The sequence below is a fragment of the Micromonospora sp. NPDC002296 genome, from assembly GCF_040296145.1.
Classification (GTDB): domain Bacteria; phylum Actinomycetota; class Actinomycetes; order Mycobacteriales; family Micromonosporaceae; genus Micromonospora.
On record NZ_JBEOWQ010000011.1, the window covers coordinates 1 to 57,671 of the forward strand.

A 57,671-nucleotide genomic window follows, 5' to 3' on the forward strand; every position below is an offset into this window, starting at 1 on the left:
TGGTGTGTTGAGTTTTTTTATGCTGTGTGGTCTTCTTACCACCCCCCCCCCCACCCCCCGGGGCCCCCCGGGGGGGGGCGGGCGGTCCCGCCCGCCCCCCTCGGGCGGAAACCCCCACCACCGGTCCATGGAGGCCACGTGAAACTCCGGTTCCCCCGCGCGGCGACGTTCGCCGCCGCGTTCGCCGCCGCCGTCGTCGCGGCCACCCTCGTGGCCCCGCCGGCCGCGTCGGCGGCCACCGCCGCCTTCGTCCGCACCTCGAGCTGGAGCAGCGGGTACGAGGCGAAGTTCACCGTCACCAACAACACCTCGGCCAGCATCGGCTCCTGGAACGTCCAGTTCGACCTGCCCGCCGGCAACTCCCTCGGCACCTTCTGGGACGCCACGATGACCACCGCCGGCCAGCACGTGACCGCCGTCAACAAGTCCTGGAACGGCGCCCTCGCCCCGGGCGCCAGCACGTCGTTCGGGTTCGTCGTCGTCGGCACCGGCGACCCGACCAACTGCACCGTCAACGGCGGCTCCTGCACCGGCGGCGGCAACCCCGGCGGCCCGGCCACCCCGGGCGGGCTGCGGGTCACCGGCACCACCGACGCCTCGGTCTCGCTGGCCTGGAACGCCGTGTCCGGCACGGTCACCGGCTACCGGGTGTACGAGGGCACCACCGTCAAGGCCACCCTTCCCGGCACCTCGACGACGGTGTCCGGGCTGGCCGTCTGCTCCGCGCACAACTACACCGTGGCGGCGTACAACTCCTCGGGCGAGTCGGCGAAGTCGCCGGCAGTCTCCGCCACCACCACCGGTTGCAGCGGCGGGAACGCCCCGATGGCCGCCGCGCCGTACCTCTACCCGGGCTGGGGCGACCCGCCCGCGCCCTCGACGGTGATGGGTGCGACCGGGATCAAATGGTTCACCATCGCGTTCGTCCTCTCCGGCGGCGGCTGCACCCCGGCCTGGGACGGCAGCGGCCCGCTCACCGGCGGCGCGCACGCCAACACCATCGCCGCGATCCGGGCCGCCGGGGGCGACGTCATCCCGTCCTTCGGCGGGTGGAGCGGTAACAAGCTCGGCCCGAACTGCTCGTCGGCCAGCGCCCTGGCGGCGGCGTACCAGCAGGTGATCAACGCGTACGGGCTCAAGGCGATCGACATCGACATCGAGAACAGCGACGAGTTCGAGAACGAGGCGGTGCAGGACCGGATCCTCGGCGCGCTGAAGATCGTCAAGCAGAACAACCCCGGGATCAAGACGATCGTCACCTTCGGCACCACGACCACCGGGCCGTCTTACTACGGCATTCGGCTGATCAACCAGGCCGCCGCGCTCGGGGCGAACATCGACACGTTCACGATCATGCCGTTCGACTTCGCCGGCGGCGCGAACATGTACCAGAGCACCGTCAACGCGGCCGAAGGACTGAAGAACGCGCTGAAGACCGCCTTCGGCTGGTCCGACGCCGCCGCGTACACGCACATGGGCATCTCCGGCATGAACGGCCTGTCCGACCAGCAGGAGCTGACCTCCCCGGCGACCTGGACGCAGATCCGCGACTGGGCGAAGGCCCGCAGCCTGTCCCGGTTCACCTTCTGGGCCGTCAACCGCGACCGGCCGTGCGCCGGCGGGGGAGTGGTGGCCCACTGCTCCGGCATCGCCCAGAACACCTGGGAGTTCACCAGCATCACCGCCCAGTACAACTGAGCAGCACCGCCGACGCAGCGGTACCGCCCCGGCACGGCCGGGCGGGCGTGCGGTCAGCGACCGGTGGTCATGGACTGCCGGTCGCGCCGCGCGCGGCGGCGGCGCACCTTCTTCACCACCCAGCTCAGGATCATCACGCCGAAGACGGCGAAGATCGCGTAGTTGAACCAGCTGCTGTACTGGTCCACTTCCTCCCAGCGCGACCCGAGTGCGAAGCCGGCGCCGACGATCAGCGCGTTCCACACCCCGCTGCCCAGCGTGGTCAGCAGGACGAACTCGACCAGCGGCATCCGGTTCGCCCCCGCGGGGATGGAGACCAGGCTGCGCACCACCGGCACCACCCGGCCGATCAGCACGGCCCACCGGCCGTGCCGCTCGAACCATCGGTCGGCCTTCTCCAGGTCGTCCCGGTCGACCAGCGGGATGTGGTCCAGCCACCGCTTGAGCCGGTCCTCGCCGACGGCCGCGCCGAGCCAGTAGAGCACCAGCGCGCCGACCACCGAGCCGACCGTCGCGGCGACCACGATGAGGACGAGGTTGAACCGGCCCTCGGCCGCGAGGTAGCCCGCCATGGCCAGCACGATCTCGCTCGGGATCGGCGGGATGATGCTCTCCAGGGCGACCAGCGCGGCCACCCCGACCGCCCCGAGCGAGTCGATCACGCTGGCCACCCACCCGGTCAGCCCGGTGAACTGCGACGGATCGACGTTCTGGGCGAGGGCCATGGTTGTCCTTCCGCGGGCCGTCGGGGGGATCGGAAGGTGATACCCAGTTCGGAGGCGATCACACCCGCCGCGTTCCTCGCCGGCATCCCCGAGCCGTCGCCGGGCCGGCTGGACACCGCCGGCGACCGGCCCGCCCGCCGACCCCCGCGTTCAGTCCTCCGGGTGCAGCGCCGCGTCCGCCGGGCCCCGCCGCCAGCCGAGGAACCGGACCACCAGCCCGCCCCGGCTCGGCGAGCAGCAGAACGGCCCGGCCGACGCCTCGGCCAGCGGGGCGAGCGGGGCCAGCCGGACCAGCCGCCACGGCTCGTCGCCCGCGCGCGCCCGGACGGTCAGCGCGTCCCCGGCCCGGCTGACCCGGACCGTCACCTCCCGGCCCGCCCACTCCGGCACCGGCGCGACCGACCAGTCGGAGACGTCGCGGGTGACCACCGCGCCGACCTGTGGCTGCCCGTCGCTGAACTCCACCCCGGCCTTGACCCAGTTCCGCTCGTCCACCCGGACCAGCACGCCGGCCTGGTCGAACTGCCCGGTGAGGTCGAGCCGGAAGGTGACCTCCACGGCGGTGCCGGGCGGCAGCGGGGCGAGCAGGGCCGGGCCGTCGTCGTGCACGAAGCCGTAGCTGGTGTGCCGCCAGAAGTCGCTGCCCGCGCCCGGCTCGACGACCAGCCCGCCGTCCGGGGTCGGCTCGGCGCGCACCGGCTGGTGCAGCCACCGGCCCTCGGCCCAGTCGACGTCCCGGTCCCCGGCCTCCGACTCCACCCCCATGGCCGGCACGCTACCGCCCGGAATTTGTTCGCGTTTGCCGGGAGCCGGAATCGGAGAAGGTACGTCGGCATGGGTGACAGGTGGTATTCCGAGGCGGTCGTCTACTGCCTCGACATCGACACGTACGCGGACTCCGACGGTGACGGGGTCGGTGACATCCGTGGCCTCATCGGCCGGCTCGACTACCTGGCCCGGCTGGGGGTGACCTGCCTGTGGCTGCACCCGATCCACCCGTCGCCGAACAAGGACGACGGCTATGACGTCACCGACTTCTACAACGTGGACCCCCGGTTCGGCACCCTCGGTGACTTCGCCGAGCTGCTGCACCAGGCGCAGAACCGGGGCATCCGGGTGATCATCGACCTGGTGGTCAACCACACCTCGGACGAGCACCCGTGGTTCCAGTCCGCCCGGTCCTCGCCCGACTCGCCGTACCGGGACTGGTTCGTCTGGTCCGACCACGAGCCGGACGACCGGCACCAGGGCATGGTCTTCCCGGGCGAGCAGAAGGAGACGTGGAGCTACGACCGGACCGCCAAGGCCTGGTACTACCACCGGTTCTACAAGTACCAACCCGACCTGAACTTCAACAACCCCGAGGTCCGCGCCGAGGTCAAGAAGATCGTCTCGTTCTGGCTCCAGCTCGGCGTCTCCGGGTTCCGGATGGACGCGGTGCCGTTCATCATCGAGCTGACCGAGCCGGGGAACCCGAACTCGCCGAAGGACTTCGAGTACCTCACCGAGCTGCGCCAGCACGTCCAGTGGCGGCGCGGCGACGCCGTCCTGCTCGCCGAGGCCAACGTGGAGCCAGACCAGCTTCCCACCTTCTTCGGCGACGGCGGCGGCTCCGGCAACCGCATCCACATGCTCTTCGACTTCATGCTCAACGGCCGGCTCGTGCTCGCCCTGGCCCGCCAGGACCCGGAGCCGGTGATCGAGGCGCTGCGGGACACCCCGATCCTGCCCACCGGCGGGCAGTGGGCCACCTTCCTGCGCAACCACGACGAGATCGACCTGTCCCGGCTCACCACCGAGCAGCGCAACCAGGTGTACGCCGAGTTCGGCCCCGACGAGAACATGCGGATCTACGACCGGGGCATCCGCCGCCGGCTCGCCCCGATGCTCGGCAACGACCGGCGGCGCGTCGAGCTGGCGTACGCGCTCCAGTTCTCGCTGCGCGGCACGCCCGTGCTGCGCTACGGCGAGGAGATCGGGATGGGCGAGGACCTCTCGCTGCCCGGCCGGGAGGCGATCCGTACCCCGATGCAGTGGTCGTACAAGCCGAACGCCGGCTTCTCCACGGCCGACCCGGAGAAGCTGGTCCGTCCGGTGATCGACAAGGGCGACTTCTCGTACGAGAAGGTCAACGTCACCGCCCAGCGCGGCGACCACAGGTCGCTGCTGTCCTGGTTCGAGCGGATGATCCGGACGCTGCGCGAGGCGCCGGAGATCGGCTCCGGCTCGACCACCCACATCGACGTGCCGATGCCGCACGGGGTGCTCGCCCACCGCGCCGACGGCCCGACCGGGACGATGGTCTTCCTGCACAACCTGGGCACCGACGACGTCGAGGTCGACCTCGGCACGCTCGCCGGCGAGGCGGACCTGCCGACGGACGTCCTCGCCGACCGCAGCTACGGCGAGGTGGGCAAGCTCGACTCGCTCAAGCTCGCCGGGTACGGCTACCGCTGGATCCGCCTCTGTCGCGGGGCCGCCTACTGACTCCGGGGGTGGGCTAGGCTCCGGTGGTCGCCGTAAGTTACCGGGAGGTAGTAGGCATGTCCGAGGAGCAACGGGTCGCGATCGTCACCGGGGCCGCGCGGGGGATCGGGGCGGCCACCGCCCGCCGGTTGGCCGCCGACGGCCTGGCCGTCGCCGTGGTCGACATCGAGGAGTCGGCCACCAGGGACACCGTGGAGGCGATCGTCGCGGCCGGCGGACGGGCCCTCGGCGTCGGCGCGGACGTCTCCGTGCGGGACCAGGTCGAGGCGGCCGTCGAGCGGGTCGCCACCGAGTTGGGCGCGCCGACCGTGCTGGTCAACAACGCCGGGGTGCTCCGGGACAACCTGCTGTTCAAGATGACCGACGCCGACTGGGACACCGTCCTGGGCGTGCACCTGCGCGGCGCGTTCCTGTTCAGTCAGGCCGCCCAGAAGCACATGGTCGAGCGGAAGTGGGGCCGGATCGTCAACCTGTCCAGCACCTCGGCGCTGGGCAACCGGGGCCAGGCCAACTACGCGGCCGCGAAGGCGGGCATGCAGGGTTTCACCAAGACCCTCGCCATCGAGCTGGGCCCGTTCGGCGTCACCGTCAACGCGGTCGCCCCCGGGTTCATCGTCACCGACATGACCGCCGCGACCGCCGCCCGGATGAAGGTGGACTTCGAGGCGCTCCAGAAGCACACCGAGTCGGAGATCCCGGTACGCCGGGTGGGCCGCCCGGAGGACGTGGCCCACACCATCTCGTTCCTGGCCAGCGAGGGCGCGTCCTTCGTCTCCGGCCAGGTCATCTACGTCGCGGGCGGCCCGAAGTCCTGACCCCACCACCCCGCGAAATGGCCGCTCCTTCACGGAAGGAGCGGCCATTTCGCGTCCCCTGCCCACTCTTTCCGTGAGATTGCGCGGGGGTGGGGTCAGCGGGGGTGGGGGCGGGTGCGCCAGAGCCAGAGCAGGCCGAGCACCGGGAGCACCAGCGGGATGTAGCCGTACCCGCTGCCGAACCCCGACCAGACCGTCTCGTCGGGGAACAGCGCGGGGTCGGCCAGGTTGAGCACGCCGACGCCGAGCACCCCGACCAGCTCCACCGAGCAGCAGGCCAGCGCCACCCGCCGGCCGGCGTGACCGGCCCGGGCCAGCCCCACCGCGGCCACGATGTAGATCAGCGCGGCCAGCGCCGAGAGCAGGTACGCCACCGGCGCCTCGTCGAACTTCGTGGCGATCTGCAACCCCGCCCGGGAGGTCGCGGCGATGGCGAACAAGAGGTACACGGCGATCAGCAACCGGCCCGGCCCGGAGTTGGTGGCCAGCCGGGGTGATTCTGTCTCAACCACCGAGCACCTCCCAGGTCTGTTGGAGCCGGACCACCACGACCGGGGTCACCAGACAGATCGCGCAGATGATCGCCGACCCCCACCGGGTCGGCTCCATCCGGGCCAGCACCCAGGCCAGCGGCGGCAGGAAGACCAGCGTCACCAGGTAGCCGAAGAACGCGCCGGGCTCGCCCGGCCGCTCGCCGCCGCCGAGCGCGACCAGCGCCGCCACCGTCAGCGCGAGCAGGCCCAGTTCCAGCACGGCCAGGCCGGCGAACTGCACCCGGTCCGGCGACCGGTTGCGCATCGCCGCCACCAGCGCCCACACCGCGAGTACGAGCGACAGCACGATCGTCGCCGTCGCGAGGATCCCGTCCACCGGCGAGCCGGCCGCGGCCATGCTGGTCATCGACGGCACCGGGGTCGGAGTCTCGGTCACCGGGACAGCCTACTAACCGGTGTAGTACTCACCCCGGACCGGTCCGCCGCCACCCGCCGTCGGTCTGGCCGGGTCCGGTCCGGCGGTCTGGCCGGGTCCGCTCCGCGGGCCTGACCTGGTGCGGTCCGGACCCGTCGGCTGCGTCGGGTCGGCCGGGCGACTAGCGTGGATCAGGGCCACGGGACCGCCGTGGCCGGCGACGACACCGGGAGTACACGTGCTGCGGTTCGGCTTGTTCGGCACCGGCCACTGGGCCGCGGAGACGCATGCGGCGGCGATCGGCGCGCACCCCCGCGCCGAACTGGCCGGGGTCTGGGGCCGCAACCCCGACAAGGCGGCGGAGCTGGCGCGGCGGCACGGGGTGCCCGTCTTCACCGAGGTCGACGCGCTGATCGACGCCTGCGACGCGGTCGCCGTGGCGCTGCCCCCGGACGTGCAGGCCGACATCGCCGTCCGAGCCGCCACGGCCGGCCGGCACCTGCTGCTGGACAAGCCGCTGGCGCTCACCCTCGCCGACGCCGACCGGGTGGTCGCCGCGGCCGGGCAGGCCGGCGTCGCCTCCGTGGTGTTCTTCACCCAGCGGTTCCACCCGAACGTGACCGGCTTCCTCGCCTCGACGGCGGCGGCCGGCGGCTGGCAGCACGCCCGGGCGACGATGTTCACGTCCATCTTCCAGCCCGGCAACCCGTACGGCGCGTCGCAGTGGCGGCGGGACCGGGGCGCGCTGTGGGACATCGGCCCGCACGCCCTGTCGATCATCCTGCCGGTGCTCGGCCGGGTGACCCGGGTCGCGGCCACCGACGGGCCGAGCGGCCTGGTCCACCTGCTGCTCACCCACGACGGCGGGGCGACCAGCACGGTGTCGCTCACCCTCGACGCGCCGCCCGAGGCCACCACCCGCGACTTCGTCTTCTTCGGGGAGAACGGCGTGCTGGAGGTCCCGCCCGGGGACGGCAACGCGCTGACCGCGCTCTCCACCGCGATCGACCAGCTCGTCGAGGAGATCGACGCCGGTGCCCGGGACCACCGTTGCGACGTCCGGTTCGGCCGGGAGGTGGTGGCCGTCCTCGACGCCGCCGAGACCGCCCGTGCCGAGGGCCGCACCGTCACCCTCCCGGGCTGACCGGCGGTCGTACCGCCCGTGCCGGGGGCGACCCGGGCCCGAGCGGTGGCTCACCCTCTTCCGCCTGCTGCGTGAGCGGCACCCGTCGGCTTCGGGCGTCGGCTCGTCTTGTCAGGCGAGACCGCTCAGCGCCTGACCCAGCTCGGTCGGAGAGCTGAACTCCCCAGCCGGCAGTGCGCGGAGCATCTGCAACACCTCCGTGCTGGCGCCGTTCTCCTGCCCCCAACGGACCAGGTCCTCCCGGGAAGCCGGGTAGTCGAGCCCGGCCAGGTACTCCTGCAACTCCGTTCCGCTGACCGTCATACCAGCCCACTACCCGCTGCACCGCAGGACATGCCCGTCCCGACTCGGGACCGACGGGGCGGGCGGGTAGGCGTCCGCGTCGTACGGAGGGGCGGGGCGCGGCGGCCGTCGGTTTGCCCCGAACGGGGCCGGGTAGCCGCGCACATGCTGGTACAGCGGCTCGGCGCGCCGAGCGACTTCGATCCGTTGCTGGAGCGGATCCGGGACGCCCGGATCGTGATGATCGGCGAGGCGACGCACGGCACCCACGACTACTACCGGCTACGCGAGCAGCTCACCCGGCGGCTCATCGCCGAGCGGGGCTTCTCGTTCGTCGCCGTGGAGGGGGACTGGCCCGACTGCGAGCGGGTGCACCGCTCGGTCACCGCCGCCCCGAACGGCCTCGCCGACCCGCAGGCCGCCCTGGAGCGCTTCGAGCGCTGGCCGACGTGGATGTGGGCCAACGCCGAGGTGGCCCGGTTCTGCCGCTGGCTGCGGGCGTGGAACCTGGAGCAGCCGGCCCAACGGCGGGCCGGCTTCCACGGCCTGGACGTCTACAGCCTCTGGGAGTCCATGCAGGCGATCTTCGACTACCTGGGCGAGGAGGACCCGACCTCCCTGGAGGCCGCGCAGGAGGCGTACCGGTGCTTCGAGCCGTACGGGCGGCGGGTCGAGGAGTACGGCGCGGCGAGCCGGTTCGTCTCGGCCCGCTGCGAGGAGGAGGTGATCAAGCTGCTGGCGCGTACCCGGGAACGGGCCGCCTCGGACGGCCCGGACCGCTTCTCGGCCTGGCAGAACGCGGAGGTGGTGGCCGGCGCGGAGCGCTACTACCGGGCGATGGTGGCGGGCGGCCCGGAGTCGTGGAACGTGCGGGACATCCACATGGCGGACACCCTGGACCGACTGCTGGACTTCCACGGCCAGGACGCCCGGGGTGTCGTCTGGGCGCACAACACCCACGTCGGCGACGCCCGGGCCACCGGCATGGCCGCCGACGGGCTGATCAACATCGGCCAGTTGGCCCGGGAACGGCACGGGGCGGACGACGTGGTGCTGGTCGGCTTCGGCAGCTACCGGGGGACGGCGGTGGCGGCTCCCCGGTGGGGGTCGCCCGCCGAGGCGATGGTGGTGCCGCCGGCCCGGCCCGGTTCGGTCGAGCGGCGGCTGCACGAGCTGATGCCGGAGCGCGCGGTGCTGGTCTTCGGCGGCCCGGACCAGCCCGGCTGGGTCACCGAGGAGCACGACCACCGGGCGATCGGCGTGGTCTACGACCCGACCTTCGAGTCCTGGGGCAACTACGTGCCGACCCGGCTGGGCGAGCGCTACGACGCCTTCGTCTGGTGCGACGACACCACCGCGCTGCACCCGTTGCCCGCGCTCACCTCGTTCGGGGAGATGGAGACGTACCCGGCGGGGGTCTGAGCCGGACGGGCCCCGCCCCGCCGGGTCAGCGGCGGTGCGGGGCCCGGGGCCGGACCGGTCAGGCGTCGGCCGGCTTCTTCTCGGCGAGGTGGGCGCGTAGCCCCTCGCCCTCGATGTCCACGTTGGGCAGCAGCCGGTCTAGCCGGCGGGGGATCCACCAGGCCGCCTTGCCGAGCAGCGACATCACCGCCGGGACGATGGTCATCCGGACCACGAAGGCGTCGATGGCCACGCCGATGGCCAGCGCGAAGCCCATCGACTTGATGATCGGGTCGTCGAGGAAGACGAAGCCGCCGAACACCGCCATCATGATCAGCGCGGCGGCCGTGACCACCCGGGCGCCGTGTCCCATGCCGTTCACGGTGGCCTGCTGCGCGGTGTCGCCGTGCACGAAGTCCTCCCGCATCCGGGAGACCAGGAAGACCTCGTAGTCCATGGCCAGGCCGAACAGGATGCCGATGAGCAGGATCGGCAGGAAGCTGACCAGCGGGCCCGGGGTGTCCAGGCCGACCAGGTCGGCCAGGTGCCCCTGCTGGAAGATCGCGACGGTGATGCCGAACGTCGCGGCGACCGTGAGCAGGAAGCCCAGGGCGGCCTTGACCGGCACCAGGATCGACCGGAAGACCAGCATCAGCAGCAGGATCGACAGCCCGACGACGAGCACCAGGTAGACCGGCAGCGCGTCGGAGAGCTTCTCCGACACGTCGATGCCGATCGCGGTCGCGCCGGTCAGCAGCACGTCCGCGCCGGTGACGCCGGAGACCCGCTGGCGGATGTCGTGCACCAGCTTCTCGGTGGCCTCGTCGGTCGGACCACTCTTGGGGATGACCCCGATCAGCACGGTGCGCTTGGTCCGGTCGGCCTGCGGCGGGGCCACCGCGAGCACCCCGTCCGTCTGTTGGACGAGCTGCGCGACCTGCGGTGCGGCGGCGGCCGTGGCCTCCGGCGAGCCGGACGTGACGAGGACCGCGAGCCGGCCGGTGAAGCCGGGCCCGAAGCCCTCCCGGATCAGCTCGCTGTTCACCCGGGCCGGCGAGCCGGCCGCGGCCGTGCTGGCGTCGGGCAGGGCCAACCGCATGTCGGGCGCGGGCAGCGCGAGCAGACCCAGGCCGAGCAGAGCGACCAGGATCACCGGTACGCGCAGCCGGGTGACCAGGCGTGCCCAGCGGAACCCGAAGCCGGACCGGTCCTCCGCCGCGGCCGCCGCCTCGGGGGTCCCGGTCGGGTCCGCGCCGTTGGCCGCCGCCTCGGTCTTGCGCAGCTTGCGGGGGAGCACCCGGGTGCCGGCGAAGCCGAGCAGGGCCGGGGCCAGGGTGATCGCGACCAGCACGGCGACGGTCACCGTGCCGGCGGCGGCCAGGCCCATCACGGTCAGGAACGGGATCCGCACCACCGCGAGGCCGGCCAGCGCGATGACCACGGTGGCGCCGGCGAAGACCACCGCCGAGCCGGCGGTGCCGACCGCCCGGCCGACGGCCTCCTCGGGGGACAGGCCCTCCATCAGGTTCTGCCGGTGCCGGGAGGTGATGAACAGCGAGTAGTCGATGCCGACCGCCAGGCCGAGCATCAGGGCGAGGATCGGCGCGGTGCTGGTCAGCTCCATGACGCTGCTGAGCGCGAACAGACCGGCCATGCCGACGCCGACGCCGATCAGCGCGTTGAGCATGGTCATCCCGGCCGCGACCAGCGAGCCGAACGTGATGACCAGGACGACCGCCGCCACCAGCACGCCCAGCGCCTCGGTCGAGCCGATCTCCGGCTCGCCGCCCAGCACCTCGCCGCCCGGGGCGATCTGCCAGCCCTGCGCCGCGGCCTGCGCGCCCACCTTCTCGTACGCGTCGCGCTGGGCGTCGGTGACGTCGTCCGCGCGGCCGGCGAACTGCACCTGGATGAGCGCGTACCGGCCGTCCGGGGTGATCGCCTGGGCCTGGTACGGGTCGACCGCCCCGACCACACCGGGCAGGGTGGCCGCCTCCTGGGTCACCTGCTTGACCAGGGCCTGCCCCTCGGGCGTGGCGAGCTGGCCGTCCGCCGGAGCCTTCACGGCGATGGTGCCGGTGGCCCCGCTGGCCTCCGGGAACCGCTCGCTGAGCAGGTCGATCGCCTGCTGCGACTCGGTGCCGGGCATGGTGAAGTTGCTCGTTGTCGGGCCGCGCAGCGTCGCCGCGGCGAGACCGAGGCCGACGAGCACGACGAGCCAGACGACGGCGACGAGCCGTCGGCGGCGCAGCGAGGCTCGGCCGAGCCGGTACAACAGGGTCGCCATCAGATTCTTTCCTCGATCGTTGGTGAACGTGACGGTGGTGGAGGTCAGTCGGGAGGTGCCAGTGCCCGCCGGACCAGGCCGAGCAGGGCGTCGCGCAGCTCGTCGTCGGCGACGTCGTCGAACTCGCCGCACGTCTCGGCGATCCCGGCGAGGACGACCAGCGCCGCGATCCGGGCCGCCGGGCGCGTCGAGTGGCCGGCGAGGGCCGCGATGAGCCGCTCGGAGAGCTGGTGCACGTGCGCGAACGCCGGCTGCTGGAGCAGCTCGGGGAACTCCCCGCGGAGCAGCGCGATCTCCCGCCGGAAGTGCACCGCGAGGTTAACGAAGCCCTCGCCGGCCACCCGCTGGGCATCCGGGCCGGTCAGCCCGGCGAACCGGTGGTCCAGCTCGTGCAGCACCGTGATCGCCGGGGCCATCAGCTCGCTGAGCAGGGCCTCCTTGTTGGCGAAGTGGTAGAGCACGGTGGCCTTGGAGACGCCCACCTCGCGGGCGATGTCCTGCAACGAGGTGCCCTTGTATCCGGTCACGGCGAACCGCCGCGCCGCCGCGGCGAGAATCTCGGCGTGCGTCTCCGGTACCACCCGAGCCATGTCGGCCACCTCCCGCCCACCAGCATGCCTGACCGATCGGTCAGGCCTGACCGATCGGTCAGAGAAGTCGGGTGGCGTTCGCCACAGCCCGCCGTTTCCGGGGTTCCCTGTACCCGTTCGTCACCATCCGACACCGATGCCGGGATCGGATCCGGGTACGGCGCGGCGACGAGACACGGCTCTTTCGAAGAACAGCCGTCGCCCCGATGGCTGCCATGATGCGGTGATGACGGAAAACTCATCGACTCTCGCCGAGCGCGCGGACGCGCTGCGTGCCCTGCACAAGACCGGCGACCCGCTGGTCCTGCCCAACGCCTGGGACGCCGGGTCCGCCCGGGCCGTCGCCGCGGCCGGCTTCCCGGTCGTCGCCACCAGCAGCGCCGCGGTCGCCGAGTCCCTCGGGTACGCCGACGGCGAGGCCACCCCGGTCGACGAGATGTTCGCCGCCGTCGCCCGGATCGCCCGCGCCGTGCCGGTCCCGGTCACCGCCGACCTGGAGCGGGGGTACGGTCTGAGCCCGGCCGAGCTGGTCGAGCGGATGCTCGCCGCGGGCGCGGTCGGCTGCAACCTGGAGGACTCCGACCCGCGCACCGGGGCGCTGTACGACGCCGAGGAGCAGGCCGGCCTGCTCGCCGCCGTCCGGTCCGCGGCCGACGCGGCCGGGGTGCCGCTGGTGCTCAACGCCCGGATCGACCTGTACCTGCGTGAGGCCGGCGATCCGGCCGGGCGTACCGCCGAGGCGGTCCGCCGGGCCCGGCGCTACCGGGCCGCCGGGGCGGACTGCGTCTACCCGATCTTCCTGACCGACCCGGAGCAGATCGCGGAGTTCGTGGCCGGCGCGGACGCCCCGGTGAACCTGGTCTTCAGGCCCGACGCCCCGAGCCTGGCGGAGTTGGCCCGGCTCGGCGCGGCCCGGGTCAGCTACGGCGCCGGCCCGTACGCGGCGATCAGGGCGCGGACCGCCGCGCTGCTCGACGCGGTCCGGGCCGGCAGGAACCCGTACGCCCCGCCTTCGGCGTAGGGCCGCCTTTCGACGCCCGCGTCCCGGTTCCGGTTGCCCTCGGGCGGCCGGGCCGGAAGGGTGGGGTGATGAGCAGCGCGGAGCAGACCCGGGACGGGGTGTCGCTGACCAACCTCGACCAGCCGCTGGCCCCGGAGACCGGGGCCACCAAGCGGGACCTGGTGGACTACCTCGACGCGGTGCACGGGAGGCTGGTCCCGCACCTGCGGAACCGTCCACTGTCGGTGGTGCGGGTGCTGCGCGGTCAGCCCCCGTTCATGCAGAAGAACCTGCCGAAGTACACCCCGGCCTGGGTGCGCCGGGCATCGGTCTGGGCCGAGGCGTCGCACCGCGAGGTGTCGTACGCCCTCTGCGACGACCGGCGGACGCTGCTGTGGTTCGCCAACCAGCGGGCCGTGGAGTACCACCCGACCCTGGCCACCGTCGAGCGCCCGGGCCACCCGACCCACCTCGTGCTGGATCTCGACCCGCCGGAGGGGGCCGCCTTCGGTACGGTCGTGGCCGCCGCCCGGCTGGTCCGGCAGGCGCTGGCCGACGCCGGGCTCTCCGGGGCGGTCAAGACCAGCGGGGCGAAAGGGCTGCACGTGTTCGTTCCGGTCGAGCCGGGCACGGGCGTCGAGGAACTGGCCGCCGCCACCCGGGCCCTCGCCGTCCGTGCCGAACGGCTGGACCCGGCGCTCGCCACCACCGCCTTCATCCGCGAGGACCGGGGCGGCCGGGTCTTCGTCGACTCCACCAGGGCAGGCGGGGCGACCGTGGTGGCCGCGTACAGCCCTCGGCTGCGCCCGGGACTGCCGGTGTCCTTCCCGGTCGGCTGGGACGACCTCGACGCGGTCGCCCCGGCCGACTTCACCGTGCGGACCGTCCCCGCCCTGGTCGCCGACGGTGACCCGTGGACCGGGTCGATGCCGCCGCCCCAGCGCCTTCCCGCCGACCTGGTGGAGCAGGGCCGGGGCATCCCGGTCGCCAGGGTGCAGGCCATGCACGAGGGTAAGCGCCGCGCCCGCGCCCGGCGTGCCGAGGAGCAGGGATCCGGCCCCGCCGCCCGCCCCCGTTGACCGGCGGGGCGGGCGGCGCGCCACCGGGCGGTCAGCCCACGGCGATGCCGTGCAGCAGGCCGTCCTGGTCGCCGACGAGGAGCATGTCGCCGATGACGACCGGCGGGCTGTAGCAGTACGCGGCGGTGGTGAGCTGGAGCCGGGTCCGGACCGACCCGGTGGTGAGGTCGAGGCCGACCAGCAGGCCGGTGGTGGTCGGGGTCCACGCGACGTTGCCGTGGATCGCCGCGCCGGTGTTGACCGGGCGGGCGCCGAGGCCGGTGGTCCACCGGGCCTGGCCGGTGGCCGGGTCCACCCGGGAGGCGGTGCGACCGCCGTCGTCGAACATGAGCACGTCGCCGTTGTCGAGCAGCAGCTTGGGTGCGTAGATGTAGGAGCCGGCCATCGACCAGCGGGGCTCGCCGGTTGCGGGGTCGAGCGCGAACGCGTTGGTCACGGTGGACACCAGGAGCAGGCCGTTGGAGAGCACCTCCAAGGTGTCCGCCCAGGGGCCGTAGATGAGGCGGCTGTAGGTGGTGGCGCGGGTGGTGGTGGAGAACGACCACAGCGCGGCACCGGTTCGGGCGTCGTGAGCGTAGACGTTGCCGTCCCCGGCACCGGCGTAGACGCGGGCACCGTCGCCGGCCGCGCGCCCGGCGAACATGCCTCGTCCGGCCACGTTCCACACCGTCTCGCCCGAGCGCGCGTCGACGGCCTGCCGGGTCTGGCCGGCGGAGAGGACGACCAGGGTACGGCCGTCGACCGTGGTCACCAGCGGGCTGCCGAGCACCGGGGCGCCGGCGTCGTGGGCGAACCGGCGCCGCCCGGTGGCCGGGTCGAGGGCGTAGAGGCGGTGGTCGTCGGAGGGGACGTAGACGGTCCCGCCGTCGGGGGCGAACGCCGGCCGGCCGTGCACCGGGCCGATCCGGGTCTGCCAGCGCCGCTGCAGCCCACGGCGGGTGGGCCGGGCGCCGATGACGGTCCCGCCGGTGGTCGCGGCGACCAGCAGATCGTCCCGGGCGGCCAGGCCGGCCTGCACCGGTGCGCCGAGCTGTTCGCTCCAGCGCAGTCGCCGGCCGGCGTCGGGGAGAGCGAAGGCGCGGGTCTGCTCGTGCCAGGCGCCGTCGGGGTCGGTGACCCGTACGGTCATCCGGTGCTCGCCGGGCGGCAGCGCGGTGATGTCCAGGCCACCGGTGTAGCGGCGGCCGGCGGAGTCGGGGGAGAGGTTCCGCCAGGGGCCGGCGTCCTTGAGCCCGTAGGTGTGCTGCGGGTAGAGCTTGGCCTGCACGTTGGCGGCCCGAACGTGCGGGGAGAGTCGTACCGACACGGCCAGCGCGGCGCCGGCCGGGTCGAGCGAGACCGCCTGGGGTCGCTGCTCCGCGGCGATCCGCGGGCCGGCGAGCGGAATGTCCAGCACCGGCCGGGACTCGGCGCTGCCGTCGGCGGCCCGCCGAACGGCCGTCACCTTCAGCACCGGGCCGGCGGCCCCGGCCGCGCGCTGCACCCAGTAGTAGATCGGCGCGCCACGGGTGTCGTCGACCGCCAGCTGGGTCACCCCGTTGAACCGTTGTACCTGCTCCTCGTGCACGTGCCCGGCGAACATGGCCCGCACGTTGTAGCGGTCGAGCAGCTTCAGCAGCCGCTCCTGGTCGGAGACGTAGTAGTTGTCGCCGCCGAACGGGAAGTGGCACAGCAGCACGATCGGCACCCCGGGCGCGACCTTGTCCAGGTCGCGGGTCAGCCACTGGATGCCGGACTCGCCGAACCCGCCCGGCTCCTGGAGCAGGTGGCTCGGGTCCAGCGCGACGAAGTGCAGGCCGTCGAAGTCGAAGGAGTACCGGGTCGGCCCGAACAGCGATCCGTACCGCTTACCGGCGGTGCTGTCCCACCGCCAGTCGTGGTTGCCCGGCACGTGCCGGATCCGGGGCCGCAGCGTCGCCGGGATGGTGCCCAGATAGGTGTCGTACTCGGCCACCGAGCCATGTTCGACGAGGTCTCCGACGTGGCAGACGATCGGCGCGTTCGCCGCGGCGATCTGCTGGTACACCCAGCGCACCCCCTCGGTCCGCTCAGGAAGATCCACGTCGATCTGTGTGTCGCCCAGCAGGGCGAACCCCGACGACCACGGCCCGTCCGGCCTGCCCTGCACGGGCGAGCCGGCCGCTGCGGGCGAACCGCCGACCACCGCGCCGGTGGCCGCCGCGGTGACCGCGCCGACGCCCAGGCCGAGCAACCGGCGTCGGTCCATCGGGAGACGGGCATGGTCCTGGGCTGGCAGCGATGGCATGGTCTGTTCCTTCCGGCGGGCTCGCTTGGAATGCCGGGGAGTTTGGCACGGCCCCAACCGCCTGACCAACGGTTCTCCAGCAGATTCCCGGCGATTTCGCAGGAAATCGTCAACCCGGCTGGAGGGGTGGTTGATTCCTTGCAATCGCCACCAGGGCATCGTCGCCACTGGCGAGGACAGCGTCGCCGGCCGCGCGCGGCTGTCTCGCGTTGTGATGGCGGAGGAGCGGACCGGGAGGGCCACGCAAAGCAGGTCAACGCTCGTGTCCACGATGGCTCCACGCATACATCCAGCCCTGGCCGTTATGGGCGTTATCTGCATGTCATCCCGATCGGTGCCGCAATCCTTGTTGAGATCACCCCACTGTCGCGCCAGTGGATCGAGCCCGGCGCCTGCGTCCTCGTTCGAGTGATGATCGTTTTCGTGCCCGGCGTGCTGAACGCGCAGGCAAGCGTTTGATCGTGCCCGATTGCGCAGGATTGGGGACGGCAATGTTCGACCAGCCATTGCAACCCCTCGTTCCTGCTTGGATACTTGTGGAACACATTCACCTCTACGAATGGATGAATGCATGATTCACTCCCACCGCGGCAGCCGCGCCTTCGCAGCAGGGTTTGGGGCGGTTATTCTCGCCGTGAGCCTGCTGGTGTGGCCAACCGCCGGAGCGACAGCGCAACCGGACATTGCCGATCCGAACGGCAGGGCAACTATCCAGGCTAGCTACCATCAGCTGCAGAACCCGGACACCAATATGTGCCTGACGCTCTATAACGGTAACGCGTACGATGGCGCACCGTTGGTCGTCATGCCATGCGACCCTGCGGTCGAAAACAACTTGTGGACAATTGGCGGTGAAAGTAGCACTCTTGTGAGCCAAGCCGACACCACCAGATGCGTCGACGTCTACGGCGGTACAGCCGCCGACGGAGTTTCGGTCGTCAACTGGGGGTGCCACGGCTTGCAGAATCAACAGTGGACCCTTAACAACGACGGAAGGCTCTTGAGCAACTTGGCAGGCGGCCCCTGGTGTCTCACTATCTACGGGGATAAGCCGTCGGCCGGCGCGATCGTCATCCTGAAAACCTGCCCGGGAGCAACTTCGTCGCCTTCGCCAGCTCCGTCGCCTTCGCCGTCGCCGTCTGCGTCTCCGGCGCTAGATCTTGCTTTGTGGAAGTACGTCTAGTAGATGATGTGAGTGCTGCCGCTGAAGCGGTCATCCGGCGATAACCCCGCCATCGAGTTTCGTGATCGGCTGTCGATGTGGGCGGCCCTCAGCGGTTGCCGGCGACCGTGACGCACTCGCCGCTGTTGCCCCCGCTGCGGGTGCTTGTGCGCCAGTGGGCGCCGGTACCGCCGATCCAGGTAGCCGAACGGGCCGGGTGGTCGCGACTGACCCGCGCCGGAACCTCGGGCACCACTTCGGCACAGACACCCGCCAGGGGGCCGCTGACGGCCGGACACGACGAAGGCCGCTGACCGGGTTTGCCCTGGTCGGCGGCCTTCTTGTGCTGGTCAGATATTTCCTAGCAAGTGTGCCCCCGGCAGGATTCGAACCTGCGCCACCGCCTCCGGAGGGCGGTGCTCTATCCCCTGAGCTACGGGGGCTCAGCGACTGGAGAAGACTAGCAAATGGCCCCGCCGATCGCCGAATCGGTACCCGGTGAGCGACTTCGTGTCGACGGGGCGGTGCCGGCCCTGACGGGGGCTGCGCTGGCACCGCCCCGCCGGGGCCGCCTGCGGCTTCAGGCCGCGACCGCGCGTCCGCAGCTCGGCAGCGGGCGCAGCGCGATCCGCCGGGGCAGCCGGCGCGGCCACTCGTTCCTCGGCCAGGAGCCGTCGACGATGAGGTGCACGGGCCGCTCCTCGGCCCCGCTGAGCCGCAGCACGAAGTCCCGCGGCAGCGGCGGGTCGACCGACGGGGTGGTCACCATGAACCGGACCCGGCCCCGGGACGAGACGGCGGAGACCACGTCGGCCGCCGGCATCGTCCCGCGCAGCCGTACCCGGCCGAGCCAGTAGACCTCGGCCAGGTGTTCCTGGGCGGCCCGGGTGATCGCCGGGTACTCCAGGCGCACCCAGCGCTCGACCGCGCTGACGCAGAGGCCGCAGGCGCGCTCGCGTGGCTCGCGCGGCCCCAACCCCCAGGCCCGCAGGTACGCCCCGACGGCGCCGACGTCCATCGCCGGGTCGAAGCGGCGCTGGATGAGCGTGGTGAGGCTCTGTCGCGTCCACAGCTCCTCGTCCAGGCCGAACTCGTCGGGGTGGACGCCCCGCAGGACGTCGATCAGTTCCAGCTCCTGTTCGCGGCTGAGCGTTCCCGGCTCGCCCTGCCGCTGTCCGCGACGGACGGCTGCCACCGTTCCGTCACCGCCGATGGTGTGGCGCCGGCACCAGCTGGTGACCGAGCGCCCTGCGTCTCTGAGTGCAACCCCCACGCCCTGCGCAACGAGCCCGAATCGCAACTGGTCACGATATGTGGGTAGAAAAGTCCATCAAGCGCAGCAATCGGGCGTTGCGTCGCCAAAGCGGCTAATCGGACATGCAGTCGTCGGAGTGGGGTGCCGGCGGCAGACGGAAGGCCCGCGCCGACCGCCGGAGGGGCGGGGGCGCGGGCCTTCCGGGTCGTCGGGACCCTCAGCCCTTGAGCCGGGCGAGGGCGGCCCTGAGGTTGGTGAGGTCCGTCTGCTGGGTGTTCTTCATGGTCCGGGCGGTACGCACCACGTCGGACTCGTCGCTCACGTCGAGGATGCCGTCGATCATGTGGACGCCGCCGGTGTGATGGTCGATCATCAGCTCCAGGAACAGGACATCCAGCTCCCGGCCCTGGGCGGCGCGCAGCTTCGCCAGTTCCTCCGGGGTGGCCATCCCCGGCATCAGCCCGTCGCGAACCGCCGCCTCGCCGTCCGGCATCCACGCCATCCGGGGCTGCGACCCGGTCGGGTCGAGGCCCCAGGAGCGCAGCCACGTCTGCATGGTGCCGATCTCGCCCTGCTGGCCGGTGGCGATGTCGCCGCCGATGCTGACCACCTCGGGGTCGGTGCCCTGCCGGAACGCGATCAGCCCCATTTCCACCGCCTGGGCGTGGTGGCCGGTCATGTCCCGGGCGAAGCCCGCCTCCGCCGAGGCGTCACCCGGTCGGGTGAGCTTCGGCGTGAGCAGGCCGCCCGCGTACCCGAGGAGGAGACCGACCACGACGGCGGCGGCGACCACCAGGACGCCGAACCGGCGCCCGGCCGGCCGGCCGCCGTCGTCAGTCAGCGGGCCACCCGCCAGGTCGCGGTCTGTCGTCGTGGGTGCGGTCATCGGGTCCCCGTCCTCGCTGTCCGGATCACTGGGTGGGCATCGGGGTGCCGTCACGCGGCGTGGTGCCGGTGGCCGTGATGCCCGGCTGCCCGCAGTTGGCGGTCGGGCCCTCGATCGAGGCGTTCACCCGCAGCGTCTTGACGAACTCGTCGATCCGGCTGTCGTCGGCGTTGTCGACCTTGAGCTGATATCCCCAGGTCTGGAGGGAGATCGGCTTGTCCAGCCCCTCGTAGGGGCTGAGCATCAGCTTTTCCTGGCCCTGGACCTTGTCCTTGAGCTTCGCCACCTGGTCGGCGGGCAGGTCGGGGCGGTAGGTGATCCACACCGCGCCGTGCTCCAGGCTGTGCACCGCGTGCTCGTTGGCGATCGGGGCCTCGTAGACGTCGCCCATGCAGTTCTGCCAGGTCGCGTTGTGCGGGCCGGCCACCGGCGGGGACTGCGCGTACTTGATCGAGCCCGCCTGGTGGTTGCTGCCCTTCACCAGCTCCGGGTCCGAGTCGCGGAAGTTGACGATGCCGCTGATGTCGGCGGCCCGCTTCTCCCACGACTTCGAGCCCTCGAACGAGGCCCACGCGCCGTAACCGATGATCGCCACGGCGAGCACGCCGACCGCGACGAACAGCGCGATCGGCCCCCAGGACCGGCCCTGGCTGACCTTCACCGGGGCGATCGGCTTGCGGGGGCCCTTGCCCTTGCCTCCCGCCGTGGGGCGTGGGCTGTCGCCCGTCGACTTGCCGGCCCCGGGCTTGGCGCCGGACGCGGGCCGGCCCGCCGCCGGCTTCTTGCCGGTGGTGACCACGGTCGGACGGCGCTCTGGGCCGCCCGGGGTGCTGATGCTCATCGTGCCTCGTCAGGTCGGTCGGTCAGGGTGGGTGGCGGGCCGGATATCACGCGCAGGGTCGCCGCCGAGTGCCCGAGTCTACCCCCGATAACATGGTTCGGTGACTCCCGCAGAACTCGCCGCCGCCGTCCTCTCCGCAGCCCACGCCGTCCTCGCCGACCGAGGCCTGGACCGCGCGGCGCTTCCGGAGCGCACCGTCGTCGAGCGACCGCGCAATCCCGAGCACGGTGACTACGCCTCGACGCTCGCCCTCCAGCTGAGCAAGAAGGTGGGCGTGCCCCCGCGGGAACTGGCCGCCGAGCTGGCCGAGCAGCTCGGCCGGGCCCCCGGGGTCAAGTCGGTGGAGATCGCCGGACCGGGCTTCCTCAACATCCGGCTCGACGCGGCCGCCGCCGGTCAGCTCGCCCGGTCGATCGTCGAGGCCGGCCCGGCGTACGGGCGCGGCGACGCGCTCGCCGGCCAGCGGCTCAACCTGGAGTTCGTCTCGGCCAACCCGACCGGCCCGGTGCACATCGGCGGGGTCCGCTGGGCCGCCGTCGGTGACGCGCTCAGCCGGCTGCTGCGCGCCGCCGGCGCCGAGGTCGGCACGGAGTACTACTTCAACGACGCCGGCTCCCAGATCGACCGGTTCGCCCGGTCCCTGCTCGCCGTCGCGAAGGGCGAGCCCGCCCCGGAGGACGGCTACGGCGGCGAGTACATCGCGGAGATCGTCACCGAGGTGCGCGCCCTCCGGCCCGACGTGCTGACCCTGGACGACGCCGCCGCCCAGGAGGTGTTCCGGGTCGAGGGCGTACAGCTCATGTTCACCGAGATCAAGTCCTCGCTGCGCGACTTCGGGGTGGAGTTCGACACCTACTTCAACGAGAAGGACCTGCACGACCGGGGCGAGCTGGACCAGGCCCTGGTCCGGCTGCGCGAGCAGGGTCACGTCTTCGAGACCGACGGGGCCGTCTGGCTGCGCACCACGGACTTCGGCGACGACAAGGACCGGGTGCTGCGCAAGTCCAACGGCGAGTGGACGTACTTCGCCGCCGACTGCGCGTACTACCTGGACAAGCGCGAGCGCGGCTTCGACCGCATCGTGATCATGCTGGGTGCCGACCACCACGGCTACATCGGCCGGATGAAGGCGATGGCCGCCTGCTTCGGCGACGACCCGGACACCAACCTGGAAATCCTGATCGGCCAGCTCGTCAACCTGGTCCGCGACGGCGCGCCGGTGCGGATGAGCAAGCGTGCCGGCACCGTGGTCAACCTGGAGGACCTGGTCGACGCGATCGGCGTCGACGCCTCCCGGTACGCGCTGGCCCGTTACTCCAGCGACTCGCCGATCGACATCGACGTCGAACTGTGGACCCGGGCCACCCGGGACAACCCGGTCTACTACGTGCAGTACGTGGCGGCCCGTACGGCCAGCGTGGGCCGCAACGCCGCCGAGGTGGGGCTGACCCGGGGCGACGCCGACACGTTCCGCCCCGAGCTGCTCGGCCACGACAAGGAGAACGAGCTGCTCAAGGCGCTCGCCGAGTTCCCCGCCGTGGTCGCCTCGGCCGCCGAGCTGCGCGAGCCGCACCGGGTGGCCCGGTACCTGGAGGGGCTCGCCGGGGCGTACCACCGGTTCTACGACAACTGCCGGATCCTGCCGCGCGGCGACGAGGAGATCACCGACCTGCACCGGGCCCGGCTCTGGCTCAACGACGCCACCCGCACGGTGATCGCCAACGGCCTGCACCTGCTCGGCGTCTCCGCCCCCGAGAGGATGTGACATGCGAGCACGAGGAGTGAGCTTGCGGGCCCCACAGTCGCGAAGCGGAGAGCGCTGATGCGGGCTCACGAGGCCGGTGCGCTGCACGGCGACATCGGCAACCGGGGGCCGGCCTGGCTGCGTACCCCGGCCGACGTCAACGCCCTGGTGCCGCAGCTCTGGCCGCGCACCGCGACCCGGGCCGCCGACGGCGCGCTCGCCGTCGGCAGGCTCGGTGTCCGCGAGATCGCGGCCGAGTTCGGTACCCCGGTGTACGTCCTCGACGAGGACGACCTGCGCTCGCGCTGCCGGGACTTCCGGGCCGCCTTCGCCGACGCCGACGTCTACTACGCCGGCAAGGCGTTCCTCTGCCGGGCCGTGGTGCGGATGATCGCCGAGGAGGGCCTGTACCTCGACGTCTGCACCGGCGGCGAGCTGGCCACCGCGCTGTCCGCCGGGATGCCCCCGGAGCGGATCGGCTTCCACGGCAACAACAAGTCCGTGGCCGAGCTGACCCGGGCCCTGGACGCGGGCGTGGGGCGGATCGTCCTCGACTCGTTCACCGAGATCGACCGGCTCACCGCGCTGGCCCGCGAGCGCGGGGTCCGCCCCGGCGTGCTGATCCGGGTCACCGTCGGCGTGGAGGCGCACACCCACGAGTTCATCGCCACCGCCCACGAGGACCAGAAGTTCGGCTTCTCCCTCGCGGGCGGGGCCGCCGCCGCAGCGGCGTTCAAGGTCCTCGACGAGGACGTGCTCGACCTGCGCGGCCTGCATTCGCACATCGGCTCGCAGATCTTCGACGCCAACGGCTTCGAGGTCTCCGCCCGGCGGGTGCTGGCCCTCCAGGCGCAGATCCGCGACGCCCGGGGCGTCGAGCTGCCCGAGCTGGACCTGGGCGGCGGCTTCGGCATCGCGTACACCACCCAGGACGACCCGTCGGCCCCGCAGGAGCTGGCCAAGCGGCTTCGCAAGATCGTCGACGGCGAGTGCGCGGCCGAGCGGCTGGCCGTGCCGCACCTGTCCATCGAGCCGGGCCGGGCGATCGTCGGCCCCGCCGTGCTCACGCTCTACGAGGTCGGCACGGTCAAGGACGTCGACGGGATCCGGACGTACGTGAGCGTGGACGGGGGGATGAGCGACAACATCCGTACGGCGCTCTACGACGCGTCGTACTCGGCCACGCTGGCCTCCCGGGCCTCGACCGCCCAGCCGCTGCTCGCCCGCGTGGTGGGAAAGCATTGTGAGTCCGGGGACATCGTGGTGAAGGATGAATTCCTGCCCGCCGACGTGCAGCCCGGAGATCTTGTGGCGGTGCCCGGCACGGGTGCCTACTGCCGGAGCATGGCCAGCAACTACAACCATGTGCCCCGGCCCCCGGTGGTCGCGGTGCGCGACGGCCGGGCCCGCCTGATCGTCCGGCGGGAGACGGAAGAGGACCTGCTCGCATTGGATGTCGGATGAGCTCACCTGTTCGCTTGGCGCTGCTCGGCTGCGGAACGGTCGGCAGCGAGGTGGTACGGCTGCTGCACGAGCAGTCGGCCGACCTCGCCGCCCGGATCGGGGCACCCCTGGAGATCGTCGGGATCGCCGTCCGCCGGCTCGGCCGGGACCGCGGCGGCCTGCCGGTCGACGAGGCGCTGTTCACCACCGACGCGCTCGGCCTGATCAAGCGCGACGACGTCGACGTGGTGATCGAGGTGGTCGGCGGGATCGAGCCGGCCCGGGGCTGGCTGGTCGAGGCGCTGCGGGCCGGCAAGAGCGTGGTCACCGCCAACAAGGCGCTGCTTGCCGAGGACGGCGCGGCGCTGCACGACGCGGCGGCCGAGGGCAGGGCGGACCTCTACTACGAGGCGTCGGTGGCCGGGGCGATCCCGCTGCTGCGCCCGCTGCGCGAATCGCTGCACGGCGACCGGGTCAACCGGGTCACCGGCATCGTCAACGGCACCACCAACTTCATCCTCTCCGCGATGGACGCCACCGGGGCCGGCTTCGCCGAGGCGCTGGAGGAGGCCACCGAGCTGGGCTACGCGGAGGCGGACCCGACGGCCGACGTGGAGGGCTTCGACGCGGCGGCCAAGGCCGCCATCCTCGCCTCGCTGGCGTTCCACACCCGGGTCACCGCCGCGGACGTGCACCGCGAGGGGATCACCGAGGTCACCGCCGCCGACGTGGCCAGCGCCAAGGCGATGGGCTGCACGATCAAGCTGCTCTGCATCGCCGCCCGGGGCCGGGACGCCACCGGCGCCGAGACGGTCAGCGTCCGGGTGCACCCCGCGATGATCCCGCTGACCCACCCGCTGGCCGGCGTCGGCGACGCGTTCAACGCCGTCTTCGTCGAGGCCGAGGCGGCCGGGCAGCTCATGTTCTACGGCCGGGGCGCGGGCGGCGCGCCGACGGCCAGCGCGGTGCTCGGCGACGTGGTGGCGGTGGCCCGCAACCGGCTGGCCGGGGTGCGCGCGGCCAGCGAGTCCGCGTACGCCGATCTTGCGGTGCGGCCGATGGGGGAAGCGCTGACCCGCTACCACATCAGTCTCGACGTGGCCGACCGTCCCGGCGTGCTGGCCTCCGTGGCCGGGGTGTTCGCCCGGCACGACGTGTCCATCGCCACCGTCCGGCAGGGCTCCACGGGCGGCGGACGTCCCGGCTCCGGCGACGACGCCGAGCTGGTCATCGTCACCCACGTGGCGCCGGACGCCGCGCTCGCCGCCACCGTGGGGGAGCTGCGCGGGCTGGACATCGTCCGATCGGTGACGAGCGTGCTGCGGGTCGAGGGCGAGGCCTGAGGAGCCCGAGCCGCGTTCGCGTCTCGCCTGGTGGTTATGCGCGGGTGCGGCAGGCACGGTTCGGGAAGGCTGGGCCACGCTGGAGGTGCCCCCGGCGTGGCGGGGCGGGCAGAGGCGAGGAGAGCGACATGTGGCGGGGTCTGATCGAGACGTACCGGGACCGGCTGCCGGTCACCGACGCCACCCCCGTCGTCACCCTGCACGAGGGGAACACCCCGCTGCTGCCCGCGCCGGTGCTCTCCGCCCGGCTCGGCTGTGACGTCCACCTCAAGGTCGAGGGGGCCAACCCGACCGGCTCGTTCAAGGACCGGGGGATGACGCTCGCGGTCTCCAAGGCCGTGGAGCACGGCGACAAGGCGATCATCTGCGCCTCGACCGGCAACACCAGCGCGTCGGCCGCCGCGTACGCGGCCCGCGCCGGGATCACCTGCGCCGTGCTGGTGCCGCAGGGCAAGATCGCCCTCGGCAAGCTGGCCCAGGCGCTGGTGCACGGCGCGAAGCTGCTCCAGGTCCACGGCAACTTCGACGACTGCCTCGCGCTGGCCGCAAAGCTCGCCCAGGACTTCCCGGTCGCGCTGGTCAACTCGGTCAACCCCGACCGGCTGCACGGGCAGAAGACCGCCGCGTTCGAGATCGTCGAGGCGCTCGGCGACGCCCCCGACATCCACTGCCTGCCGGTCGGCAACGCCGGCAACATCTCCGCGTACTGGATGGGGTACTCGGAGGACCTGCGGGACGGCAACGCCACGAAGGCCCCGAAGATGTACGGCTTCCAGGCCGCCGGGGCGGCGCCGATCGTCAACGGCCAGGTGGTGCACGAGCCGTCCACCATCGCCACCGCCATCCGGATCGGCAACCCGGCGAGCTGGACCAAGGCCCTCGACGCCCGGGATGCCTCCGGAGGGCTGATCGCCGCCGTCTCCGACCGGGAGATCCTGGCCGCGTACCGGCTGCTCGCCCGCGAGGTCGGGGTCTTCGTCGAGCTGGGCAGCGCGGCCAGCGTCGCCGGGCTGCTCCAGCAGGCCGCCGCCGGCAAGGTCCCGGCCGGCGCCACGGTCGTCTGCACGGTCACCGGCCACGGTCTCAAGGACCCGGAGTGGGCGATCTCCACCGCTCCCGCCCCGGTCACCATCGCCAACGACCCGCTCGCCGCAGCACGGTCGCTCGACCTGGCCTGACGGCCGGCGAAGCTCCCCAGGCCACCCCGGGACGGGCTCGCCGGACGAGGCCCCAGCGCGGGAGAAGAGATCTGGTGCGGCAGACTCTCCCTCACCGAGCTGTTCCACCCTCTTCCTCAGGAGTGAGCCACGCCGATGTCGTCGCTTGCCAGATTCAGCCTCGCCAACCGGGGGCTGGTCGCCCTCATCGCGGTGGTCACGACGATGTTCGGCCTGTTCGCCGTGCCGTCGTTGAAGCAGCAACTCCTGCCGTCGCTGGAGTTCCCCGGCGCCTTCGTCGTGGCGGTCTACCCCGGTGCCGGGCCCGAGATCGTCGAGTCCCAGGTCACCGAGCCGATCGAGAACAGCCTCCAGGGCATCCCCGGGCTGGAGGAGGTCACCTCGACGTCCCGCGAGGGCTCCACCACCGTCCAGGTGCAGTTCGCGTTCGGCACCGACCTGGACGGCGTGGTCAACAAGATGCAGACCGCGCTGAGCCGGATCGACGCCCAACTCCCCGAGGGCGTCGACCCGCAGGTCCTCACGGGCAGCACCGACGACCTCCCGGCCGTGGTGATCGCCGCGGCCGGCGGCGGTGACGAGCGGGCGCTGGCCGACAAGCTGCGCGACACCGTGGTCCCGGAGCTGGAGTCGATCGAGGGGGTCCGCACGGTCGCCGTGACCGGCACCCGGGACCAGGTCGTCACGGTCACCCCGGACCCGGCCAAGCTGGCCGCCGCGAAGCTCGCGCCGACCGCGATCGGCACGGCCCTGAAGACCAACGGCATCGCCGTGCCGGCCGGCGCGGTCTCCGACGGCTCGCGGTCGCTCACCGTCCAGGTGGGTACGCCGGTCCGCTCCGTCGACGACCTCAAGGGCATCGTGCTGGCCCCGACCGCGCCGAAGGCGGCCCCGGTCCGGCTCGGCGACGTGGCGGCCGTGGAGCAGCAGCTGGCACCGGCCACCTCGCTCACCCGTACCAACGGCCGGGACAGCCTCGGCATCGCGGTCACCGCGTCGCCGGACGGCAACGCAGTCGAGATCTCCCACGAGATCCGGGACCGGCTCGCCGACCTGCGTTCGGCCTCCGGTACGGACCTGACCGTCGTGTTCGACCAGGCGCCGTTCGTGGAGAAGTCCATCGAGAGCCTCACCACCGAGGGCCTGCTCGGCCTGGTCATGGCGGTCGTGGTCATCCTGGTCTTCCTGCTGTCGGTCCGCTCCACCGTCGTCACGGCGGTCTCCATCCCGCTTTCGGTGCTGGTGGCGCTGATCGCGCTCTGGATCGGCGACTACTCGCTCAACCTGCTCACCCTCGGCGCGTTGACCATCGCCGTCGGGCGGGTGGTGGACGACTCGATCGTGGTGTTGGAGAACATCAAACGACATCTGGAGTACGGCGAGCCGAAGCGGGAGGCGATCCTCACGGCGGTCCGTGAGGTGGCCGGCGCGGTTACCGCGTCGACGCTGACCACGGTGGCCGTCTTCGCCCCGATCGCGCTGGTCGGCGGCTTCGTGGGGCAGCTCTTCGCACCCTTCGCGATCACCGTGACGGTGGCCCTGCTCGCCTCGCTGCTGGTCTCGCTGACGGTGATTCCGGTGCTCGCGTACTGGTTCCTGCGGCCGAAGCGGGGCGGAACGGATGACGCCGCACGCCGCGCTGCCGAGGAGAAGGAGCTGCGCAGCCCGTTGCAGCGGGCGTACCTGCCCGTGATCGGTTTCGCCACCCGGGGCCGGGGCACCCGCTGGATCACCCTGGGTCTGGGCCTGCTGGTGCTGCTCGGCACCTTCGGCCTGTCCAGCGCACTCAAGACCAACTTCCTGGACGACTCCGGCCAGGACACCCTGTCCGTCAGCCAGCAGTTGCCGGCCGGCACCGGCCTGGCGGCCACCGACGAGGCGGCCCGCCGGGTCGAGGCGGTGCTGGAGCGCACCGACGGCGTCGAGACGTACCAGGTCAGCGTCGGCGGCAGCGACCAGCCCTGGGCGGGCGGCGGGGGCAACAACGCCGCCACCTTCTCGGTGGCGCTCGACGGCGACGCCGACGCGGCCGAGGTGAAGCGGACGCTGCGCCGGGAGTTCGACGCCCTCGGCGCCGAGGCGGGCGAGCTGAGCTTCGGCGGGGCCCAGGGGGCGACCAACCAGCTGGCGGTCGTCGTCCAGGCGGCCGACCCGGAGGTGCTGGCCCGGGCGGCCGAGCAGGCGCGGGCGGCGATGGCCGACACGGCCGACGTCGAGGACGTCTCCACCAGCCTGGCCGAGCGGGTACCGCGGGTGGACGTGACCGTCGACCGGCTGGCCGCGGCCCGGGTCGGGCTCAGCGAGGCGGCCGTCGGGCAGCTCGTGGCCCAGGTGTACCGGGGCGTCCCGCTGGGACAGGTGACCCTCGACGGCGGGCAGCAGGACGTGGTGCTGCGCGGCGGCGGGAAGCCGCCGACGACCGTGGAGGAGCTGCGCGCCCTCCCGGTCGGCCCGGTGAAGCTGGACGACATCGCCGACGTCACCCAGGCCGAGGGGCCGCAGCAGGTGACCCGGATCGACGGCGAGCGCAGCGTCACGGTCACCGGCACGGCGACCGGCGCGAACCTCGGCGCGACCAGCCAGGAGTTGCAGAAGAAGCTGGACGCGATCGACGTGCCCGGGGCGAGCGTCAGCATCGGCGGCGTCAGCGCCGACCAGGAGGAGGCGTTCGCCGACCTGGGGCTGGCCGTGCTGGCCGCCATCGCGATCGTCTTCCTGATCATGGTGGCGACGTTCCGCAGCCTCACCCAGGCGCTGATCCTGTTGATCTCGATTCCGTTCGCGGCGACCGGGGCGATCGGCCTGCTGCTGGCCACGGGCACCCCGCTGGGCGTGCCGGCGCTGATCGGCGTGCTGATGCTCGTCGGCATCGTGGTGACGAACGCGATCGTGCTGCTGGACCTGATCAACCAGTACCGGTCGCAGGGCATGGGGGTCCGGGAGGCGGTGGTCGAGGGTGGCCGGCGCCGGCTGCGCCCGATCCTGATGACCGCGGTCGCGACGATCTTCGCCCTGCTGCCGATGGCGTTCGGGCTGACCGGGGAGGGCGGCTTCATCTCCAAGCCGCTGGCGGTCGTGGTGATCGGCGGCCTGCTCAGCTCCACCCTGCTCACCCTGATCCTGGTCCCGACGCTGTACACGATGGTGGAGAACACCAAGGAGTCGCTGCGGGCCCGCCGTCGGCGGCGTACCGGCGGGTCGGCGCCGGAGTCCGGTGTGCCCGGCGCGGATGACGCCCCGGTCACCGAGCCGGTGCCGGCGGGTGCGCCGTCCGGTGCGGCCGGGGCCCGGCCAGCGGGTCCGGCCCGGCCGGTGCCGTCCGCGGCCCTGGTGGACGGCACCGACCAGTTCGAGGTGCTGCGGCTGCCGAAGAGCCGGCAGTCCCCACTGCCGCCCGCCGAGTAGCCGGGTACGACCACGACACGCCCCCACCGGGTCCGCCCGGTGGGGGCGTGTCGCGTACGGTCGCCGCAGGGTTCGTCGTGCATCCGACCGGATGCGGTGGATTCACTTGTCACATACTGACGGTGTCGAGGTCGTCCCCGAGTGGGGCGGCCGTTGGCGAGCGGAGCGGTCCATGGCGGACGGCGGTGGCCGGTGGGAGCGGCGGACCGTGCTGCGCCGCGCCGGCCTGCTTGCCGGGGGCGCGGTGCTGGGCGCCGGGGCCACGGCCCAGAGCACCTGGATCGCCGACCGGCGCCTGCCCCTGGCCGGCGGCCCGGCCAGCACCACGCTCGGCAGCGACCGCCAGCAGGTCGGCGACGGCGAGGTGTCGGTCGTCTGGGCGGCCAGGACCGAGCAGCCGCTGGTGGCGCTCACGTTCGACGACGGCCCCCGGCCGCACTGGACGCCGATGGTGCTGGACACCCTCGACCGGTACGCCGTGCCGGCCACGTTCTTCCTGGTCGGGCAGCGGGCCCGGCGGCACGCCGATATCCTGCGCGATCGGCTCGACCGGCACGAGGTGGGCAACCACAGTTGGGCGCACCACGACCTGGCCCGGCACGACGCCGCCGAGGTCCACGACGACCTGCGCCGGTCGCACGACGCGATCACCGAGGCGGCCGGGGTCGCCCCCCGGCTGCTCCGCCCGCCGTACGGGCACCTCGGCGGCGCGGTGCTGCACGCCGCCGCCCGGCTGGACTACCGGGTCGTGCTGTGGTCGTTGCAGATGGTCGAGCGGCAGTACCCGGACGATCCGGCCGGCCACGCCCGGCGGATCGTGGCGGGGGTGGGGCCCGGCACCATCCTGCTCGCCCACGACGTCGGGGACCCCCGCCGGCTGGTCGCGTTGCGTGGCCTGCCCGACCTGATCACCGGCCTGCGGGACCGTGGCTTCACCTTCGTCACCGTTTCCGAGCTGCTGCGCCGTGCGAGCCCGCCGCGCGTTGCCGAGTAGGGTTCCGGTCCGTGTCGCCCACCGCCTCGGTCCTGGTCCGCAACCGGAACTTCCGCAACCTCTTCCTGGCCGAGCTGGTCGTCTTCGGCGCCGACTGGTTCGTCATGGTGCCGCTGCTCGTGCTGCTGCCGACGCTGACCGGTAGCGGTGTCTGGGGCGCGCTCGTGCTGGCCGTGGACACCGGCGTGGTGGCGCTGCTGCTGCCGTACACCGGGACGATCGCCGACCGGTTCGACCGCAAGAAGATCATGATGGCGGCCAACGTGGCGTCGCTGCTCGGCGTGCTGCTGCTGCTCGGCGTCCGTAGCGCCGGCACGGCGTGGCTGGCGATGGCGGGGATCGCCGTGGTGGCGGTGGCGAAGGCGTTCTACTCCCCGGCCGCCCAGGCCGCCCTGCCCAACGTCCTCGACCCGGAGGAGCTGGCCGCCGGCAACGCGGTCGCCGGCTCCGCCTGGGGCACCATGACCGTCGTCGGCGCCTCGCTGGGCGGCGTGCTCAGCGCCGCCGCCGGCCCGTACGTCTGCTTCTGGGTGGCCGCGGTCGGCCTGACGCTGGCGGCGGGGCTGGCGGCGCTGATCCGCCGTCCGTTGCAGGCCCCCCGGGACGCCGACGTGCCCGCCCAGCGCACCTGGGCGGCGATCCGGGAGGCGCTGGGCTACATCGGGCACCGCCCCCGGGTCCTCGGGCTGGTCACCGTGAAGTCCGCCGTGGGCCTGGGCAACGGCGTGCTCACCGTCTTCCCGCTGCTCGCCGGCGTGTACGGGGTGGGCGCGATCGGCACCGGCCTGCTCTTCGCGGTGCGCGGCGCCGGCGCGCTGGTCGGCCCGATCCTGATGCGCCGGGTGCTGACCAACCGGGCCTGGCTGCTGCCCGGCCTGGCCCTGTCGATGTCCCTCTACGGCCTGGCCTATGTGGGCACCTCGGTTGTCGACTGGTTCCCGCTGGTGCTGGCGCTGGTCTTCGTGGCGCACTTCGCCGGGGGGAGCAACTGGGTGATGTCGAACTTCGCCCTTCAGGGCGAGGTGCCGGACCGGCTGCGCGGCCGGGTATTCGCCACCGACATGATGCTGGCGACGCTCGCCGTATCGATCAGCCAGCTCGTGGTGGCCGGGGTGATCGACATCGTGGACGAGCGGGTGGTGCTGGCCGGCTGCGGCCTGGTCACGCTGGTCTACGCGGTCGGCTGGCGGATCGCCACCCGGCGGCTCTCGCTGACCGACCCGGTGGCCGAGCCCGCACCGGCCCGCTGACCGCCCGGTGGGGCGGCGGGGTCACGCGCCGCCGGGCGGCCGCCGGCCCGTCAGCACCGCGGCGATCACCAGGCCCAGCCCGGCGGGGTGGAGCAGGGCGAGCACCAGGCTGACGCCGGTGTTGAGCCGGGCCACCGTGACGACGGACATCGAGGCGCCCCCGGACCCGTAGAGCCGGGGCAGGGCGAGCAGCCAGGCGAGGCTGACCAGCGTGCCGACCAGCAGCACCACCACGCCCGACACCAGCAGCAACCGGGAGCGCCGGCCGAGCCGGTCGCGGAAGACGATCGCCAACGTCAGGCCCGCCACCAGCACCAGCAGGGTCGGGAGCTGCGCGGCCACCTGGGTGGCCGAGTAGGTCAGAAAATCCATGCCAACTCCCGCCCTGTGATCGTCCCGGCCAGGCTAACGGAGGCGGACGAATCCCACGGGCCGGGGCGGACCGCCGCCGGACCGCCCGGCGGCCTAGCATGAGCGGGTGCCGACGACATTCGTGTCCGGGCCGGTAAAGGTCCGGGTCCCCGCCACCAGCGCCAACCTCGGTCCGGGGTTCGACGCGCTGGGGCTGGCGCTCGGCCTGCACGACGACGTGGCCGCCGAGGTGGTGCCCGACGGCGTCCGGGTGACGGTGACCGGGCAGGGCGCGGGTGAGCTGCCCGGCGGCGACGCGCACCTCGTCGCCCGGGCGATGCGGGCCACCTTCGACGCGCTGGGCGGACAGCCGTCGGGCTTCGCCGTGGAATGCGTCAACCGGATCCCGCAGGCCCGCGGTCTGGGATCCTCGTCGGCCGCCATCGTGGCCGGCGTGCAGCTCGCCCGGGCGCTGGTCGTCGACGGCGACACCCGGCTCGACGACGCGGGCGCGCTGCGGCTGGCGGCGGAGATCGAGGGACATCCGGACAACGTCGCCCCCTGTCTGCTCGGCGGCTTCACGATCGCCTGGACCGAGCCGTCCGGAGCCCGCGCGGTCTCGCTGGCCGTCGACGACCGGGTGCGGCCGACGGTCTTCGTGCCCGAGGAACGAGGCCTGACCGCCGTGGCCCGGGCCGCGCTGCCCGGCGCCGTCCCGCATGCCGACGCCGCGCTCACCGCCGGCCGGGCCGCGCTGCTGGTGCACGCCCTGACCGCCGAGCCGGCCATGCTGCTGCCCGCCACGGTCGACCGGCTGCACCAGGATTACCGCGCCGAGGGGATGCCCGGCACGTCTGCCCTGGTCGGCGCGCTGCGTGCGGCCGGTGTGGCTGCCGTGGTCAGTGGGGCCGGGCCGACGGTGCTGGCGCTGAGCGAGCCTGGCCCGGGCTTTTCCGTGGGAACAGGTTGGCGGACCCTGCGGTTGGCAATAGACGTGCACGGAGCACGGGTCGCACGGGGTAGACTTGGACACGCCGAGCGGGACCCTGTTGCCGCAGGTCGGAAGAGTTGATTACGCTCTAGACTTAGCACAGCCGCGAAGCATGCGATCTTCCTGCGGGTCGGCGCACCCCCGAAGCTCTCGGCGGTCAGCCCGTCACTTCTGCTTAAGGCCCACGCCGCACCGCAGTTTCCGCAGGTCGCCGCAGGCGGCAAGGCCTGCTCACCGATGTTGGTGAGTCGGGAAACCCGACCGGCTGCTGTGTCACAGTCTCCCGCGACGCGTCATGCGAGGCGGGTGCACCGAGGCCGCCCGGCCACCTGCTTGTCGACTCCGGGCAGTCCCGGCCTATCGAGGGAAGGAATCCATTGAGCGACACCACCGACGTGACGTCGGATGTTTCCAACGTCGCTGGCGATGCCACCGCCGCCGCCCCTGTCCGCCGTCGGCGTAGCGGAACCGGCCTGTCGGCGATGCTGCTGCCGGAGCTGCAGAGCCTGGCCGCGTCGCTCGGCATCTCCGGCACGGCTCGCATGCGCAAGGGCGAGCTGATCAGCGCGATCACCGAGCGGCAGGGCGGCGCCGCTGCCGGGACCCCTCGACCGCGGGCCGAGGTCGCGGCTGCTGCCCCCGCCCGTGAGGAGGTGCACGTGGAGGTCTCCCAGGCCCCGTCCGGCGCCGACCAGAAGCGGGCCCAGGAGCCGGCCGTGGCCGCGCCGACCGAGGGCCGGACCAGGGCCCGGCGCAGCCGGGCCGCCGCCACTACCGAGTCCCGGGCCACCAAGGCCGAGGCCCGGCCGGTCGAGGCCCAGCCGGCTGAGACCCGGCCGGTCGAGCCGCGCGTCGAGGAATCGCCGGCCGTGACCGTGACCGAACCAGTCGAGCGCGGCGAGGGCCGCCGGGAGCGCGGCGAAGGCCGGGGCGGCCGGGACCAGGCCGAGCGTGCCGACCGGACCGAGCGGACCGAGCGTGCCGACCGGACCGAGCGGACCGACCGCGGCGAGCGGGCCGAGCGCGGCGAGCGTGCCGAGCGGACCGACCGTAACGATCGTGGTGACCGGACGGAGCGTGCCGAGCGGACCGACCGTAACGATCGTGGTGACCGGACCGAGCGCGGTGAGCGCAACGACCGCAACGACCGCAACGACCGGAACGACCGGAACGACCGGAACGACCGGAACGACCGGAACGACCGCAACGACCGGGGCCCGCGCGCCGACAACGACGACGACGACGAGGCGGGCGGCCGGCGGGGCCGGCGCAGTCGCTTCCGGGACCGTCGCCGGGGCCGCGGCGAGCGTGGTGAGGACGGTGGCGGTCCCGCCGGTGGCGGTCCTGGCAGCGGTGGTGGCGGCGGTGGCCGCGAGCCGCAGGTGAACGAGGACGACGTCCTCGTCCCGGTCGCCGGCATCATCGACGTGCTCGACAACTACGCCTTCGTCCGGACCACCGGCTACCTGGCCGGCCCGAACGACGTGTACGTCTCGATGTCCCAGATCAAGAAGTACGGCCTGCGGCGCGGCGACGCGATCACCGGTGCGGTACGTGCGGCGCGGGACGGCGAGCAGCGGCGGGACAAGTACAACCCGCTCATGCGGCTGGACACCATCAACGGGATGGAGCCGGACGAGGCGAAGCGTCGGCCGGAGTTCTACAAGCTCACTCCGCTGTACCCGCAGGAGCGCCTGCGGTTGGAGACCGAGCCGCACATCCTGACGACCCGGGTCATCGACCTGGTCATGCCGATCGGCAAGGGCCAGCGGGCACTCATCCAGTCGCCGCCCAAGGCGGGCAAGACGATGGTGCTCCAGGCGATCGCGAACGCGATCACGCACAACAACCCGGAGTGCCACCTGATGGTGGTGCTGGTGGACGAGCGGCCCGAAGAGGTCACCGACATGCAGCGGTCGATCAAGGGCGAGGTCGTCGCGGCCACGTTCGACCGTCCGCCGCAGGACCACACGACGGTGGCGGAGCTGGCGATCGAGCGGGCGAAGCGCCTGGTCGAGCTCGGGCACGACGTCGTCGTGCTGCTCGACTCGGTGACCCGGCTCGGTCGGTCGTACAACCTGGCGGCGCCGGCCTCTGGCCGGATCATGTCGGGTGGTATCGACTCCACCGCGCTCTACCCGCCGAAGCGCTTCCTCGGTGCGGCCCGCAACATCGAGAACGGCGGCTCGCTGACCATCATCGCCACGGCGCTGGTGGAGACCGGGTCCATGGCGGACACGGTCATCTTCGAGGAGTTCAAGGGCACCGGCAACGCGGAGCTGAAGCTGGACCGGAAGATCGCCGACAAGCGCACCTTCCCGGCCATCGACATCAACCCGTCCGGTACCCGTAAGGAGGAGGTCCTGCTCGCACCCGAGGAGCTGGCCATCCTCCACAAGCTCCGCAAGGTCCTGCACTCGCTGGACTCGCAGGCGGCGATGGACCTGCTGCTCGACAAGCTCAAGCAGACCCGCACCAACATCGAGTTCCTGATGCAGATCGCGAAGTCCACGCCGGGGGAGTGACCCGGAGGGACCGACGGAAGGGCACGGCCGCTCGCGGCCGTGCCCTTCCGCGTCGGCGGGGCAGGTCAGCCGCGTCGGCCGACGTGAAGTTTTCCTTCGCTTAAGCCGCCAGCTATTGAAACTTCTGTTCACCGTCGGGTTGACTGACGGTCATGCGCACCCGCAGTCGATCCGCTCATCTCGCCGGCGTCCTGCTGCTGACGCCGCTGCTCACCCTGACCGGCCCCGTGCCGGCCGCGGCCGGCCCACCCCCGGCCCCGGCCGGCGGGACCGCCGCCGAGGACGCCCCCCGCGCCTCGTCCGCCGCCGCCGACGCGGTCTCCCTCGCCGGTGACCCGGGCGCGGCCAGCGCCGCCACCCGTGCCGCCTCCGGCGTCGAGCCGGCCGGTGGCCTGGAAACCGCGAAGACCGTCCGGCCGGTCGCTCCCGGCCTCGACCTGACCTCCTTCGACCGCTACGACGCCGATGGCTGGCTACGCGCCGACGCGTTGACCGCCGACCTCAGCGGCGGGGTCACCGTGGACTACGTCAACTCCGGCGAGGTGGCGAAGGCCGAGCCGCTGCGCGGCGCGGTGGACCGGTCCCGGGCCGTCGCCGCCGTCAACGGCGACTTCTTCGACATCAACAACTCCGGGGCGGCCCAGGGGATCGGGGTACGCGCCGGGGAACTGGTCCAGTCGCCCGTCGCCGGGCACAACAACGCCGTCGCGATCAGCGCCGACGGCCTCGGCCGGGTGATCCAGGTGAACTTCGACGGCACCGCCACCCTGCCCGCCGGCCCGGTGTCGCTGACCCAGTTCAACAACATGGTGCAGGCGAACGGGGTCGGCCTGTTCACCCCGCTCTGGGGCTCGTACCCCCGGGGGCGTGCGGTGGAGGGCGCGCAGCGCGTCGCCGAGGTGACCGTGGTCGACGGTCGCGTCGCGACGGTGACCACGGCGGCCGGCGCCGGCCCGATCCCCGCCGGCACCACCGTGCTGCTCGGCCGGGACGCCGGTGCGGACGCCCTCGCCGGCCTGCGGCCCGGCGACGCGGTGAGCGTGGCGTACCAGCCGAAGGCGTCCGACGGCGGCACCCTGCGGGCGGCGGTCGGCGGCAGCAACGTGCTGGTCCGCGACGGAGCCGTGCAGAGCATCGCCGACGCCTCCCTCGCGCCGCGCACCGCGGTCGGCTTCACCGCCGACGGCAAGCGCATGATCATGCTCACCGTGGACGGCCGGCAGGTGGACAGCCGGGGCGTCACCCAGACCGAGATGGGCCGGATGATGGCCGAGTTGGGCGCGTGGACCGCGCTCAACCTCGACGGCGGTGGCTCCTCGACCCTGCTGGCCCGCCGCCCCGGCGAGGCGACCGTCGAGGTGGCGAACAGCCCGTCCGACGGCGCCGAGCGCGCCGTGCCCAACGGCCTGGCCATCTACGCGCCGAAGGGCAGCGGCCGGCTCACCGGCTACTGGCTGCGCACCACCAGCGACCCCACCGCCGCGCCGGGCGTCGCCCCGGTCCGGGGCGGCCGGCCCGACCGGGTCTTCCCCGGCCTGACCCGCAGGCTCACCGCCGCCGGCCACGACGAGACGTACGGCCCGGCGGCCGGCGCCCCGGCCTGGCGGGCGAACCCCGCGGTCCACGGGGTGGTCAACCGCGACGGCGTCTTCCGGGCCCTCCTGCCCGGCCGCAGCACCGTCACCGCGTGGCGGGGCGGGGCCGGCGGGACGCTCGACCTCACCGTGCTCGGCCCGTTGGCCCGGATCGACGCCACGACCGACCGGGTCGGGCTGAACCGGGCCGGCGACGCCGCCCTGTTCGGCGTCGTCGGCTACGACGCCGAGGGCAACACCGCCCCGATCGAGCCCGCCGACCTGCGGCTCGACTACGACCGGAGCCTGCTCGAAGTCACCCCCACCGAGGACGGCAACCTCTCGGTGAAGGCGCTCGCCGACAGCGGCTCCGCCCTGGTCACCGTGCGCGTCGGGGCCCGGACCACCGTCCTGCCGGTCACCGTCGGGCTCACCGACGTCCCGGTGGCCACCTTCGACAACGCGGCGTCCTGGAAGTTCAGCCAGGCCCGGGCCAGCGGCTCCGTCGCCCCGGCGCCGGGCCGCACCGGCACCGGCCTGAAGATGTCGTACGACTTCAGCCAGTCCACCGGCACCCGGGCCGCGTACGCCGACCCGCCGGCCTGGATCGAGGTGCCCGGCCAGCCGCAGGCGTTCGGCATGTGGATCAACGGCAGCGGTCGGGGGGAGTGGCCCAGCCTGCATCTGCACGACGCCCAGGACACCCAGCACGTGCTGCGCGGCCCGCTGATCACCTGGACCGGCTGGCGGTACGTCGAGTTCGCCGTCCCGGCCGGGGTTCAGTACCCGGTGCGGGTGCGCCGGTTCTACGTCGCGGAGACCAACGCCGCTGCCCAGTACACCAGCGAGATCGTCATCGACGACCTGGTGGCGAAGGTCCCCCCGACGGTCGACGTGCCGGCCGAGGAGCCGCGCACCGACCGGGTGGTGCTGCGCGACGGCACCGTCGACGGGGCGCCCTGGCGCTTCGCGGTCATGTCCGACGCCCAGTTCGTCGCCGCCGCGCCGGACAGCGACCTGGTCGCCCAGGCCCGCCGCACGCTGCGCGAGATCCGGGCCGCGAAGCCGGACTTCCTGGTGATCAACGGGGACTTCGTGGACACCGCGTACCCGGCGGACTTCGCCCTGGCGAGGCGGATCCTCGACGAGGAGCTGGGTGGCGAGCTGCCCTACTACTACGTGCCCGGCAACCACGAGATCATGGGCGCCCCGATCGGCAACTTCACCGCCGCGTTCGGGGCCACCTCGCGGGTCTTCGACCACGCGGGCACCCGGTTCGTCACGCTGAACACGTCCGCCGGGTCGCTGCGCGGCAGCGGCTTCGACCAGGTCGAGCTGCTGCGCGACACCCTCGACCGGGCCGCCGCCGACGGGAGCGTCGGCTCGGTGGCCGTGCTGTTCCACCACCCGCCGCGCGACCCGAGCCCGGCCAAGGCCAGCCAGCTCGGCGACCGTAAGGAGGCGGCGCTGGTCGAGCAGTGGCTCGCCGACTTCCAGCACCGCACCGGCAAGGGCGCGCTCGTCGTCAACGGCCACGTCGGCGCGTTCCACGCCGACCGGGTCGACGGGGTGCCGTACGTGATCAACGGCAACTCGGGCAAGAATCCGTCCACCCCGGCGCAGCTCGGCGGCTTCACCGGCTGGACGGAGTTCGGCGTCGACCCGGTCACCCCGGCCGAGGCCGAGCGGGCCCGCCGCGACCCGCTCGCCGAGGGCCCCCGCTGGGTGGACGCCGAGCTCCACGCCCACGTCGACCAGCTCGCCCTGACCGCGCCGGAGACGGTGGCGGTCGGCACCCCGGCCCGGGTCACCGCGACGCTGACCCAGCCGGGCGGGCGGGTCGTGCCGGTGGCCGCCCCGGTCAGCGCGGACTGGTCCGCCTCGCCGAGCGTCCTCGTCGGACCGGTCATCGGGCTGAGGCCCTGGCACGTGGCCCGGTTCGACCCGGCGACCGGCGTGCTGACGGCGCTGCGTCCGGGCGCGACGGTCCAGCTCGCGGTGACGGTCAACGGCGTCCGCGCCGAGGCCACCGTCACCCTCACCCGGGCGGCCGCCGCAGCCGCCCGGACCCCCGCCGCCTGAGAGGTGCGGAAGGGCCCCGGCCGTCGCGGAACGCGGCGACCGGGGCCCTTCCCGTGCCACGGCTCGGTGCAGGACGGTTCAGAAGTCGCCCTCGGCGACCTGGAAGACGGTGAGGCCGAGGGACCGCCACATCCGGACCACCTGCATCCGGTCGTCGAACACGCCGACCACCCGGTAGCGGCCCTCGATCTCGCGTTCGTAGATCTCCCGCTTGACCACGGCGTCCCGGCGGGAGTCGCCGACGGCCCGCAGGTGCAGGGCCAGGTACGGCACCCGCACGTGGCGGGCCAGCCAGGTGACCGTGTCGGCCCGGGCGGCGGCGTCCCGGCCGGAGCAGAACACCACCCCGTACCCGGCGGCGTGCATCGCCCGGACCGCCGCGATCACCGCCTCGTTCGGCACGTCCTCGGCCACCCGGGTCATGTCGTACGGGCTGCGGGAGACGTGCAGCGCCACCGTCCCGTCGATGTCGACCAGGACGATCTCCGTGGGCTCGGCCCTCGCGGCGCCCCGGTGCGCCGGGGCGCCGGGGGCGACCTCGGGGACCGGCAGCGGCAGGGGACGGTTCGCCAGGAAGCGGTCGTGCAGCCGGCGGATCGCCGCCTCGCCCACCCGGTCGGCCGCCGGCCGCGCGGCGTCCCGGCGCAGGCACTCGTCGAGGGGTACGTCGGTGAAGTCGTGCACCTCGAAGCCGGCCCCGCAGTCGGCGGCCAGCCGGGCCCAGTCCCGCAGCGTCCGGGCCCGCAGGTTGGTGTCGTCCACGCACACGCTCACCCGGCCCCGCAGCAGCGCCTCCACCTGGGCCCGCTGGGCCCGGGTGACCTGGGCCTCCGCCCACTGGGTGAAGAGCCGCTCGCCGTGCAGCATGCGGCGCAGGTCGTCCCGGTTCACCCGGACCACCGACGGTTGCAGGGTGCGGGCGAAGGTTGTCTTGCCCGAGGCCGGCAGCCCCCGGGTGGCGACGAGTCGGGGCGGCCTCCTCGTCCCGGGCTGTTCCAGGGGCGAATCGGACATCAGTCCACGGTACGCCCGCCGTCCCCGGCCGCCGCGCGCTCCTCGGCCGCCGCGCGGCGTACGCCTGCACCGAGAGGGGGCCGGCCCGCACCGGAATGCGGGGCGGCGGGGCGGGAATGCGGGAGGCGACCGGCACGTTGACGAAGCCGGACCTGCTGTGCGGCCCGCCTGACGGGTCGGCCCACGCCCATGGCACACTGGTCAATCGGCCACCGGTTCCGGTTCACGCCCGAGCCCGGCGCGCACCACGCGCCGGCGCCGCACGGGCGACCCGGCGACCACCCACGAAAGGACCGAGGCGACATGAAGTCAAACATCCACCCGGAGTACACGACCACCGAGGTCAGCTGCTCCTGCGGTAGCACCTTCACGACCCGCAGCACCGCCAAGGGCGGTTCCATCCACGTCGAGACCTGCAGCGCCTGCCACCCGTTCTACACCGGTAAGCAGCGCGTTCTCGACACGGCCGGCCGGGTCGCCAAGTTCCAGCAGAAGTACGCCAAGGTTCAGGCCAAGAAGGCCAAGTAGCTCCACGTTCGGCGCCCGCGTCCGGCTTCCTGCCGGGCGCGGGCGCTGTCCGTATTGCCCCCCGTCCGGGTCACCGTCCCCGGCCGGTCCTCGTCGTCGAAGGAGCACCCCGAGCATGAGCAGTGAGCGGCTGGCCGCCCTCCTCGACGAGTACGCCGAGCTGGAGAAGCGCCTCGCGGACCCGGCCATCCACGCCGACCAGGGCACCGCCCGCCGGGTCGGCCGCCGGTACGCCGAGCTGGTGCCGCTGAACAAGGCGGCCGGCGAGCTGGAGCAGGCCCGCGCCGACCTGGTCGCGGCGAGGGAACTGGCCGCCGAGGACCCGTCCTTCGCGGCCGAGGCGGAGTCGATCGCCGCCGGACTGCCGGCGCTGGAGGAACGCCTCGCCGAGCTGCTGATCCCGCGCGACCCGCACGACGCCAAGGACGTGATCGTCGAGATCAAGGCCGGCGAGGGCGGCGAGGAGTCCGCCCTGTTCGCCGGCGACCTGCTGCGGATGTACACCCGGTACGCCGAGCGGCACGGGTGGCTCACCGAGGTGATCGACGCGCAGGACTCCGACCTGGGCGGGGTGAAGGACGTCTCGCTGGCGATCAAGACCAAGGGCGTCCCGGAGGGCGGCAACGGGGTCTGGTCCCGGCTCAAGTGGGAGGGCGGTGTGCACCGGGTGCAGCGCGTCCCGGTCACCGAGTCGCAGGGGCGCATCCACACCAGTGCCGCCGGGGTCCTGGTGCTGCCCGAGGCGGAGGACGTGGACGTCACCATCGACCCGAACGACCTCCGGATCGACGTGTTCCGCTCGTCCGGGCCCGGTGGGCAGTCGGTGAACACCACCGACTCGGCGGTGCGGATCACCCACGTGCCGACCGGAATCGTGGTCTCCTGTCAGAACGAGAAGTCCCAGCTCCAGAACCGGGAGCAGGCGATGCGCATCATGCGGGCCCGGCTGCTGGCCGCCGCCCAGGAGCAGGCCGACGCCGCCGCCTCGGACGCCCGCAAGGCGCAGGTGCGCACGGTGGACCGCTCGGAGCGGATCCGCACGTACAACTTCCCGCAGAACCGGATCACCGACCACCGGATCGGCTACACGGCGTACAACCTCGACCTGGCCCTCGCCGGTGAGCTGGACGGCGTGCTGGACGCCCTCGCCGAGGCCGACCGCGCTGCCCGACTGGCCGGCGACACCGAGCTGACCCGCCGCTGACCGGTCCCTGAACCGTCCCCGGGTTCAGGAGGCGCGAGAGCGGGTCTTGGCGGCGAGCATCTCCCGGTCGGCGGTCTCGAACGCCGTGCCGAGCGCGTCGCGCAGGCCCGCGCCGGAGCCGCTCACCTCGGCGAAGCCGATGCTGACCCCGACCGGGGTGCCGGGCACCAGCGACTCCCAGTCCTCCGTGCCCACCGCCGCCTTGATCCGGCGGGCCACCTCGGCCGCCTCGGACATCCCGGCGCCCGACAGCACCACCACGAACTCGTCGCCGCCGTAGCGGGCCACGAAGTCACCCCGGCGCATCACCCGGTTGATCACTCCGGCGACGCGCTGGAGGACCAGGTCGCCGGAGTGGTGGCCGTGCCGGGTGTTGACCGCCTTGAAGTTGTCCAGGTCGCAGACGCCGATCACCACCCGCTCGCCGCGGGCCACCACCGCCGCGATGTAGCGCTCCAGCCGGCGCCGGTTGGGCAGCCCGGTCAGCGGGTCGGTGAGCGCCTCGCCCTCGTACCGGGCCGCCTCGCGGCGCATCTCCTCGTGGTCGATCCGGGCGGCGATGCCGTCGATGTAGACGTCCCGCAGCCGGTCGTTGCGCTGGGCGGCGAGCCGGAACGCGTGCCGGTCGGCCCGGTGTGCCGCCGGGTGGTCGCCGGCCCGCCCGTACGCGATGCTGCGCAGCCGCGCCGACTCGGCGGCGCCGAGGGTCTCGTGGGAGACCCGGGCGGTGTCCAGCCGGGTGACCGCCTCGATCGGGTTGCCGGTGGCGATGGCCAGGCACACCTGGCCGAGCTGGCGCATGTCCCGGGCCCGCGCGCTGTCCCCGCCGTGCGCGAGCAGCCGCGCCGGGTCCGCGTCGGTGCCGCATTCCACCCGGTCGCCCAGCGCCGCCCGCCGGGCGGCGGCGTAGCCGTACGCGGCGAGGCTGCTCGGCCGCAGCTGGCCGGCCCGCTCGCCGCGCAGGAACCGGCCCAGGTCGGAGGCGACGTCCCGGAGCACCCGCAGGCAGCCGTCACTGTCGCCGTTGTGGTCGAGGGCCACCGCGTTGCGCAGCCGGATCCCGGGGGCGGCGAAGGTCTCCTCGGGGATGCCGGCGGCGACCCCGAGCTGGCGGGCGCGTTCGATGGCGCCGAGGGCGTACCCGTGGAAGCTCAGGTACGAGTAGGCCATCGCCAGGTCGTGCCAGCCCCACGCGGTGTCCCGGTCCGGGTCGTCCACCGCGCCGAGCGCCCGCGCGGCCTTGACCAGGTGGGTGACGCACCGGTCGAGCGCCCCCTGGTGGTGGGCGGCGAGCGCGGCCAGCGCGTTGAGGTGCCCGTGCAGGTATGGCTCGGGCAGGTCCCGCACGGCGGCGGACGCCTCCTCGATGGCCCGGGTGAACTCGGCGGTGCGGCCGAGATTGATCAACGCGGAGAGGCGCTGGATCAGCGCGTCCGCCCGGGCGTGCGGGTCGGTGGTGCTGCCCGCCACCCCGTCGAGGAGGGTGCACGCCTCGGCGGAGCGGTCCACCTCCTGCAGGGTGCGGGCCCGGGTGAGGGCGTCAACCTGGTCGTTGACCCGGTCGAGCCAGCCCACCCGCGACCTCCCTGTCGGTGTGCGCCGACGCACCAGCTCGTGGCGCGCTCCGGCGACGCTTCATGATTATGTCGTGACCTCCCTTCCGCAACACCCGTCCGAAGGGTCAGAACGGCTTCGGCCCTCGGTGGCGGTTGCCCGCGCCGCCCGGACCCTCGCCGCGGCCGGCGTCGCGGCGTCCCGCGCCGAGGCCGAGCTGCTCGCCGCGCACGTGCTGGGCGTGCCCCGGGGGCGGCTGGCGCTGGCCGACGGCCTCACCGCCGGCCAGCTCGACCGGTACGACGCCCTGGTCGCCCGCCGGGCGACCAGGGAGCCGTTGCAGCACCTCACCGGCAGCGCCGGTTTCCGGCACCTGGAGCTGGCGGTCGGGCCGGGCGTCTTCGTGCCCCGACCGGAGACGGAGCTGCTCGCCGGCTGGGGCGTCGACCAGGCCCGGCTGCGGCCCGGGGCGGGCGAGACGGCCGGGGCGGGCGACGGGCCGCTGGTGGTCGACCTGTGCAGCGGGTCGGGCGCGGTCGCCCTCGCGGTCGCCCAGGAGGCGCCCGCCGCCCGGGTGGTGGCGGTGGAGCGGTCGCCGGCCGCGCTGGCCTGGCTGCGCCGCAACGCCGCCGACCGGGCCGCCGCCGGGGACCGGCCGATCGAGGTGGTGGCCGCCGACGTCACCGACCCGGAGCTGCTGGCCGGGCTGGCCGGGCGGGTGGACGTGCTGCTGTGCAACCCGCCGTACGTGCCGCGCGCGGTGCTCGTTCCGCCCGAGGTGGCGGCGCACGACCCGGACGAGGCGGTCTTCGGCGGGGCGGACGGGCTGGACGTGATCCGGCCGGTGCTCGCCCGGGCCGCCGAGCTGCTGCGCCCCGGCGGGGTGCTCGGGGTCGAGCACGACGACACGCACGGCGCGGTGCTGCCGGCGCTGCTCGCCGCCGACGGCCGGTACGAGGCGGTGGAGGAGCACCGGGACCTGGCCGGACGGCCCCGGTTCGCCACCGCCCGCCGCCGCCGGGAGTCCGTGCCCGTGGCACCTGGTCACGCCGAGGACACCGACGGGCCCCGGGCGTGGCAGACTGGCTCATCGTGATGCTCTACGACTGCCGGTCGCCCGCCGACCGGGACCGCGGCATCGCCGCTGCCATCGAGGCTGTCAAGAACGGCGAGCTGGTCGTCCTGCCGACGGACACGGTCTACGGGATCGGCGCCGACGCCTTCACGCCGTACGCCGTCAAGGCCCTCTCGGACGCCAAGGGCGGCACCCGGCAGACGTCGTCGGTGCTGATCGGCTCCCGGCACACCCTCGACGGGCTGGTCTTCACGCTGCCCCGGGCGGCCCGCGACCTGGTCGAGGCGTTCTGGCCGGGCGCGCTGACCATCGTGGTCGAGCACTCGCCGAGCCTGTCGTGGGACCTGGGCGACGCCGGCGGCACGGTCGCCGTGCGGATGCCGCTGCACCCGGTGGCCCTGGAGGTGCTGCGGGAGACCGGCCCGATGGCGGTGGCGTCGGCCAACAAGCTCGGCCAGCCGACGACGGTCACCGCCGAGGCGGCCCGTGAGCAGCTCGGCTACGCCGTCCGGGCGTATCTGGAGGCCGGGCCCTGCCCGGACCCGGTGCCGAGCACCATCGTCGACCTCACCGGCGAGGTGCCCCGGGTGCTGCGCGCCGGGGCGATCCCGTTCGACAAGCTGCGGGACGTCGTGCCCGACATCGTTGAGAGCCGGGTGGGCTGAGTGCCGCCGTTCACCGTCCTGCACGTCTGCATGGGCAACATCTGCCGCTCGCCGATGGCGGAGCGGCTGTTGGCGCTGGCCGTCCGCGAGCGGCTGACCCGGCGCGGCGTCGACCCGGCCGGCGCGGACGGGCTGCTGCACAGCCACAGCGCCGGCACCGGCGGCTGGCACGCGGGGGAGGAGATGAACCCGCCGGCCGCCCGGCAGGTGCTCTCCCGGGGCGGCGACGTCGACGGCTTCGCCGCGCGCAAGCTGCGCTCCGACCAGATCGACGCCGCCGACCTGGTCCTCACCGCCACCGCCGACCAGCAGGAGTACGTGGTGGCGCTGCGCCCCGACGCCGCCGCCCGCACCTTCGTGCTCGGCGAGTTCGGCCGGCTGCTGGCGGCGGTGGACGCCGCCGCGCTGCCGGCCGCCGAGTCCGGCCCCGACGCGGTGTACGCGCGCGGGGTGGCCCTGGTCGCCGCCGCGCACGCAGCCAGGCAGGGCACGTCCCCGCTGCGCACCGACGACCTCGACGACCCGTGGGGGCGGGGCGACCAGTGCTTCAGCCGGGTGGCCGACGAGATCGAGGAGACCGTCCACCCGTTGGCCGTCGCCCTGTTGCCCTGACGCCCGCCCCGCCCGCCTACCGCCACCCACCCGGCCGGCCGCGCGTCCCGCGCGTCAAGTCGGCCGTCCCGCGCGTCCTGCGGCGCGTCGCGTGCTTTTCTCGCGAAACTTGTCCCCCTTTGGGGAAAACCGGGGGTGCCTGGTGGCTTCCGGGTCATTCTGAACGGGTTCGCACGCTGGCTCCTGCGGGGAGAGCTGATGATCCGGGTCCGCCGTCTTGACAAGCTGATGACCATCGTGATCGCCGGGGTGCTCGCCGGGCTGGCACTGGCCGTGGCGGCCCTGCCGGCCGCCCTGGTCTTCGGGATCGGCGTGCGGGGGCTCACCGAGCCCTGGTCCGAGCTGCCGGAGTCGCTGCGCACGCCGCCCACGGCCCAGCGCTCCAACCTCTACGCCAACGACGGCACCACCCTGATCACCTCGTTCTACACCGAGGACCGGGTGGACGTGCCGCTGAGCGAGGTGGCGCCGGTGATGCGCCAGGCCATCGTCGCCGCCGAGGACGTCCGCTTCCACCAGCACCGGGGCGTCGACGCGCGGGGCGTGGTCCGGGCGTTCACCGCCAACCAGCGCGACGGCACCCGGCAGGGCGCTTCCACGCTGACCATGCAGTACGTGCGCAACGTGCTGGCCAGCGACCCGGGGCTGACCGAGGAGGAACGGGCCAAGGCCACCGAGATCACCCTCGCCCGCAAGCTCAAGGAGATGCGGTACGCCCTGGCGCTGGAACAGAAGCTGAGCAAGGAGCAGATCCTCGGCGGGTACCTCAACATCGCCTACTTCGGCGCCGGGGCGTACGGGGTGGCCGCCGCCAGCAAGCGGTACTTCTCGAAGCCGCCGGCGAAGCTCACCCTCGCCGAGGCGGCCCTGCTCGCCGGGCTGGTCCGCTCGCCGAACACCGACGACCCGATCAACGGCGACGCCGACGCGGCGCTGCTGCGCCGGGCGTACGTGCTGGACCGGCTGGTCGAGACCGGCCAGGTCGCGCCCGACGTGGCCGCGGCGGCGCGGGCCGAGCCGTTGACGCTGAGGACCAGCACGACGCCGAACGACTGCGCGGCCGTTCCGAAGGGGCACGAGGACTGGGGATTCTTCTGCGACTGGTTCACCCGTTGGTGGAGCGAGCAGCCGGCCTTCGGCGCCACGGTCGACGAGCGGCAGCGCACCCTGCGCCGCGGTGGCTTCCGGATCGTCGCCTCGCTCGACCCGGCCGTGCAGCGGACCGCCACCGAGCAGGTGCGGAAGGTGTACGAGGTCAACGACCGCCGAGCCGCGCCGACCGCGGTGGTGCAGCCGGGCACCGGGCGGGTCCTCGCCCTGGCGGTGAACCGGAACTACGGCGTGGCCGAGAACCCGCCGGGCTGGGAGAACCGCCCGAACACGGTCAACCAGCTCGTCGCCGGGGGCGGGGCGATCACCGGCTACCAGGCGGGCTCGACGTTCAAGATCTTCGCCGTGCTGGCCGCGCTGGAGGCCGGCCTGCCGCTGGACACCGCGTTCGACTCCCCGTCCCGCATCGTCACCCGGTTCCCGATCTCCGGCGGCTCCGCCGAATGCGACGGCCGGTGGTGCCCGGTCAACGCCGATCCCGTCGGGATGGACGGCCACCGCACCATGTGGGACGCCTTCGGCCGCTCGGTGAACACCTACTTCGCCTGGCTGACCGAGCGGGTGGGCGCGGACCGGGTGGTGGAGATGGCCGAGCGGCTCGGCATCCGGTTCCGCGCCGAGTCCGACGCCCGGATGGCCCGGTACGGCGCGCGGGAGTGGGGGCCGTTCACCCTGGGGGTCACCGCCACCACCCCGCTCGACCTGGCCGGTGCGTACGCCGCGGTGGCCGCGGAGGGCAGGTGGTGCGCGCCCATGCCGGTGTTGTCGATCACCGACAGGGATGGCCGGGCGGCCGCCGCCGGCCGCCCGGACTGCCGGCAGGTGCTCGACGTCGACGTGGCCCGGGGCGCGGCCGACGCCGCCCGCTGCCCGGTCGGCGACCAGTCGATGTACCGCCGCTGCGCCGGCGGCACCGCCGCCGACCTGCGCTCCCGGCTCGGCCGGCCGGTGGCGGGCAAGACCGGCAGCTCGGACGGGAACGGGACGGAGACCGTCGTGGCCTTCACCCCGCAGCTCGCCGTCGCCTCGATCGCGGCTAACCCCGACGACCCGCGCGACGCGGTCGGCAAGCCGGTCCAGGCCCGCCTGGTCGACGTCGTCGGCAGAACCCTGTACGACGCCCTCCGGGACGAGCCGGTCCGTGACTTCGTCCCGCCCGGCGAGTCGGTCGCCTTCCGCGTCACGGGCGCCCGTACCGGCGACTGACGTCAGGACCGACGTGGGTCAGTCAGGGGCGGGGCGTTCGGCGTTGCGGGCGATGTTGCGGGCCATGCCGCCGAAGACGATCGCGTGGAACGGGAAGACCGAGCCCCAGTAGGCGTGACCGGCCAGGCCACGCGGGAGGAAGACCGCGCGCTGGACGTAGCGGCTCGCGCCGGCCTCGCCGGGCTCGACGCGCATCTCCAGCCAGGCCCGGCCGGGCAGCCGCATCTCGGCGCGCAGCCGCAGCAGCTCGCCCGGGACGATCTCCTCGACCCGCCAGAAGTCCAGCGCCTCGCCGACCTGGAGGCGGTGCGGGTCGCGCCTGCCCCGGCGCAGCCCCACCCCGCCGATCAGCCGGTCCAGCCACCCGCGCACCGACCAGGCCAGCGGGAACGAGTACCAGCCGTGCTCCCCACCGACCCCCTCGATCACCCGCCACAGCGCGTCCGCCGGGGCGGCCACGGCCCGTTCCCGCTCGTCGGTGTAGACGGTGCCGCCGGACCACGCCGGGTCGCTGGGCAGCGGCTCGGCCGGGGCGTCCGGCCCGCTCGCGGTGGACCAGCGGGTCTCCACCTCGGCGTCGCGGACCTTCGCCAGCGCCAGCGCGACGGACTCGTCGAAGCCGGTCAGCCCGCCCGGCGGGTCGGGGACGTACCGGGCGATGTCGTGCTCGTGGGCCACCGCCTCCTGGACCAGGCTCTGCACCAGCGGCCGGGCGATGGCGCTCGGCACCGGAGTGATCAGCCCGACCCAGTGCGAGGAGAGCGCCGGGGTCAGCGGCCGCACCGGGACGATGAGCCGCCGGGGCAGCCCGGCCACCCGGGCGTAGCGCCGCATCATGTCCTGGAAGGTGAGCACGTCCGGGCCGCCGATGTCGAAGGCCCGGTTGACCTCCGGCGGCAGCGCGGCGCAGCCCGCCAGGTAGCGCAGCACGTCCCGGACGGCGATCGGCTGGATCCGGTTGCGCACCCAGCGCGGGGTGACCATCACGGGCAGCCGCTCGGTGAGGTGGCGCAGCATCTCGAACGAGGCCGAGCCGGACCCGATGATCACCGCTGCCCGGAGCACCGCCGTCGGCACACCGCTGGCCAGCAGGATCCGCGCCACCTCCGCCCGGGACCGCAGGTGCGGCGACGAGACCTCGCCGTCGGCGTTCGGCTCCGGCCCACCGAGGTAGACGATCCGGCGTACGCCCGCGGCGCGGGCCGCGGCCGCGAAGTTGGCTGCGGCCTCCCGGTCGGCCGCCTCGAAGCCGGCCTGACCGAGTGAGTGCACCAGGTAGTACGCGACGTCCACGCCCGCGAACGCGGCCGGCAGGGTCTCCGGCCCGCGCAGGTCGCCCTCGGCGATCTCGACCCGCGACGCCCACGGCACGTCGCGCAGCCGGCCGGCCCTGCGGGCCAGGCAGCGCACCTGGTGCCCGTCCGCCAGCAGCCGGGGCGCGAGTCGCCCGCCGATGTACCCGGTCGCACCCGTGACAAGGCATCTCACAGCCCCCAGTGTGCGGCCCATAGACTTCCTCGTTGTGAAGAACGCGACGAGCACCCTCCGCAGGCCGGACTTCGAGCAGCTCAGCGCCGCCGATCCGGAGGTCGCCGAGCCGGTCGCCGCCTTCCCGGCGTACCCCCGTGGCTGAGCGCGGGGCGGACGCGGCGCAGCTGGCCGACGACCGCGGCTGGCGGCTGCGCCACCTGCCGGTGCTGCTGGTCGTCTCCGCCGTGGTGGCGGCGCTCGGCGCGGTGGCCGGCGGCGTCCTCGGCGGCGCCGACGCGGCGCTCGGCGTGGCCGCCGGGGTGGCCGTCACGGTGGTCAGCTACACCCTCACCACGGTGGTACTGGCCTGGGCGGACGCGCGGAACCCGCAGCTCGTGCTGCCGTTCGGGCTCGGCCTCTACGCCGCCAAGTTCACCCTCCTGGGTGGTGTGATGGTGGCGGTCGCGTCGACCGGGTGGGCCGGGCTGCTCCCGCTCTGCCTCGGCATCGCCGTCGGCGTGGTGGTCTGGACCGGCGCGCACATCTGGTGGATCAGCACGGTCCACACGCGCCGGACCAGGGCCTGACGCCGCCGGCGTCCCACTGCTCGGCGCGACGCGCGAATGTGTCCGATGCCGGTCATTCTCTCGGTGGCGGAAGGGGAGTACCGTGCCCCCAGACGAACTGCCCGCCCGGCACCCACACAACGACGGTTGTGCGGGGGGTGAGGCACAGCCTCGTTTTCCCGACTGATATCGTTCGCCCCGTCATGGCTGGTGACCAAACCCCCCGACCCAGCGGCGGCCCGGACGACATACCGACCGGCGCCGGCCAGGGTTGGACCGCGCTCTCGTACCTCATCGGGGGCATGCTCGTCTGGGGCTTCATCGGCTGGCTGGTCGACCAGTGGCTCGACACCGGCGGCATCGCCACCGGGATCGGCGTCGTGCTCGGCATGGCCGGGGGGATCATCCTGGTCGTCCGCCGGCTCGGCACGCCTACTTAGGAAGGGACGCGGTGTTCGGACAGGCGAACGTCCTGGCACAGGGCGAGGCAGCATTCCCACCCAGCGTGGACGATTTCTACCTGCCCAGCATCCTTCCCTGGGGTGCGCACGACTCGTACTGGTTCACCAAGATCACGGCCATGGTCTGGGTCGCCGTCGGCATCCTGATCATCTTCTTCCTGGTCACGTACCGGAAGCCGCAGCTCGTGCCGACGAAGAAGCAGTGGCTCGCCGAGTCGATCTACGGCTTCGTGCGGAACAACATCGCCGTCGACATGATCGGGCACGCGGGGGTGCGGTTCGCGCCGTACTTCACCACGCTCTTCTGCTTCGTCCTGCTGACGAACTTCTTCGCGATCCTGCCGTTCTTCCAGATCTCGCCGAACTCGCACATCGCGTTCCCGGCCTTCCTGGCGTTGATCAGCTACGGGCTGTTCAACTACATCGGCATCCGCAAGCACGGCTTCGTGAAGTACTTCAAGAACTCGCTGATCCCGCCGGCGCCGTGGTACATCCTGCCGCTGCTGATCCCGATCGAGCTCTTCTCGACCTTCCTGGTCCGGCCGTTCTCGCTGGCCGTCCGTCTTTTCGCGAACATGTTCGCCGGTCACATGCTCCTGCTGGTCTTCACGCTCGGCGGCTTCGCGATGCTGAGCGCCAACGCCTGGCTGGCCCCGGTCTCGGTGCTGTCCTGGGTGATGACCATCGCGCTCACCTTCCTCGAGTTCCTGGTGATCTGCCTCCAGGCCTACGTCTTCACGGTGCTCAGCGCCAGCTACGTGCAGGGCGCGCTCGCCGACGAGCACTGATCCACCTCGCACCAACCAGTTGTCGTCCCGCGTGACCGTCACGCGTGATAACCAGGAGGAACCCACTAATGGACATCTACGCCGCGGTAGAGGGCAGCACCGCCGCCATCGGCTACGGTCTCGCGGCCATCGGCCCGGGCATCGGTGTCGGCCTGGTCTTCGCCGCCTACATCCAGTCGACGGCCCGTCAGCCGGAGTCGTCCAAGATGACCCTGCCGTACGTCTGGATCGGCTTCGCCGTCATCGAGGCGCTCGCGCTGCTGGGCATCGCGTTCGGCTTCATCTGGCAGGGCCAGCTCTAATCCCGCCCCCCTTCGACCGGGAGGTCTTCCATGTTCTTCCTCGCCGCTGAGGGTGGTGAGTCGACGCACAACCCGATCATCCCGATCTGGCAGGAGATCGTGGTTGGGTCCGTCGCCTTCGCCGTGCTCTGCTTCGTGCTGATGAAGTTCGTCTTCCCCCGCATGGAGCAGACGTTCCAGGCCCGGGTGGACGCGATCGAGGGCGGTATCAAGCGCGCCGAGGCCGCCCAGGCCGAGGCCAACCAGCTCCTTGAGCAGTACCGCGCGCAGCTCGCCGAGGCGCGTAACGACGCCGCCCGGATCCGGGACGACGCCCGGGCCGACGCCGAGGGCATCCGCCAGGACATCCTCGCCAAGGCGCGGGAGGAGTCCGACCGGATCATCGCGGCCGGCAAGGAGCAGCTCGCCGCCGAGCGGGCCACCATCGTGCGCGAGCTGCGCACGGAGGTCGGCACGATCGCGGTCGACCTGGCCAGCAAGATCGTCGGTGAGTCGCTGGCGGACGAGGCCCGCCGCAAGGGCACCGTCGACCGGTTCCTCAGCGGCCTCGAGAGCACGGGGGCCCGCTGATGCAGGCCGCCAGCCGGGAGTCGTACCGGGCCGCGACCGAGCGCCTGGCGGCGTACGCGCGGGGTGCGGAGCCGTCGGCGGTGGCCGCCACCGCCGACGACCTGCTCGCCGTCGCCGGCCTGCTGCGGCGCGAGCCGCGGCTGCGCCGGGCGCTGTCCGATCCGGCCCGGCCGGGCGCGGACCGCGCCGGGCTGCTCGGCGACATGCTCCGGGGGAAGGTCGGCGCGGGCGCGCTCGACCTGCTCACCGGGCTGGCGTCCGGCCGGTGGTCGGCGCCGTCGGAACTGCTCGACGGCACCGAGCGACTGGGCGTGGAGGCGCTGCTGGCCAGCGCCGACGCGTCCGGCGACCTGGGCGAGGTCGAGGACGAGCTGTTCCGCTTCGGCCAGGTGGTCGCCGGCCAGCCCGCGCTCTCGGCGGCGCTGTCCGACCCGGTCACCCCGGTCGAGCGGCGGGCCGCGCTGGTCCGCGAGCTGCTGACCGGCAAGGCCAGCCCGATCACCGTCCGCCTCGTCGAGGTGGCGTTGGACGGGTTCGGCGGGCGGTCCTTCACCGGTTCGGTCACCCGGCTGGTCGAGCTCACCGCCGACCGGCGGGACCGGCAGGTCGCGTACGTGACCGTGGCGGCCCCGTTGAGTGACGAGGACGAGCGCCGGCTCGGTGCCCGCCTCTCCGCGATGTACGGTCGAGAGGTTTCCGTCAAGCAGACGGTGGACCCCACGATCCTCGGCGGCGTCAGCGTCCGGGTCGGCTCCGACCTTTACGACGGCACCGTCCTGCGCCGCCTCAACGAGACCCGCAACGCGCTCGCGAAGCGCTGACCGGCGCCCGCTGACACACTCCGCGAAGCGCCCGGATTGACAGACGCCATTCGGACCGGTCGGTACTAGGTATCCCCGGGCCCCTGAAACTTAAGGAAGCAGAGGATGGCCGAGCTGACCATCTCGACGGAGGAGATCCGCGGCGCCCTGGAGCGCTACGTCTCCTCCTACTCGCCCGACGTCTCCCGCGAGGAGGTCGGCACCGTCGCCGACACCGGCGACGGCATCGCCCACGTCGAGGGCCTGCCCTCGACCATGACCAACGAGCTCCTGGAGTTCGAGGACGGCACGCTCGGCGTGGCGCTGAACCTCGACGTCCGGGAGATCGGCGTCGTCGTTCTCGGTGACTCCGCGAAGCTCGAAGAGGGCCAGCGCGTCAAGCGCACCGGTCGGGTGCTCTCCGTGCCGGTCGGCGACGCCTTCCTCGGTCGCGTGGTCAACGCGCTCGGCCAGTCGATCGACGGCCTCGGCGACATCGCCAACGAGGGCTTCCGCGAGCTGGAGCTCCAGGCCCCGAACGTGATGTCCCGGCAGTCCGTCGTGGAGCCGCTGCAGACCGGTATCAAGGCGATCGACGCCATGACCCCGATCGGCCGGGGCCAGCGGCAGCTGATCATCGGTGACCGGAAGACCGGCAAGACCACGGTCGCGTTGGACACCATCCTCAACCAGCGGGACAACTGGCGCTCCGGCGACCCGAAGAAGCAGGTCCGCTGCATCTACGTCGCCATCGGCCAGAAGGCCTCCACGATCGCCTCGATCAAGGGCATCCTGGAGGAGGCGGGCGCGCTGGAGTACACCACCATCGTCGCCTCCCCGGCGTCCGACCCGGCCGGCTTCAAGTACCTGGCCCCGTACACCGGCTCGTCCATCGGGCAGCACTGGATGTACGGCGGCAAGCACGTCCTGATCGTCTTCGACGACCTGAGCAAGCAGGCCGAGGCGTACCGGGCCGTGTCGCTGCTGCTGCGCCGTCCGCCGGGCCGCGAGGCGTACCCGGGTGACGTCTTCTACCTGCACTCCCGCCTGCTGGAGCGCTGCGCGAAGCTCTCCGACGAGCTGGGTGGCGGCTCGATGACCGGCCTGCCGATCATCGAGACGAAGGCCAACGACATCTCGGCCTTCATCCCGACGAACGTCATCTCCATCACCGACGGCCAGATCTTCCTGGAGACGGACCTGTTCAACCAGGGCGTCCGGCCGGCCATCAACGTCGGCACCTCGGTCTCCCGGGTCGGCGGCGCCGCCCAGGTGAAGCCGATGAAGAAGGTCTCGGGTTCCCTCCGGCTCAACCTGGCCCAGTTCCGTGAGCTGGAGGCGTTCGCCGCCTTCGCCTCCGACCTGGACAAGACCTCCCGGGCCCAGCTGGACCGCGGTTCCCGCCTGGTCGAGCTGCTCAAGCAGCCGAACTACTCGCCGTACCCGGTGCAGGAGCAGGTCGTCACCGTCTGGGCCGGCGTCGAGGGCAAGCTCGACGACATCCCGGTCGGCGAGGTCCGCCGCTTCGAGTCGGAGTTCCTCCAGTACCTGCGGCACAAGCACGAGGGCACCCTCGCGGCGATCGCCGACAGCAAGTGGGACGACGAGGTGATCTCCACCCTCGACCAGGCCATCGCGAGCTTCAAGCAGACGTTCCTGGGCAAGGAGGACGAGCCCCGGATCAACGAGGCCCCCGCCGCGCCGCTGGAGGGCGAGCAGAGCCGCGAGACGGTGACCCGCTACCACGGCAACGCCGAGAAGCAGTAGGGCTGACTCATGGCGGCCCAGGTACGCGTTCTTCGTCAACGGATTCGCTCGGCGAAGGGGATGAAGAAGATCACCAAGGCGATGGAGCTCGTGGCGACGAGCCGGATCGCCAAGGCCCAGGCCCGGGTGCAGGCGTCCCTGCCGTACGCCCAGGCCATCACCGGCGTGCTCACCGCGCTGGCGTCCAACGCCCGGATCGACCACCCGCTGCTCACCCCGCGCGAGCGGGTGCGGCGGGCGGGCGTCCTGCTGGTAACCAGCGACCGGGGCCTGGCCGGCGGTTACAGCTCCAGCGCGATCAAGAAGGCACAGTCGCTGATCGCCCGCCTGCGCGCCGAGGGCAAGGAGCCCGTGCTCTACGTCATCGGCCGCAAGGGCGTCGCGTTCTACCGGTTCCGGGACTGGCCGATCGCGGCGAACTGGACGGGCTTCTCGGAGCAGCCGACGTTCGCCGACGCCCGCGAGGTGGGTGAGACGCTGATCAAGGCGTTCACCGCCGGCGCGGACGACGTGGACGGCGGCGCCGGGGCGGACGGGGTGCTGGGGGTCGACGAGTTGCACATCGTCTACACCGAGTTCCACTCCCTGATGACCCAGACGCCGGTCGCGAAGATCATCGGCCCGATGCAGGTCGAGGACCGGCCGCGGTCGGAGGGCCTGCTCCCGGCGTACGAGTTCGAGCCGGAGGCGGAGTCGCTGCTCGACGCGCTGCTGCCGAAGTACATCAACACGCGGATCTACGCGGCGTTGCTGGAGTCGGCGGCGAGCGAGTCGGCGGCCCGGCGGCGGGCGATGAAGAGCGCCACCGACAACGCCGAAGAGATGATCGAGAAGTACACGCGCGAGATGAACTCGGCCCGCCAGGCCGGGATCACCCAGGAGATCAGCGAGATCGTCGGCGGCGCGAACGCGCTCGCCGCGTCGGGAAGTGAAGTGTGATGACTGTATCCGCAGTTGCTGGTGGACCAGCTGAGACCAAGACGGCCACGGGTCGCGTGGTCCGGGTCATCGGCCCGGTCGTCGACGCCGAGTTCCCGCGCGACGCCATGCCGGCCCTGTTCAACGCCCTGCACGTCAACGTGATGCTGTCGGGCGGTGAGAAGACGCTGACCCTGGAGGTCGCCCAGCACCTGGGTGACAACCTGATCCGCGCGATCTCGATGCAGCCGACCGACGGTCTGGTCCGCGGCACCGTGGTGCGCGACACCGGCTCGCCGATCACCGTGCCGGTGGGCGACGCGGTCAAGGGCCACGTGTTCAACGCGATCGGCGAGTGCCTCAACCTCACCGAGGGCGAGACGCTGAACGCCGACGACCGCTGGGGCATCCACCGCAAGGCCCCGGCCTTCGCGGACCTGGAGCCGAAGACCGAGATGCTGGAGACCGGCATCAAGGTCATCGACCTGCTCGCCCCGTACGTCAAGGGCGGCAAGATCGGCCTGTTCGGCGGCGCGGGCGTGGGCAAGACGGTGCTCATCCAGGAGATGATCACCCGCGTGGCGAACAACTTCGGTGGTACGTCGGTGTTCGCCGGGGTGGGTGAGCGCACCCGTGAGGGCAACGACCTCATCGCCGAGATGACCGAGTCCGGCGTCATCGACAAGACCGCACTCGTCTACGGCCAGATGGACGAGCCGCCGGGCACCCGGCTGCGCGTCGCCCTCTCCGCGCTGACCATGGCGGAGTACTTCCGCGACGTGAAGAAGCAGGAGGTGCTGCTCTTCATCGACAACATCTTCCGCTTCACCCAGGCCGGTTCCGAGGTGTCCACCCTGCTCGGCCGCATGCCGAGCGCCGTGGGTTACCAGCCGACCCTGGCCGACGAGATGGGCGAGCTCCAGGAGCGGATCACCTCCGTCCGGGGCCAGGCCATCACCTCGATGCAGGCGATCTACGTGCCGGCGGACGACTACACCGACCCCGCCCCGGCCACCACGTTCGCCCACCTCGACGCGACCACCAACCTGGAGCGGTCGATCTCCGACAAGGGCATCTACCCGGCCGTGGACCCGCTGGCGTCCTCGTCCCGGATCCTCGCCCCGGAGTTCGTCGGCGCCGAGCACTTCGCGGTCGCGACCGAGGTGAAGCGGATCCTGCAGAAGTACAAGGACCTGCAGGACATCATCGCCATCCTCGGCATCGAGGAGCTCTCCGAGGAAGACAAGATCACCGTGCAGCGCGCGCGGCGGATCGAGCGCTTCCTGTCGCAGAACACCTACGCCGCCGAGCAGTTCACCGGCGTGCCGGGTTCGACGGTCCCGATCGCCGAGAC

48 protein-coding genes and 1 tRNA gene (1 of these 49 running past the window's edge) are annotated in these 57,671 nt (G+C 72.8%); 33 read left to right on the top strand and 16 right to left on the bottom strand.

The features are described 5' to 3' along the window. Window positions 1-138: 138 nt before the first annotated feature. The gene (locus ABT023_RS11800; RefSeq protein ID WP_350884362.1) at window positions 139-1,698 is read left to right on the top strand and encodes a cellulose binding domain-containing protein; all 1,560 of its coding nucleotides are present in this window, start codon (window positions 139-141) and stop codon (window positions 1,696-1,698) included. Between the two features lie 53 nt (window positions 1,699-1,751). On the opposite strand, the gene ABT023_RS11805 is transcribed toward ABT023_RS11800, so the two are convergent. Beyond that, window positions 1,752-2,423, bottom strand: a complete 672-nt coding sequence (locus tag ABT023_RS11805; protein ID WP_350884364.1) for a DedA family protein — start codon at window positions 2,421-2,423, stop codon at window positions 1,752-1,754. A 150-nt stretch (window positions 2,424-2,573) separates the two neighbouring features. Beyond that, on the bottom strand, window positions 2,574-3,188 hold the full coding sequence (locus ABT023_RS11810) for a DUF1349 domain-containing protein (protein WP_350884366.1): 615 nt from the start codon (window positions 3,186-3,188) through the stop codon (window positions 2,574-2,576). A gap of 69 nt (window positions 3,189-3,257) precedes the next feature. Here ABT023_RS11810 and ABT023_RS11815 point away from each other — a divergent pair, with 69 nt between their 5' ends. Both ABT023_RS11815 and fabG read left to right on the top strand, forming a co-directional pair. Then, a complete protein-coding gene (locus ABT023_RS11815) occupies window positions 3,258-4,910 on the top strand; it encodes an alpha-amylase family protein (protein ID WP_350884368.1) in 1,653 nt (550 codons plus the stop codon). A 56-nt stretch (window positions 4,911-4,966) separates the two neighbouring features. Then, window positions 4,967-5,725: a 3-oxoacyl-ACP reductase FabG gene (gene fabG, locus ABT023_RS11820; protein ID WP_350884370.1), complete on the top strand. Its 759-nt coding sequence runs from the start codon at window positions 4,967-4,969 to the stop codon at window positions 5,723-5,725. 95 nt (window positions 5,726-5,820) lie between these two features. Here fabG and ABT023_RS11825 read toward each other — a convergent pair whose 3' ends face one another. Then, window positions 5,821-6,237, bottom strand: a complete 417-nt coding sequence (locus ABT023_RS11825) for a hypothetical protein (RefSeq protein ID WP_350884372.1) — start codon at window positions 6,235-6,237, stop codon at window positions 5,821-5,823. Next, on the bottom strand, window positions 6,230-6,625 hold the full coding sequence (locus ABT023_RS11830; RefSeq protein WP_350884634.1) for a hypothetical protein: 396 nt from the start codon (window positions 6,623-6,625) through the stop codon (window positions 6,230-6,232). Before ABT023_RS11830 ends, ABT023_RS11825 begins: the two co-directional genes overlap by 8 nt. Before the next feature lie 250 nt (window positions 6,626-6,875). Here ABT023_RS11830 and ABT023_RS11835 point away from each other — a divergent pair, with 250 nt between their 5' ends. Then, on the top strand, window positions 6,876-7,778 hold the full coding sequence (locus ABT023_RS11835) for a Gfo/Idh/MocA family protein (RefSeq protein WP_350884636.1): 903 nt from the start codon (window positions 6,876-6,878) through the stop codon (window positions 7,776-7,778). Window positions 7,779-7,889: 111 nt separating this feature from the next. Here the strand turns inward: ABT023_RS11835 and ABT023_RS11840 are convergent, their stop codons facing one another. Next, the gene (locus ABT023_RS11840) at window positions 7,890-8,081 is read right to left on the bottom strand and encodes a DUF2795 domain-containing protein (protein WP_350884374.1); all 192 of its coding nucleotides are present in this window, start codon (window positions 8,079-8,081) and stop codon (window positions 7,890-7,892) included. A gap of 144 nt (window positions 8,082-8,225) precedes the next feature. Here ABT023_RS11840 and ABT023_RS11845 point away from each other — a divergent pair, with 144 nt between their 5' ends. Then, window positions 8,226-9,482 carry an erythromycin esterase family protein gene (locus ABT023_RS11845; protein WP_350884376.1) on the top strand — a complete coding sequence of 419 codons (1,257 nt, stop codon included), beginning with the start codon at window positions 8,226-8,228 and terminating at the stop codon, window positions 9,480-9,482. Window positions 9,483-9,540: 58 nt separating this feature from the next. On the opposite strand, the gene ABT023_RS11850 is transcribed toward ABT023_RS11845, so the two are convergent. After that, a complete protein-coding gene (locus ABT023_RS11850; protein ID WP_350884378.1) occupies window positions 9,541-11,748 on the bottom strand; it encodes an MMPL family transporter in 2,208 nt (735 codons plus the stop codon). A gap of 44 nt (window positions 11,749-11,792) precedes the next feature. Continuing rightward, on the bottom strand, window positions 11,793-12,338 hold the full coding sequence (locus ABT023_RS11855; protein ID WP_350884380.1) for a TetR/AcrR family transcriptional regulator: 546 nt from the start codon (window positions 12,336-12,338) through the stop codon (window positions 11,793-11,795). Between the two features lie 226 nt (window positions 12,339-12,564). Here ABT023_RS11855 and ABT023_RS11860 point away from each other — a divergent pair, with 226 nt between their 5' ends. Both ABT023_RS11860 and ligD read left to right on the top strand, forming a co-directional pair. Further along, the gene (locus ABT023_RS11860; RefSeq protein ID WP_350884382.1) at window positions 12,565-13,359 is read left to right on the top strand and encodes an isocitrate lyase/PEP mutase family protein; all 795 of its coding nucleotides are present in this window, start codon (window positions 12,565-12,567) and stop codon (window positions 13,357-13,359) included. Between the two features lie 68 nt (window positions 13,360-13,427). After that, complete coding sequence (gene ligD / locus ABT023_RS11865; protein ID WP_350884384.1) at window positions 13,428-14,417, top strand: non-homologous end-joining DNA ligase; 990 nt, start codon at window positions 13,428-13,430, stop codon at window positions 14,415-14,417. A gap of 31 nt (window positions 14,418-14,448) precedes the next feature. Here ligD and ABT023_RS11870 read toward each other — a convergent pair whose 3' ends face one another. Beyond that, window positions 14,449-16,683 (bottom strand): outer membrane protein assembly factor BamB family protein, encoded by a 2,235-nt coding sequence (locus ABT023_RS11870; protein WP_350884386.1) that lies wholly within the window; start codon window positions 16,681-16,683, stop codon window positions 14,449-14,451. 571 nt (window positions 16,684-17,254) lie between these two features. Between ABT023_RS11870 and ABT023_RS11875 the strand changes: the two genes are divergently transcribed. After that, window positions 17,255-17,866: an RICIN domain-containing protein gene (locus ABT023_RS11875; RefSeq protein ID WP_350884388.1), complete on the top strand. Its 612-nt coding sequence runs from the start codon at window positions 17,255-17,257 to the stop codon at window positions 17,864-17,866. A 350-nt stretch (window positions 17,867-18,216) separates the two neighbouring features. Here ABT023_RS11875 and ABT023_RS11880 read toward each other — a convergent pair. From ABT023_RS11880 to ABT023_RS11895, 4 genes are all read right to left on the bottom strand, one after another. After that, window positions 18,217-18,288, bottom strand: a tRNA-Arg gene (locus ABT023_RS11880). Between the two features lie 137 nt (window positions 18,289-18,425). Further along, complete coding sequence (locus ABT023_RS11885; RefSeq protein WP_350884639.1) at window positions 18,426-19,118, bottom strand: winged helix-turn-helix domain-containing protein; 693 nt, start codon at window positions 19,116-19,118, stop codon at window positions 18,426-18,428. Between the two features lie 199 nt (window positions 19,119-19,317). Continuing rightward, entirely contained in the window at window positions 19,318-19,986 is a 669-nt protein-coding gene (locus ABT023_RS11890; protein ID WP_350884390.1) for a DUF305 domain-containing protein, read from the bottom strand. A gap of 25 nt (window positions 19,987-20,011) precedes the next feature. Then, window positions 20,012-20,827 (bottom strand): thioredoxin-like domain-containing protein, encoded by an 816-nt coding sequence (locus ABT023_RS11895; RefSeq protein ID WP_350884392.1) that lies wholly within the window; start codon window positions 20,825-20,827, stop codon window positions 20,012-20,014. A 100-nt stretch (window positions 20,828-20,927) separates the two neighbouring features. Here ABT023_RS11895 and argS point away from each other — a divergent pair, with 100 nt between their 5' ends. From argS to ABT023_RS11930, 7 genes are all read left to right on the top strand, one after another. Continuing rightward, window positions 20,928-22,592: an arginine--tRNA ligase gene (gene argS / locus ABT023_RS11900; RefSeq protein WP_350884395.1), complete on the top strand. Its 1,665-nt coding sequence runs from the start codon at window positions 20,928-20,930 to the stop codon at window positions 22,590-22,592. Between the two features lie 57 nt (window positions 22,593-22,649). Beyond that, window positions 22,650-24,035, top strand: coding sequence for a diaminopimelate decarboxylase (lysA, locus tag ABT023_RS11905; protein WP_350884397.1), 1,386 nt, complete (start codon window positions 22,650-22,652; stop codon window positions 24,033-24,035). Beyond that, window positions 24,032-25,357, top strand: a complete 1,326-nt coding sequence (locus ABT023_RS11910; protein WP_350884399.1) for a homoserine dehydrogenase — start codon at window positions 24,032-24,034, stop codon at window positions 25,355-25,357. The genes lysA and ABT023_RS11910 overlap by 4 nt, the downstream gene beginning before the upstream one ends. A gap of 128 nt (window positions 25,358-25,485) precedes the next feature. Then, window positions 25,486-26,535 carry a threonine synthase gene (gene thrC, locus ABT023_RS11915; protein WP_350884401.1) on the top strand — a complete coding sequence of 350 codons (1,050 nt, stop codon included), beginning with the start codon at window positions 25,486-25,488 and terminating at the stop codon, window positions 26,533-26,535. A gap of 135 nt (window positions 26,536-26,670) precedes the next feature. Further along, entirely contained in the window at window positions 26,671-29,940 is a 3,270-nt protein-coding gene (locus ABT023_RS11920) for an efflux RND transporter permease subunit (protein WP_350884403.1), read from the top strand. 172 nt (window positions 29,941-30,112) lie between these two features. Continuing rightward, window positions 30,113-30,934, top strand: coding sequence for a polysaccharide deacetylase family protein (locus ABT023_RS11925; RefSeq protein ID WP_350884405.1), 822 nt, complete (start codon window positions 30,113-30,115; stop codon window positions 30,932-30,934). A gap of 11 nt (window positions 30,935-30,945) precedes the next feature. Next, window positions 30,946-32,184: an MFS transporter gene (locus ABT023_RS11930; RefSeq protein ID WP_350884407.1), complete on the top strand. Its 1,239-nt coding sequence runs from the start codon at window positions 30,946-30,948 to the stop codon at window positions 32,182-32,184. A gap of 21 nt (window positions 32,185-32,205) precedes the next feature. Here ABT023_RS11930 and ABT023_RS11935 read toward each other — a convergent pair whose 3' ends face one another. After that, window positions 32,206-32,556, bottom strand: coding sequence for a hypothetical protein (locus ABT023_RS11935; RefSeq protein ID WP_350884409.1), 351 nt, complete (start codon window positions 32,554-32,556; stop codon window positions 32,206-32,208). Window positions 32,557-32,662: 106 nt separating this feature from the next. Between ABT023_RS11935 and thrB the strand changes: the two genes are divergently transcribed. The 3 genes from thrB (at window position 32,663) to ABT023_RS11950 (ending at window position 39,707) form a co-directional block, all read left to right on the top strand. Continuing rightward, window positions 32,663-33,607: a homoserine kinase gene (gene thrB / locus ABT023_RS11940; RefSeq protein ID WP_350884411.1), complete on the top strand. Its 945-nt coding sequence runs from the start codon at window positions 32,663-32,665 to the stop codon at window positions 33,605-33,607. Window positions 33,608-33,903: 296 nt separating this feature from the next. Beyond that, window positions 33,904-36,051 (top strand): transcription termination factor Rho, encoded by a 2,148-nt coding sequence (gene rho, locus ABT023_RS11945; RefSeq protein WP_350884413.1) that lies wholly within the window; start codon window positions 33,904-33,906, stop codon window positions 36,049-36,051. Window positions 36,052-36,203: 152 nt separating this feature from the next. Beyond that, window positions 36,204-39,707: a phosphodiester glycosidase family protein gene (locus ABT023_RS11950; protein ID WP_350884415.1), complete on the top strand. Its 3,504-nt coding sequence runs from the start codon at window positions 36,204-36,206 to the stop codon at window positions 39,705-39,707. A gap of 78 nt (window positions 39,708-39,785) precedes the next feature. On the opposite strand, the gene ABT023_RS11955 is transcribed toward ABT023_RS11950, so the two are convergent. After that, window positions 39,786-40,721, bottom strand: coding sequence for a phosphatase domain-containing protein (locus tag ABT023_RS11955; protein ID WP_350884417.1), 936 nt, complete (start codon window positions 40,719-40,721; stop codon window positions 39,786-39,788). A gap of 303 nt (window positions 40,722-41,024) precedes the next feature. On the opposite strand from ABT023_RS11955, the gene rpmE reads away from it, so the two are divergent. Both rpmE and prfA read left to right on the top strand, forming a co-directional pair. Continuing rightward, the gene (gene rpmE, locus ABT023_RS11960; RefSeq protein WP_117665559.1) at window positions 41,025-41,249 is read left to right on the top strand and encodes a 50S ribosomal protein L31; all 225 of its coding nucleotides are present in this window, start codon (window positions 41,025-41,027) and stop codon (window positions 41,247-41,249) included. 115 nt (window positions 41,250-41,364) lie between these two features. Beyond that, complete coding sequence (gene prfA, locus ABT023_RS11965; RefSeq protein ID WP_350884419.1) at window positions 41,365-42,453, top strand: peptide chain release factor 1; 1,089 nt, start codon at window positions 41,365-41,367, stop codon at window positions 42,451-42,453. Between the two features lie 24 nt (window positions 42,454-42,477). On the opposite strand, the gene ABT023_RS11970 is transcribed toward prfA, so the two are convergent. Further along, window positions 42,478-44,028: a GGDEF domain-containing protein gene (locus tag ABT023_RS11970; RefSeq protein ID WP_350884421.1), complete on the bottom strand. Its 1,551-nt coding sequence runs from the start codon at window positions 44,026-44,028 to the stop codon at window positions 42,478-42,480. Window positions 44,029-44,101: 73 nt separating this feature from the next. Here ABT023_RS11970 and prmC point away from each other — a divergent pair, with 73 nt between their 5' ends. The 4 genes from prmC (at window position 44,102) to ABT023_RS11990 (ending at window position 48,675) form a co-directional block, all read left to right on the top strand. Beyond that, window positions 44,102-45,103, top strand: coding sequence for a peptide chain release factor N(5)-glutamine methyltransferase (gene prmC, locus ABT023_RS11975; RefSeq protein ID WP_350884423.1), 1,002 nt, complete (start codon window positions 44,102-44,104; stop codon window positions 45,101-45,103). Beyond that, window positions 45,082-45,747 (top strand): L-threonylcarbamoyladenylate synthase, encoded by a 666-nt coding sequence (locus ABT023_RS11980; RefSeq protein WP_502890653.1) that lies wholly within the window; start codon window positions 45,082-45,084, stop codon window positions 45,745-45,747. Before prmC ends, ABT023_RS11980 begins: the two co-directional genes overlap by 22 nt. Next, window positions 45,748-46,359, top strand: a complete 612-nt coding sequence (locus ABT023_RS11985; RefSeq protein WP_350884425.1) for an arsenate reductase/protein-tyrosine-phosphatase family protein — start codon at window positions 45,748-45,750, stop codon at window positions 46,357-46,359. It abuts the gene before it with no gap. 198 nt (window positions 46,360-46,557) lie between these two features. Further along, on the top strand, window positions 46,558-48,675 hold the full coding sequence (locus tag ABT023_RS11990) for a transglycosylase domain-containing protein (RefSeq protein ID WP_350884426.1): 2,118 nt from the start codon (window positions 46,558-46,560) through the stop codon (window positions 48,673-48,675). A gap of 18 nt (window positions 48,676-48,693) precedes the next feature. Here the strand turns inward: ABT023_RS11990 and ABT023_RS11995 are convergent, their stop codons facing one another. Continuing rightward, entirely contained in the window at window positions 48,694-50,163 is a 1,470-nt protein-coding gene (locus tag ABT023_RS11995; RefSeq protein ID WP_350884428.1) for an SDR family oxidoreductase, read from the bottom strand. A gap of 137 nt (window positions 50,164-50,300) precedes the next feature. On the opposite strand from ABT023_RS11995, the gene ABT023_RS12000 reads away from it, so the two are divergent. The 9 genes from ABT023_RS12000 to atpD form a co-directional block, all read left to right on the top strand. Continuing rightward, on the top strand, window positions 50,301-50,732 hold the full coding sequence (locus ABT023_RS12000) for a hypothetical protein (RefSeq protein WP_350884430.1): 432 nt from the start codon (window positions 50,301-50,303) through the stop codon (window positions 50,730-50,732). A gap of 182 nt (window positions 50,733-50,914) precedes the next feature. Next, window positions 50,915-51,151, top strand: coding sequence for an AtpZ/AtpI family protein (locus tag ABT023_RS12005; protein WP_350884432.1), 237 nt, complete (start codon window positions 50,915-50,917; stop codon window positions 51,149-51,151). Window positions 51,152-51,162: 11 nt separating this feature from the next. Continuing rightward, window positions 51,163-51,960 carry a F0F1 ATP synthase subunit A gene (gene atpB, locus ABT023_RS12010; RefSeq protein ID WP_350884434.1) on the top strand — a complete coding sequence of 266 codons (798 nt, stop codon included), beginning with the start codon at window positions 51,163-51,165 and terminating at the stop codon, window positions 51,958-51,960. Between the two features lie 68 nt (window positions 51,961-52,028). Further along, complete coding sequence (locus tag ABT023_RS12015; protein WP_350884435.1) at window positions 52,029-52,262, top strand: ATP synthase subunit C-like protein; 234 nt, start codon at window positions 52,029-52,031, stop codon at window positions 52,260-52,262. A gap of 30 nt (window positions 52,263-52,292) precedes the next feature. Next, on the top strand, window positions 52,293-52,832 hold the full coding sequence (locus tag ABT023_RS12020) for a F0F1 ATP synthase subunit B (protein ID WP_350884437.1): 540 nt from the start codon (window positions 52,293-52,295) through the stop codon (window positions 52,830-52,832). Continuing rightward, window positions 52,832-53,653 carry a F0F1 ATP synthase subunit delta gene (locus ABT023_RS12025; protein WP_350884439.1) on the top strand — a complete coding sequence of 274 codons (822 nt, stop codon included), beginning with the start codon at window positions 52,832-52,834 and terminating at the stop codon, window positions 53,651-53,653. The genes ABT023_RS12020 and ABT023_RS12025 overlap by 1 nt, the downstream gene beginning before the upstream one ends. A gap of 105 nt (window positions 53,654-53,758) precedes the next feature. Beyond that, window positions 53,759-55,399, top strand: a complete 1,641-nt coding sequence (gene atpA / locus ABT023_RS12030; RefSeq protein WP_350884441.1) for a F0F1 ATP synthase subunit alpha — start codon at window positions 53,759-53,761, stop codon at window positions 55,397-55,399. A 9-nt stretch (window positions 55,400-55,408) separates the two neighbouring features. Then, entirely contained in the window at window positions 55,409-56,338 is a 930-nt protein-coding gene (locus ABT023_RS12035; RefSeq protein WP_350884443.1) for a F0F1 ATP synthase subunit gamma, read from the top strand. After that, window positions 56,338-57,671, top strand: partial view of a F0F1 ATP synthase subunit beta gene (atpD, locus tag ABT023_RS12040; RefSeq protein ID WP_350884444.1) — the 5' portion only. It continues 118 nt past the right edge of the window; the window shows 1,334 of its 1,452 coding nt (coding positions 1-1,334); its start codon is at window positions 56,338-56,340; its stop codon lies off the right edge, out of view. Before ABT023_RS12035 ends, atpD begins: the two co-directional genes overlap by 1 nt.

What these genes read in the sequence shown, in the direction of transcription:
- ABT023_RS11920 (WP_350884403.1), top strand. Translation starts at nt 26,671, where the DNA reads ATGTCGTCGCTTGCCAGATTCAGCCTCGCCAACCGGGGGCTGGTCGCC.
- ABT023_RS12035 (WP_350884443.1), top strand. Translation starts at nt 55,409, where the DNA reads ATGGCGGCCCAGGTACGCGTTCTTCGTCAACGGATTCGCTCGGCGAAG.
- ABT023_RS11815 (WP_350884368.1), top strand. Translation starts at nt 3,258, where the DNA reads ATGGGTGACAGGTGGTATTCCGAGGCGGTCGTCTACTGCCTCGACATC.
- ABT023_RS12025 (WP_350884439.1), top strand. Translation starts at nt 52,832, where the DNA reads ATGCAGGCCGCCAGCCGGGAGTCGTACCGGGCCGCGACCGAGCGCCTG.
- ABT023_RS11810 (WP_350884366.1), bottom strand. Translation starts at nt 3,188, where the DNA reads ATGGGGGTGGAGTCGGAGGCCGGGGACCGGGACGTCGACTGGGCCGAG.
- ABT023_RS11855 (WP_350884380.1), bottom strand. Translation starts at nt 12,338, where the DNA reads ATGGCTCGGGTGGTACCGGAGACGCACGCCGAGATTCTCGCCGCGGCG.
- ABT023_RS12020 (WP_350884437.1), top strand. Translation starts at nt 52,293, where the DNA reads ATGTTCTTCCTCGCCGCTGAGGGTGGTGAGTCGACGCACAACCCGATC.
- ABT023_RS11805 (WP_350884364.1), bottom strand. Translation starts at nt 2,423, where the DNA reads ATGGCCCTCGCCCAGAACGTCGATCCGTCGCAGTTCACCGGGCTGACC.
- ABT023_RS11875 (WP_350884388.1), top strand. Translation starts at nt 17,255, where the DNA reads ATGATTCACTCCCACCGCGGCAGCCGCGCCTTCGCAGCAGGGTTTGGG.
- ABT023_RS11830 (WP_350884634.1), bottom strand. Translation starts at nt 6,625, where the DNA reads ATGACCAGCATGGCCGCGGCCGGCTCGCCGGTGGACGGGATCCTCGCG.
- fabG (WP_350884370.1), top strand. Translation starts at nt 4,967, where the DNA reads ATGTCCGAGGAGCAACGGGTCGCGATCGTCACCGGGGCCGCGCGGGGG.
- ABT023_RS11870 (WP_350884386.1), bottom strand. Translation starts at nt 16,683, where the DNA reads ATGCCATCGCTGCCAGCCCAGGACCATGCCCGTCTCCCGATGGACCGA.
- prfA (WP_350884419.1), top strand. Translation starts at nt 41,365, where the DNA reads ATGAGCAGTGAGCGGCTGGCCGCCCTCCTCGACGAGTACGCCGAGCTG.
- ABT023_RS11925 (WP_350884405.1), top strand. Translation starts at nt 30,113, where the DNA reads ATGGCGGACGGCGGTGGCCGGTGGGAGCGGCGGACCGTGCTGCGCCGC.
- ABT023_RS11950 (WP_350884415.1), top strand. Translation starts at nt 36,204, where the DNA reads ATGCGCACCCGCAGTCGATCCGCTCATCTCGCCGGCGTCCTGCTGCTG.
- ABT023_RS11990 (WP_350884426.1), top strand. Translation starts at nt 46,558, where the DNA reads ATGATCCGGGTCCGCCGTCTTGACAAGCTGATGACCATCGTGATCGCC.
- ABT023_RS11935 (WP_350884409.1), bottom strand. Translation starts at nt 32,556, where the DNA reads ATGGATTTTCTGACCTACTCGGCCACCCAGGTGGCCGCGCAGCTCCCG.
- ABT023_RS11840 (WP_350884374.1), bottom strand. Translation starts at nt 8,081, where the DNA reads ATGACGGTCAGCGGAACGGAGTTGCAGGAGTACCTGGCCGGGCTCGAC.
- ABT023_RS11890 (WP_350884390.1), bottom strand. Translation starts at nt 19,986, where the DNA reads ATGACCGCACCCACGACGACAGACCGCGACCTGGCGGGTGGCCCGCTG.
- atpA (WP_350884441.1), top strand. Translation starts at nt 53,759, where the DNA reads ATGGCCGAGCTGACCATCTCGACGGAGGAGATCCGCGGCGCCCTGGAG.
- ABT023_RS11845 (WP_350884376.1), top strand. Translation starts at nt 8,226, where the DNA reads ATGCTGGTACAGCGGCTCGGCGCGCCGAGCGACTTCGATCCGTTGCTG.
- ABT023_RS12015 (WP_350884435.1), top strand. Translation starts at nt 52,029, where the DNA reads ATGGACATCTACGCCGCGGTAGAGGGCAGCACCGCCGCCATCGGCTAC.
- ABT023_RS11895 (WP_350884392.1), bottom strand. Translation starts at nt 20,827, where the DNA reads ATGAGCATCAGCACCCCGGGCGGCCCAGAGCGCCGTCCGACCGTGGTC.
- ligD (WP_350884384.1), top strand. Translation starts at nt 13,428, where the DNA reads ATGAGCAGCGCGGAGCAGACCCGGGACGGGGTGTCGCTGACCAACCTC.
- ABT023_RS11910 (WP_350884399.1), top strand. Translation starts at nt 24,032, where the DNA reads ATGAGCTCACCTGTTCGCTTGGCGCTGCTCGGCTGCGGAACGGTCGGC.
- ABT023_RS11955 (WP_350884417.1), bottom strand. Translation starts at nt 40,721, where the DNA reads ATGTCCGATTCGCCCCTGGAACAGCCCGGGACGAGGAGGCCGCCCCGA.
- ABT023_RS11860 (WP_350884382.1), top strand. Translation starts at nt 12,565, where the DNA reads ATGACGGAAAACTCATCGACTCTCGCCGAGCGCGCGGACGCGCTGCGT.
- ABT023_RS12005 (WP_350884432.1), top strand. Translation starts at nt 50,915, where the DNA reads ATGGCTGGTGACCAAACCCCCCGACCCAGCGGCGGCCCGGACGACATA.
- ABT023_RS11850 (WP_350884378.1), bottom strand. Translation starts at nt 11,748, where the DNA reads ATGGCGACCCTGTTGTACCGGCTCGGCCGAGCCTCGCTGCGCCGCCGA.
- lysA (WP_350884397.1), top strand. Translation starts at nt 22,650, where the DNA reads ATGCGGGCTCACGAGGCCGGTGCGCTGCACGGCGACATCGGCAACCGG.
- thrC (WP_350884401.1), top strand. Translation starts at nt 25,486, where the DNA reads ATGTGGCGGGGTCTGATCGAGACGTACCGGGACCGGCTGCCGGTCACC.
- rpmE (WP_117665559.1), top strand. Translation starts at nt 41,025, where the DNA reads ATGAAGTCAAACATCCACCCGGAGTACACGACCACCGAGGTCAGCTGC.